At 35.8% G+C, this 46,382-nt stretch carries 41 protein-coding genes, 8 tRNA genes and 1 rRNA gene; 3 read left to right on the top strand and 47 right to left on the bottom strand.

Annotated elements, in window-relative coordinates:
- Positions 1-1,403: 1,403 nt before the first annotated feature.
- Positions 1,404-1,628, top strand: a complete 225-nt coding sequence (locus tag DFR59_RS19975) for a hypothetical protein (RefSeq protein ID WP_147278282.1) — start codon at positions 1,404-1,406, stop codon at positions 1,626-1,628.
- Between the two features lie 55 nt (positions 1,629-1,683).
- Here DFR59_RS19975 and DFR59_RS18505 read toward each other — a convergent pair whose 3' ends face one another.
- The 8 genes from DFR59_RS18505 to DFR59_RS18470 all read right to left on the bottom strand — a co-directional run bounded on the left by DFR59_RS18505 (position 1,684) and on the right by DFR59_RS18470 (position 9,176).
- The gene (locus DFR59_RS18505) at positions 1,684-2,337 is read right to left on the bottom strand and encodes a TetR/AcrR family transcriptional regulator (protein WP_114747145.1); all 654 of its coding nucleotides are present in this window, start codon (positions 2,335-2,337) and stop codon (positions 1,684-1,686) included.
- A 74-nt stretch (positions 2,338-2,411) separates the two neighbouring features.
- Complete coding sequence (locus DFR59_RS18500; protein ID WP_114747144.1) at positions 2,412-2,972, bottom strand: TetR/AcrR family transcriptional regulator; 561 nt, start codon at positions 2,970-2,972, stop codon at positions 2,412-2,414.
- 13 nt (positions 2,973-2,985) lie between these two features.
- Positions 2,986-4,380, bottom strand: coding sequence for an efflux RND transporter permease subunit (locus DFR59_RS18495; RefSeq protein WP_114747143.1), 1,395 nt, complete (start codon positions 4,378-4,380; stop codon positions 2,986-2,988).
- Complete coding sequence (locus tag DFR59_RS18490) at positions 4,377-5,885, bottom strand: MMPL family transporter (protein WP_114747142.1); 1,509 nt, start codon at positions 5,883-5,885, stop codon at positions 4,377-4,379. The genes DFR59_RS18495 and DFR59_RS18490 overlap by 4 nt, the downstream gene beginning before the upstream one ends.
- 317 nt (positions 5,886-6,202) lie before the next feature.
- On the bottom strand, positions 6,203-6,616 hold the full coding sequence (locus tag DFR59_RS18485) for a hypothetical protein (RefSeq protein WP_114747141.1): 414 nt from the start codon (positions 6,614-6,616) through the stop codon (positions 6,203-6,205).
- Between the two features lie 410 nt (positions 6,617-7,026).
- Positions 7,027-7,806: a sulfite exporter TauE/SafE family protein gene (locus DFR59_RS18480; RefSeq protein ID WP_114747153.1), complete on the bottom strand. Its 780-nt coding sequence runs from the start codon at positions 7,804-7,806 to the stop codon at positions 7,027-7,029.
- A gap of 56 nt (positions 7,807-7,862) precedes the next feature.
- Positions 7,863-8,090, bottom strand: a complete 228-nt coding sequence (locus DFR59_RS18475) for a sulfurtransferase TusA family protein (RefSeq protein ID WP_114747140.1) — start codon at positions 8,088-8,090, stop codon at positions 7,863-7,865.
- 33 nt (positions 8,091-8,123) lie between these two features.
- Positions 8,124-9,176 (bottom strand): MBL fold metallo-hydrolase, encoded by a 1,053-nt coding sequence (locus DFR59_RS18470; RefSeq protein ID WP_114747152.1) that lies wholly within the window; start codon positions 9,174-9,176, stop codon positions 8,124-8,126.
- Here DFR59_RS18470 and DFR59_RS18465 point away from each other — a divergent pair.
- On the top strand, positions 9,120-9,614 hold the full coding sequence (locus DFR59_RS18465) for a DUF3231 family protein (RefSeq protein WP_114747139.1): 495 nt from the start codon (positions 9,120-9,122) through the stop codon (positions 9,612-9,614). The genes DFR59_RS18470 and DFR59_RS18465 overlap by 57 nt on opposite strands.
- A gap of 176 nt (positions 9,615-9,790) precedes the next feature.
- Here the strand turns inward: DFR59_RS18465 and DFR59_RS18460 are convergent, their stop codons facing one another.
- The 29 genes from DFR59_RS18460 to sigW all read right to left on the bottom strand — a co-directional run bounded on the left by DFR59_RS18460 (position 9,791) and on the right by sigW (position 43,436).
- A complete protein-coding gene (locus DFR59_RS18460) occupies positions 9,791-10,234 on the bottom strand; it encodes a hypothetical protein (RefSeq protein ID WP_114747138.1) in 444 nt (147 codons plus the stop codon).
- Positions 10,231-10,449 carry a hypothetical protein gene (locus DFR59_RS18455; RefSeq protein WP_114747137.1) on the bottom strand — a complete coding sequence of 73 codons (219 nt, stop codon included), beginning with the start codon at positions 10,447-10,449 and terminating at the stop codon, positions 10,231-10,233. Before DFR59_RS18455 ends, DFR59_RS18460 begins: the two co-directional genes overlap by 4 nt.
- Before the next feature lie 37 nt (positions 10,450-10,486).
- A complete protein-coding gene (locus DFR59_RS18450) occupies positions 10,487-10,984 on the bottom strand; it encodes a hypothetical protein (protein ID WP_114747136.1) in 498 nt (165 codons plus the stop codon).
- 89 nt (positions 10,985-11,073) lie between these two features.
- On the bottom strand, positions 11,074-11,460 hold the full coding sequence (locus DFR59_RS18445) for a hypothetical protein (RefSeq protein WP_114747135.1): 387 nt from the start codon (positions 11,458-11,460) through the stop codon (positions 11,074-11,076).
- A 1,599-nt stretch (positions 11,461-13,059) separates the two neighbouring features.
- Positions 13,060-13,893, bottom strand: a complete 834-nt coding sequence (locus DFR59_RS18440; RefSeq protein WP_114747134.1) for a DUF559 domain-containing protein — start codon at positions 13,891-13,893, stop codon at positions 13,060-13,062.
- Between the two features lie 76 nt (positions 13,894-13,969).
- Positions 13,970-14,884 carry a hypothetical protein gene (locus DFR59_RS18435; protein WP_114747133.1) on the bottom strand — a complete coding sequence of 305 codons (915 nt, stop codon included), beginning with the start codon at positions 14,882-14,884 and terminating at the stop codon, positions 13,970-13,972.
- Positions 14,885-14,903: 19 nt separating this feature from the next.
- Complete coding sequence (locus tag DFR59_RS18430) at positions 14,904-15,395, bottom strand: DUF6932 family protein (RefSeq protein ID WP_425454728.1); 492 nt, start codon at positions 15,393-15,395, stop codon at positions 14,904-14,906.
- Between the two features lie 262 nt (positions 15,396-15,657).
- Entirely contained in the window at positions 15,658-16,284 is a 627-nt protein-coding gene (locus DFR59_RS18425; RefSeq protein WP_114747131.1) for a restriction endonuclease, read from the bottom strand.
- A 64-nt stretch (positions 16,285-16,348) separates the two neighbouring features.
- The gene (locus DFR59_RS18420; protein ID WP_158538437.1) at positions 16,349-17,863 is read right to left on the bottom strand and encodes a zinc-ribbon domain-containing protein; all 1,515 of its coding nucleotides are present in this window, start codon (positions 17,861-17,863) and stop codon (positions 16,349-16,351) included.
- 398 nt (positions 17,864-18,261) lie between these two features.
- A complete protein-coding gene (locus DFR59_RS18415; protein ID WP_114747129.1) occupies positions 18,262-19,404 on the bottom strand; it encodes a GIY-YIG nuclease family protein in 1,143 nt (380 codons plus the stop codon).
- Positions 19,394-21,313 (bottom strand): DEAD/DEAH box helicase, encoded by a 1,920-nt coding sequence (locus DFR59_RS18410; RefSeq protein WP_114747128.1) that lies wholly within the window; start codon positions 21,311-21,313, stop codon positions 19,394-19,396. Before DFR59_RS18410 ends, DFR59_RS18415 begins: the two co-directional genes overlap by 11 nt.
- Complete coding sequence (locus DFR59_RS18405) at positions 21,297-23,981, bottom strand: class I SAM-dependent DNA methyltransferase (protein ID WP_114747151.1); 2,685 nt, start codon at positions 23,979-23,981, stop codon at positions 21,297-21,299. Before DFR59_RS18405 ends, DFR59_RS18410 begins: the two co-directional genes overlap by 17 nt.
- Positions 23,982-24,300: 319 nt before the next feature.
- Positions 24,301-24,681, bottom strand: a complete 381-nt coding sequence (locus DFR59_RS18400) for a ubiquitination-like system serine protease family protein (RefSeq protein ID WP_114747127.1) — start codon at positions 24,679-24,681, stop codon at positions 24,301-24,303.
- Entirely contained in the window at positions 24,671-25,837 is a 1,167-nt protein-coding gene (locus tag DFR59_RS18395) for a ThiF family adenylyltransferase (RefSeq protein WP_114747126.1), read from the bottom strand. Before DFR59_RS18395 ends, DFR59_RS18400 begins: the two co-directional genes overlap by 11 nt.
- Positions 25,812-26,057, bottom strand: coding sequence for a multiubiquitin domain-containing protein (locus DFR59_RS18390; RefSeq protein ID WP_114747125.1), 246 nt, complete (start codon positions 26,055-26,057; stop codon positions 25,812-25,814). The genes DFR59_RS18395 and DFR59_RS18390 overlap by 26 nt, the downstream gene beginning before the upstream one ends.
- Before the next feature lie 41 nt (positions 26,058-26,098).
- Entirely contained in the window at positions 26,099-26,245 is a 147-nt protein-coding gene (locus tag DFR59_RS20295; protein ID WP_170137286.1) for a hypothetical protein, read from the bottom strand.
- Between the two features lie 57 nt (positions 26,246-26,302).
- A complete protein-coding gene (locus tag DFR59_RS18385; RefSeq protein WP_114747124.1) occupies positions 26,303-26,944 on the bottom strand; it encodes an ImmA/IrrE family metallo-endopeptidase in 642 nt (213 codons plus the stop codon).
- A gap of 4 nt (positions 26,945-26,948) precedes the next feature.
- Entirely contained in the window at positions 26,949-27,281 is a 333-nt protein-coding gene (locus tag DFR59_RS18380; protein WP_114747123.1) for a helix-turn-helix domain-containing protein, read from the bottom strand.
- Between the two features lie 49 nt (positions 27,282-27,330).
- Positions 27,331-29,205, bottom strand: a complete 1,875-nt coding sequence (locus DFR59_RS18375; RefSeq protein ID WP_114747122.1) for a TnsD family Tn7-like transposition protein — start codon at positions 29,203-29,205, stop codon at positions 27,331-27,333.
- A 57-nt stretch (positions 29,206-29,262) separates the two neighbouring features.
- Positions 29,263-31,191, bottom strand: coding sequence for a TnsD family Tn7-like transposition protein (locus DFR59_RS18370; RefSeq protein WP_114747121.1), 1,929 nt, complete (start codon positions 31,189-31,191; stop codon positions 29,263-29,265).
- A 13-nt stretch (positions 31,192-31,204) separates the two neighbouring features.
- On the bottom strand, positions 31,205-32,932 hold the full coding sequence (locus DFR59_RS18365; RefSeq protein ID WP_245948531.1) for an AAA family ATPase: 1,728 nt from the start codon (positions 32,930-32,932) through the stop codon (positions 31,205-31,207).
- Positions 32,916-35,096, bottom strand: coding sequence for a Mu transposase C-terminal domain-containing protein (locus DFR59_RS18360; protein WP_114747119.1), 2,181 nt, complete (start codon positions 35,094-35,096; stop codon positions 32,916-32,918). The genes DFR59_RS18365 and DFR59_RS18360 overlap by 17 nt, the downstream gene beginning before the upstream one ends.
- A 16-nt stretch (positions 35,097-35,112) precedes the next feature.
- Positions 35,113-35,946, bottom strand: coding sequence for a TnsA endonuclease N-terminal domain-containing protein (locus DFR59_RS18355; protein WP_114747118.1), 834 nt, complete (start codon positions 35,944-35,946; stop codon positions 35,113-35,115).
- A 319-nt stretch (positions 35,947-36,265) separates the two neighbouring features.
- Positions 36,266-38,068, bottom strand: coding sequence for a glutamine--fructose-6-phosphate transaminase (isomerizing) (gene glmS, locus DFR59_RS18350; protein ID WP_114747117.1), 1,803 nt, complete (start codon positions 38,066-38,068; stop codon positions 36,266-36,268).
- A 502-nt stretch (positions 38,069-38,570) separates the two neighbouring features.
- Positions 38,571-39,926, bottom strand: a complete 1,356-nt coding sequence (gene glmM, locus DFR59_RS18345; RefSeq protein ID WP_114747116.1) for a phosphoglucosamine mutase — start codon at positions 39,924-39,926, stop codon at positions 38,571-38,573.
- A 38-nt stretch (positions 39,927-39,964) separates the two neighbouring features.
- Positions 39,965-41,197: a CdaR family protein gene (locus DFR59_RS18340; protein ID WP_114747115.1), complete on the bottom strand. Its 1,233-nt coding sequence runs from the start codon at positions 41,195-41,197 to the stop codon at positions 39,965-39,967.
- Positions 41,190-42,017 carry a diadenylate cyclase CdaA gene (cdaA, locus tag DFR59_RS18335; RefSeq protein ID WP_114747114.1) on the bottom strand — a complete coding sequence of 276 codons (828 nt, stop codon included), beginning with the start codon at positions 42,015-42,017 and terminating at the stop codon, positions 41,190-41,192. Before cdaA ends, DFR59_RS18340 begins: the two co-directional genes overlap by 8 nt.
- 202 nt (positions 42,018-42,219) lie before the next feature.
- Positions 42,220-42,855 (bottom strand): anti-sigma factor family protein, encoded by a 636-nt coding sequence (locus DFR59_RS18330; RefSeq protein ID WP_114747113.1) that lies wholly within the window; start codon positions 42,853-42,855, stop codon positions 42,220-42,222.
- 17 nt (positions 42,856-42,872) lie between these two features.
- On the bottom strand, positions 42,873-43,436 hold the full coding sequence (gene sigW, locus DFR59_RS18325; RefSeq protein ID WP_114747112.1) for an RNA polymerase sigma factor SigW: 564 nt from the start codon (positions 43,434-43,436) through the stop codon (positions 42,873-42,875).
- A gap of 173 nt (positions 43,437-43,609) precedes the next feature.
- Between sigW and DFR59_RS18320 the strand changes: the two genes are divergently transcribed.
- The gene (locus DFR59_RS18320; protein ID WP_114747111.1) at positions 43,610-43,777 is read left to right on the top strand and encodes an aspartyl-phosphate phosphatase Spo0E family protein; all 168 of its coding nucleotides are present in this window, start codon (positions 43,610-43,612) and stop codon (positions 43,775-43,777) included.
- Between the two features lie 43 nt (positions 43,778-43,820).
- Here DFR59_RS18320 and rocF read toward each other — a convergent pair whose 3' ends face one another.
- From rocF to rrf, 10 genes are all read right to left on the bottom strand, one after another.
- Positions 43,821-44,723 (bottom strand): arginase, encoded by a 903-nt coding sequence (gene rocF, locus DFR59_RS18315; protein ID WP_114747110.1) that lies wholly within the window; start codon positions 44,721-44,723, stop codon positions 43,821-43,823.
- Positions 44,724-45,472: 749 nt separating this feature from the next.
- Positions 45,473-45,545: transfer RNA gene (locus tag DFR59_RS18310), tRNA-Lys, on the bottom strand.
- A gap of 4 nt (positions 45,546-45,549) precedes the next feature.
- A tRNA-Gln gene (locus DFR59_RS18305) sits at positions 45,550-45,624 on the bottom strand.
- A 71-nt stretch (positions 45,625-45,695) separates the two neighbouring features.
- Positions 45,696-45,779: transfer RNA gene (locus DFR59_RS18300), tRNA-Tyr, on the bottom strand.
- A gap of 9 nt (positions 45,780-45,788) precedes the next feature.
- Positions 45,789-45,864 (bottom strand) — tRNA-Thr (locus tag DFR59_RS18295).
- Between the two features lie 51 nt (positions 45,865-45,915).
- Positions 45,916-45,991: transfer RNA gene (locus tag DFR59_RS18290), tRNA-Val, on the bottom strand.
- Between the two features lie 40 nt (positions 45,992-46,031).
- Positions 46,032-46,106: transfer RNA gene (locus DFR59_RS18285), tRNA-Glu, on the bottom strand.
- An 18-nt stretch (positions 46,107-46,124) separates the two neighbouring features.
- Positions 46,125-46,197, bottom strand: a tRNA-Thr gene (locus DFR59_RS18280).
- 3 nt (positions 46,198-46,200) lie between these two features.
- Positions 46,201-46,275: transfer RNA gene (locus tag DFR59_RS18275), tRNA-Asn, on the bottom strand.
- A 12-nt stretch (positions 46,276-46,287) separates the two neighbouring features.
- Positions 46,288-46,382 (bottom strand): 5S ribosomal RNA (gene rrf / locus DFR59_RS18270); the annotation flags it as partial.

Genomic DNA, 46,382 nt, shown 5'->3' with positions numbered 1-46,382 from the left:
TTACGGTTTCCCCTGTACCACCACTATTCCCTTACTTACCACGAGACCAATGCTTAATTATTTATATATTTATTTTTTTATGAGCGAGAAACTTGCTTGGGGCTTGTTACACCTTCCCGGACGTGGGCTTTCCTTGAGCGGGTTGGTTCTAATGCTCGCTTCAGTGAAACATGGAAATGTCCCTTGTGCTGTACTTATACGGGGATTGTCCACCCAGTTCTTCTACAAATAAAAAGACCGGGGAGAGGTATCGTAGATACGTTCCCGATTCTATAGTGTAATCCATCAGTCATACATAGTCTGACAACCTCTTCCCCTTATCTTATACAGTTACTAAATATAAAAATGAGTTGTAAACTGCAGTAACAGGAAACACTACTATACCTTACGGTTTCTCCTGTACCACCACCATTCCCTTACTTACCACGAGACCAATGCTAATTATTTATTTATTTATCTTTTTAAGGGCGAGTACCTTGCTTGGGGCTTGTTACACGTTGCTGGACGTGGGCTTCCCTTGATTCGGGTGGTTCTAGTACTCCTTCACTCATAGTGATACTGGAACGTCCCTTGTGCTGTACTTATGTAGAATTACCCACCCCATCCTTCTCCAAATAAAAAAACAAGGAAAGACATCGTAGATACGTTCCCGATTCGATAGTCTAATCATCGGCCTCAACTTAGTCTGGCTCCCACTTCCCCATTTCTGAACATTTTCAAATTGTAAGTGAAAGTGAAACTTTATAAACGGGAGTTACAGGGAAACAATAAGACACCTTACGGTTCTCCTATACACCACCCTTTAGTGATCATGCTTCTTTATCCCCGTATAGCACTTTACTGTCATACATTGGTAGCCCATACTCAGGATAAACAAGTACCCCCGGTATCTGATGAATCCATTTGATATGACCTATTCCTAATTATATTTATTTTCATGGGAGAAACCACTTGAAGCGTTATACACGTTATGGGTGTAGGAATTCATTGATTGAATTGATATCAGATTGAATCCCTTTAGATAGAGATATGTTAGGGACATATCTATTACTATACTTATTCATTAGTTATACACCCCGTAAGGGGACCTGTAATCCCCTCAGGGTACATCTATAAGACTACAATTTCTAAACAAAAAACCCCGTGAATACATCCATATACCGGATATACTCACGAGGCTGTGTGCAAACTTTTTTCTTCTTAGGCAGACTTTTTTCTCATTCTGCAAACTTTATTTTAATTTGACATAGTTACGTGTTTCTTCGCTTTTCTGTACCCTAAATACAAAGTAATTCCTATACCTTCTTGAGGTCACAAAACAGAATATGGCAATTGTTATATTCACCGCATAAGGCAAATTAACATAAATTAATATGAATTTTATTAGAAAGAAGGTATGTGCATTGTATTACGATGATTTGTATTATTATGAAGAAAACAATATTGAACAACTTGACTATCCAGATAGACAATATTCAGGTGGGATTATCGCACTACCACCAATCGGAGGAGGACAATATCCAACCCCTATGGGACCACCCCCTGCTTTTTCATCGCCTATTCCTGCTTGGCAATCTGGTCCCAGTGGAATAAGGGGTTGTTATACCGTAACACCTATATATGATTAAGGAATGGTAGTAGTTTTTGGTTCTTTCCAACTTTTGTATACCGTTTCATATTAAGTTAAAATCCAATCTTAGTTAAAAGTCCATTAATTACATAATTGGTGATAACTTCAACTTCATCTTCATCTTCCAAATTTTCTTCTTGTAGTAAAATATGTTTCATTAATAAATAACCAACAATAGTTGATAATGTTAACCTGAATGCAACTTTAGGTTCAATTTCAGTAAAATCCCCCTCTGTTTGCATTTTTAAATAGATATTTCTAAACTCCCTATTGATTCCCGTATAATAACCTAATAAATATGGTTCCCAGTTTGCCTTCTGAAAAGCAAACTCTTGCAAAAGGATTTTTATAATAGGCGTGTATCTTTTTACAAATTGATATTTATTCCTAGATAATTTTTTAACAAAGTCTTTTAAATTATTATTCTCATAGTCAGATGGATTAGTAAGATCATCTTCATCAAGGTAAAAGTCAGTCAATCTTATAAGAGTTCTATCCATGATAGTTTGTAGTAAATCATTTTTAGTATGATAGTATCGAAAAATAGTACCTTCAGCCACTCCTGCCTTAATAGCAATCTCTCTAGTCGATGTGCCAGAAAATCCATTCTTCGAAAAAGTAAGAATTGCTGCTTCTATTATTCTTTTCTGTTTATCTGTTAGGTTCTCGCCTGAAAATAATTCTTCTACCATATCGGAAGTAGTCATAATGCACCTCCTGTAAGTTGGAAACAAAAAACCGGTTTATGTTTAACCAGTTTTTTTGTCTTGCTGCCACACTTTTATAAATTTGCTTTTAATGATTGTAAATGATGATTTAAAATAACCTTCTTCTCTTCATGAGTTAATTCAAAATAAGGGGCACCATTGATAAACAGCACATTACTTAAAAGGATTCCTCCAATTTGCTGAGCAACCAATTCGACATTAGCATTAATATTCATACAATCAAAGTGAAGTTGGATACCTTTCTTTAATCCATTGAAAATTAATACGGGAAAATTCAGGTCATTAGATAAGTTTCCCATCAGGCTTTCTGCGAGAAGCATTTTAATCATTTTATGATTTTTTGATAAGGTTTCTAGACGGTCATCTAATATTTTCAAAAAGAATGAATCAGTATTTTCTTCTGCAATTTTAATAATTTTAGTTTGAAACTGGTTTTCTAAAACCTTTTTTATTACAGTTTCAAACAAATTTTGTTTAGTGGAAAATTTACGGTACAAAGTTACTTCAGCAACATCTGCTTCCTTGGCAATCTCTTGGGTAGTTGCTTGGAGAAAACCCTTTTTAACAAATACATTTATTGCTGCTCGAATTATTTGATCTGTTTTATCTCTCAAATTACATTCACCCCTATATCCCCTGCGTTTCCATCGGTATTTTTACTTTAATAAACTTATCAAGAATAATTAAAATTGCAGGCATAACAATTATGGTACTAATTAGTGCAAAGAAAACATTCAATAATGTCATCATACCAAAATTGCTCAATATAACGAAGTCCGATACTAATAACGCACTAAAACCACCAATTACCGACATTCCTGATGCAAAAACAGATTTACCAATTTTTTTGTTTGCCATAATAATGGATTCATAACTCGATAGACCTTTCTCACGCTCTTCGTAAAATCTTTCCATGATTAAAATGGTAAACTCGGTACCTATTCCAATAATTAAAGCCCCAAGCGTCGCTGTTAGCGGCGTATAATGAATATCGAATAAATACATAATTCCACCAGACCAACCTATTATAAACAGAATCGGAAGTAACGGTATAAATGCCTTTACTGGATGACGATAAATTACTAATAACCCAAGAAACACAAGTCCAATACCAATTAAAGTCATTTTATGTCTACCCGTAGTTAATGAAGAAACCATTTCAACGTCAAGAACAGATTTACCAGTTACAGTAGTTGATACAGAGTCTGCTTGATTTTGAGTTACAAAAGATTCTAAATTACTAATAAAACTTTTCAGTTCACTTGCCTCTAAGTGCTTAATACCAACAGTAATAACCCCTTTTGTTTTACCTTCGTTGATAAAAAGTTTTAATTGATCCTTCGGCATATTATTAATTATTTCCACTGAATTTTCAGGGAGTTCCCCATTGTTTGTTTGTTTTAAAACACTTGTAATAGACTTTGTATCTACCACTACATTTGGAAACTCATTCTTCAAAGACTCCGTCATGGTATCTGTCCACTTAATTGTATTATCTTCTAAAACATTTTTTCCACTGTACATAATAGAGACTTGATCTGTTGTCCCTAAAATATCTCTTAATTTATGAATATCCTTTAACTCTTGGTTATTTTGTGGCATAAACGTCTCAACATCAGTCTCCACACCTGTATTCAAATCTCCCCAAATACCAATGCCTGATGTTATGATGGCAAGTATAATAACGAGCCATTTTAATGAAACAACCTTCTTTGTTATTTTTTCAAGAATAACATCCGATTTTGCCTTGCCATGCTTTTTATTAATTTTGCCTCCTTCCTTGGGAAAAAAGCGATCTCTAGTAAATAAAATTGGTATTAATATGAATAAACCAACCACAAAACTAATCCCTATACCAATAGTAAGCATTTTTCCAAAGTCTTTAATCATTGGTACTGGTGATGTAAACAGTGCTATAAATCCTAGACCCGTGGCAATAATTGCTGTAAAAACAGCAGGAACCATATGTTTTAAGGTATTTTTTAAACTAGTTATACTCTGTTTTTGTATTTTATTTTTCATTCAGTTTCACCCTCTTTTTCCATTTCTTCAGTATAACGGCTTTGAAATTGAATTGCATAATCAATTCCAAGCCCTATTAATATCGGAAATACAGCCATTGAAACCATTGTCATAGGAATGCTTAACCATCCCATTAATCCAATCGTTGCAATAACCGCAAGCATAATCACAATAAGTGGGAGTAGTCTCCACTTCACTTTAAAAATGACAGTCAACACGATAATCATAAATAATATGGACAACCCCATCATTTTTTTCATACTATCTCTCATTGATGTTCGAATCGAATCGTCTAGTACAGGCTTACCTGACACCAATGTGCTCACTTCACTTAGTTCATTGTTATTTAGGTGATTTTGTATTGTCCCTGCAACTTCGCTTTTGGTTGAATCATTCACTCCACCCTTAAATTTCACAATCATTAACATATTATTTTCATCTGCCATAACTCCACTAAATATATCCCTTAGATTGCCGTTATCATCATAGATCATTTTATTCAATGTTTTCTGCGTCTTTGGGAGTGCAGGAGTCATGTTATCGGAATAGGCGATCATTGTATTTAAATTTTCACTAATAACAATTAATTGGTTTCCCATTTCGGAAAGACCATTAGCAAGTGTTTTTAATTCATTTAACTGGGTTGCCTTTTTTGAGTTTAGTTGATTCATAGATGATATTTGACCATTAAGTCCTTGTTGCATATTACTTAATCCAGTGATTGTATTTTTAGGGACTTCATTTAATTTTGCGCCTTTTTCCGATGCTACTACCATTTGTTTTGATAGTTCTTCCAATTGTTTTGTCATTTGGCTTAATTGTTGAAGTTGTTTTTGTTGCTCAGGTTTTGTTAATGATTTTCCTAATTGGTCACTTAAATTTTTCAAGTTTATCGATGCTTGATATAGTTGATTTCCTATATTAGAATAGCCAGTCACTAATTGTCCAGTACCATCTGATAATTTTTTCTGACCCTCAATCATTTTACTTATTCCACTATTTAGATTTTCAAAATTTAGTTCTAAATTATCGTTGCCTTGATTACCCCCAATATTTTTTCCAAGTTTATCACTAATCTCTTTTAAGGTTGTGCCCATTTTTTCTAAACCTGCTGTTACATCATTTAATCCTTCTAAATATTTCTCAGATTGTTTTACAGAAATTTGTTGAATCATTGTATTCGGGCTAATAATTGTATAGATTTCATCATATGCATTTAGTTTTTCTTCTAATTTCTCCATGTGTTGAATGGACTCTATGGTTAATAAGTCTTTTGGGTTTTCACTCTCATATAAAACAATAATGGATTCTCCACCGAATTCTTTTTCTAATTCCAAGTTATCTTGAAAAGCCTTTGTGTCTTTTTCAATTAATGTCTCATTCCCGGTAGCAAGGTTTACGCTAGCAGCACCTATCGCCAAGACAAATATACTTACAATAGACAAAAGGATTAATTTCATAGAATTATTTTTAATTAACACAAATATACGATTTAGCACTTTCATGTTCTTCCTCCTTTTATGTTAGTTAGCACAAACTTACATTTAATGTTCACTGTTCCTTTAATGATTACTTTTAATAACCAGTTTATATTGTATGTTAGTGATAACTTACAATAAATATATTTTATTATTCATTAACTGTCAACTATTCTAAATGAGATATTAAATAAATTTCATGTAGAAGTAACTTTTTATAGAAATAACCATGATTTTGCAGACCAAAAAGAAAGATCAATAGCAGATAATATTATTCACGCCATTGATCATTTTTTATAAATCTTATTTCCACTATGAAAATAAGATTTAAAATTATTATTCTTTTAGTGTCTACCTTCTGTCTGCATTCTTCTATAACCATAATGTTTAATGGTATATGTAGCAATTATCCCAAAAACAAAAAAAGCCAAAATGCTTGAAATGACTGTACTTGTTCCTGCCTCCCAAGGTAATTTTACTTTTCCTTGGGCAGCATTTAAAGGAATAACAATTGCCCAGATTATCCCTCCCCAAATGATACCAATAATAAACGTCCCTAAGTCTTGTAAGACCTTTGCTTTTCTTATGATATTTAACAGGAGATAACCAGCAATTTGACCGGCACCAATGTGAAGAAGTAACTGTACAAAAGTTAGTTTGGCCCCCATATGTGAAATACCCATTTTCTCAGCCATCATTACAATCCCTGCTTGAATTAAAGAACCGATTAAAAACCCTAATGAATATTTTAAATACATATCTCTTTCCTCCTTGTTATCTTAGATTTAATCAAAACAAATATTAATATTCATCTAAAATAAAAAAATCTCGAAGGAAAAAGGAATTTTAGGGGATATTGATACTTTCCAAACAGGAAAATTTCTTTATGAGACAAATTAAAAAGGGATACTTTCTTCTGAAGTCTGCTTTATATTGGAGTATTAAATATTACCCGTATCATGTCATTATACGGTCCACTAAAAGTGTTTTCTTAATTCTTATTGCCATTTGTTCTGGAAAATTATCATACAATACTCTTGTCAATGCATCCAATTAGACGTTGTTCGGTATCCTTGGGAAGTATTTTGGAATCCCCTCCTTCATTTTGGGGGATTCGTACATGACAAAACTATAAAGAAAACTAATGATTTTTTGCTTTTTCCAAATCCTAGAGCAAAATATCTACCCAAATCTTAATAGAGGTGCCCAAGATTAGTAATGCCAAAATCCATTGAAGAACTTTAGTGTTCACTTTTTGACCCAATTTTGCTCCCAATGGGGAAGCAACTAAACTTGCAACAACCATAATCAGAGCAGGAAGTAATTCTACTTGTCCAGTCGAAACCTTACCTACTGTAACACCAATAGAAGAAATGAAAGTAATGGCCAGCGACGATGCGATTGTCATACGCGTTGGAATTTTAAGCATAACGAGCATAATTGGTACTAATAAAAATGCCCCCCCAGCACCTACGATTCCTGCTGCTGCTCCTACAATTAACGCGGCTATCCCTGCCAACCATTTATTAAATGAAACCTGCGCTGGTGGTATGCCTTCTCTACCCCTTTTTGGTAAAAACATCATAACGGCTGCTAACAAGGCTAATATCCCATATACAAGGGTAATAGTTTCTTCTGTCATCATTTTTGACCCATAACTTCCTATGAAACTACCTAATAATATACTTATACCCATGTACGTAATTAATGTTCGATTCAAATACCCACTTTTCCTATAGGCCCATACTCCACCAATGGTTGCAAAAAACACTTGCACTCCCGTTATCCCAGTAACTTCATGGGCACTTAATACACCTACACCGACTAGTGGAGGTATATATAATAACATTGGATAATTAATGATCGCTCCCCCAATACCAGCCATTCCTGAAATAAATGAACCTATAAATCCTAGGAGGAAAATAGTTATTATAAATATAAAGTCCACTCTTACACCCACTGTATGGGAAAAGGGAACCACTTTAGTTCCCTTTCAAAATTGGATTACCCTTTTTTAATCCAGAACTTTAGTACACCTTCATCTTCTGTGTCCTTAAGCAATTCATGACCACCTGATTTTGCCCATGCAGAAAGATCACTTTTTGTCCCTTTATCTGTAGCATGAATTTCTAAAATCTCTCCTACTTCTAATTCATTGATTGCCTTTTTTGTTTTTACAATTGGCATTGGACATGCTAAACCTTTTGCGTCTAATACTTTTGCTATGTTCATGTTAAAACTCCTCCTAGTAGATTCATATTTTACTTATCGAACTGCACAACGGTTTGGTCCGATTTCCATTTCGCGTTGTTTTTCTTCATCTGGACTGATTTTACCCATATTCGTTTCACGAATTTCCTGATAGGAATTTGGTTGTGGCGGTAAGTTTTCAGTCACTAATTTTCTAAATTCATTTTCGTCTTCAATATTTAAACCATGATTTTGTTCAAAAAGGGTTCCTAATTTTTTAGAAACACTGCCATCTTCGTTTAATTCATCAATAATCATAAAATGAGCGGGAAGAACAATAAGTTCCTCTGATAATTTCCTATAACGTTTGTAAAGACTTTCTCTCAAATCGGTTACCCAGTCTTCTGCCTTACCGGCTAAATCGGGTCTACCAATAGAATCAATGAATAAAATGTCACCTGAAAGTAAGAACTTTTCATCTACAACAAAAGACGTTGATCCAATCGTATGACCGGGAGAATATAAAGCGTGAATATTAATTGTTGTATTACCAATTGTTACATCTATACCACCCTCTAATGGTTGATACTCATATGTGACTTCTATTGCATCCTTTGGAGGTAGCCAGTACGTAGCATTGGTTTTTTCTGCAATTGCTCTTCCACCTGAAATATGATCCGCATGTAAATGTGTATCAAATACATGTATAATTGTTGCATTAATATCTTCAGCAAACTTAGTATAGATATCTGTCATTCTTGTTGCATCGATAATTGCAGCCTCACCATTTGAAACGACCATGTATGATAGACAACCTTTTCCAATACGAACAAATTGATAAATCTCTCCACCATCTTTTAAATTCCCCACTTTTATAGGCTCTAAGTGTTCGCTCCATGCCTTCATACCACCTTTTAAGTAGGCAACATCTAAGCCTTCCTCAAAAAGCATATCAGCAATCATGATGGATGAACCCTCTTTGGCACAAACAACTAAAATTTCTTTGTCAGATGGAACTTGACCTAAAATACCCTCCACCCCATCTAATAATTCAAAATATGGTACATTTAAATACTTTTTGGGGATAGACGTCCAATAAATATTGTTGAGTTTGGAATTCTTTATCATGGCGTTGAGACAAATATTACTGGTATGCAACTGATGACGGGTTTTGCCCAATGTGCCAAGGATAAAGAAGTAAAAAACTATTTTATTAAAGGGAAAGAACTTTCAAAGGAAATTATTAATGAGACGGAGCAAATTCTTCTTCAAAATGATATTCAACCACCAGCCACTCCGGGAGGAACCATTACAAGTTCACAAGACGCTCCTTTTTCCGAAAGGCTTATGATGTATTGCACATATCTTTTATGTAACTTTAGTATTGGTGGTCATGGTTTTGGTACTGGTTTCAGTTTACGTAAAGATTTGAACGCAAAATTAATGACATTCGGTAAAGATACGTATGAATACATGCGGGAAGGTGTTTCAATTATGATTTCTAACGGATGGTTAGAGGAACCTCCTAGAATGGATGTTAATAGCCTAGATAAGAATAATAATTAGTGAATATGGTGAAACGGAACTTCCACCTCATACTGATGACAGGGATACATTGAAGGAAAAGTAAATAAGTGCCCCTGTCAGCAGTAATCAACTTGTAAGTAGTTTCGGAGGGTCGACAGGTTCACTCCACCAGCCTTGCGGAATTCAAACAAAAAAATTGTTGTTTTAAAATTCATTTAAACTCTAAATCGCTTGTAGCCTTTATCATCATACTCTTTATTATCATAATAGTTCTTTATTTCCTTTTCTAAATCACTAAAATGATATTTTAGACTAGCATAGGTTGGAATTCCAACAAGCAACCCTATTACTGTTATCAATGCATTGTCTTCGATATTCATCAAAATATTAACTACAAGCATGATTGTTAAACATGATAAAAAAATAACCCATCTAGTCATTTTTCTGTTTACTCCTCCACTAAGTCTGACCTTTCCAGAAAGAACTCCAATAGCCGTTCCCCCTACGTATAAAAGCCATGTTTCTTGTGTCATTGGAATCTCACTTAGGAAATATATAAGAGGGTACGTCATGGCTGTTATAATCATCATTGTAAAGATTTTCCCGATTAATATGACTAGTTTGGCGGTTTTCTCTTTCCTGAATCGTGGAGTTCTCACTTCTTTACCTCCCTTTTTTCATTTGCTTTAGCCCAGCGTTCCACACTGGAGTTTAGAGAGGATACAATTAACAGAATGAGAAAGGTAATAGCAAAGCCGGGTTTTCTATCTACTATGTAGATTGTTGCTATTCCTAATATTGGACCCATTATAAGTGAATATATTGCTATTCCTTTGTAGTTCATTTCAGTTATTGTCTTTCTGATCCAATTCATTATTTCCCTCCTTTTCTTATTTACTATGTACACGTTATTAAAATGGCAACTCACTAAGATCAAGTACGTTTTTTCCAAAAATATCATTGAATGTTTCCATTAGTTTTTGCTCCAATTCTCCCTTAACACTATCTCTTGTTTTAAAAATATAAGAGTGAAAGGGATGTATTAATTCTGATATGTTAAGTTTTTCACTGGTATCAGTTTTTTCCCTTGCAAAAATTATCGGTATGTGAAGAATGTTGTTGAATACCTCTATACACGAGATAAGGTCATAGTATGTTTCAAAGGTCTCAATGCTTTCCAACAGTACTGCTTCAATTCCTTCTTTCTCAATAAACTCTTCAAAAGCAGTTCTAAGATCGAAGTCATAGAATAAATCAATAAATTGTTCTTTGCTTTGTTCGACAGTGTGGTCTTTAAATAAATCTACAATATGCAACCCATTACTTAAGGCTACGTCGACTGAATCCTCTCTTTCCTCAATCATCCTTACAAACCCAACCGTTTTATAATTCAATTGTTCAATTCCCATACTAATTCCCCCTTTGGAATACTATATTTTTAGAAACTAAGAATTCAATTACAGAAACCAATCTCAATCAAAAAATAGGCAAAGGATTGCTACCCAACTTTTAAATTTGAAGCGTGAACATACCTTAGTACTTCAAAAAGACTTTGCTTCTTACCTGTATCGACCCTTTCTTTTGCAAATACTATATTAAACTTTATAAAACTGAAAAAGTGAACAAACGAATATAGTTGCTCGAAATTATCAAATTCCGAAATACTATTAACAACAATCACATCCACATTATTTTCACTTAGACGTTCTCTAAGATTTAAAGTAAGTTCAAAATTTCTTCGTACTTCCTTATATTCTTCATCTTCAATTCCAAATACTGAATAGATATCAATTGAAAACTCCTTGGTAAGACTACTTACATGCTCAAGATTTCCATTTACATCCACTACTAATGCCTTCTTATACAGTAGTTTTTTAAAAGCCATAAAAATCCCCTCCTAATTTTTTCATTAATTTAGGTATTTTCAATTTTCCTCTTCTAACGGGGAAATCTTGAACAACCATCAATTCTTTAGATATTTAGAAGAATTATTAACTGTAGTCCAGATTTCTATTGGAACAATGGAATCATGGTGAAATGGAAAATATTTTTCAAATGCCACTGTTCCTTCTTGTGAATACTCTCTACGGTTTCCCCTGTACCACCACTATTCCCTTACTTACCACGAGACCAATGCTTAATTATTTATATATTTATTTTTTTATGAGCGAGAAACTTGCTTGGGGCTTGTTACACCTTCCCGGACGTGGGCTTTCCTTGAGCGGGTTGGTTCTAATGCTCGCTTCAGTGAAACATGGAAATGTCCCTTGTGCTGTACTTATACGGGGATTGTCCACCCAGTTCTTCTACAAATAAAAAGACCGGGGAGAGGTATCGTAGATACGTTCCCGATTCTATAGTGTAATCCATCAGTCATACATAGTCTGACAACCTCTTCCCCTTATCTTATACAGTTACTAAATATAAAAATGAGTTGTAAACTGCAGTAACAGGAAACACTACTATACCTTACGGTTTCTCCTGTACCACCACCATTCCCTTACTTACCACGAGACCAATGCTAATTATTTATTTATTTATCTTTTTAAGGGCGAGTACCTTGCTTGGGGCTTGTTACACGTTGCTGGACGTGGGCTTCCCTTGATTCGGGTGGTTCTAGTACTCCTTCACTCATAGTGATACTGGAACGTCCCTTGTGCTGTACTTATGTAGAATTACCCACCCCATCCTTCTCCAAATAAAAAAACAAGGAAAGACATCGTAGATACGTTCCCGATTCGATAGTCTAATCATCGGCCTCAACTTAGTCTGGCTCCCACTTCCCCATTTCTGAACATTTTCAAATTGTAAGTGAAAGTGAAACTTTATAAACGGGAGTTACAGGGAAACAATAAGACACCTTACGGTTCTCCTATACACCACCCTTTAGTGATCATGCTTCTTTATCCCCGTATAGCACTTTACTGTCATACATTGGTAGCCCATACTCAGGATAAACAAGTACCCCCGGTATCTGATGAATCCATTTGATATGACCTATTCCTAATTATATTTATTTTCATGGGAGAAACCACTTGAAGCGTTATACACGTTATGGGTGTAGGAATTCATTGATTGAATTGATATCAGATTGAATCCCTTTAGATAGAGATATGTTAGGGACATATCTATTACTATACTTATTCATTAGTTATACACCCCGTAAGGGGACCTGTAATCCCCTCAGGGTACATCTATAAGACTACAATTTCTAAACAAAAAACCCCGTGAATACATCCATATACCGGATATACTCACGAGGCTGTGTGCAAACTTTTTTCTTCTTAGGCAGACTTTTTTCTCATTCTGCAAACTTTATTTTAATTTGACATTGTTCAAAGACAATAATGTTGGTAACTAAAAAACCCGTTAATATCAAGGATTAACGGGTTTTTGGCATTATATTTAATTTACATTAGTGTTGGTAACCGATTCTAGACTTTTAATTGGACTTGACATTAATGTTGGTAACTAAAGCTTCCTATTAGTCGCTTGTATTTTTAGTTTTTTTCTTTAAAAACTCTGTTAGAAGGTTAGGGGCAAAGGGAAGTACTAAAAGAAAAGTCCCTTTTTCGGTGTACTTTTGAGGAACAAATATCCCTTTCATACATAAGTATTTCAATTCTCTTATGGAACCAGAATAAAAAGCCTTTCCTTTATTACTATTCTTAATTATATACCAAGCAATTTTCTTCATATCTTTGTCCAAGGACCTTAAAGTTTCAAGATATATTTTTTCTTTTCTAGGTAACCCGTAATACCCATCCTCTATCGTAGGGATAGAGACCGTATCGTTGCTGATAACCTTAGAATATTGTATAAGGTCGTCGTTTTCTTTTCCTTTATAACCTACATCTTTTATATGGATTTTTTTGTTCAATAAACCAGAAGTTGAGCGATCTTTATAAAAATATGATGACTTTTTATTTCTGACTCTTTCTTTTTCTTCGGCTATATTTCTTCTTCTAGAACCATCTTCATCTATCAAGTTAGCATCAAGCGTATTTATTTCGTTTTTTATTATGTTAATACATTCTTCTACTTCTAGATATATTTCAAAAGTTGTAAACCTCAGGACAGACTGTGCTGCATTTAAAATTGTCCATAAGTCCCGTCTACTATCATGGATTTGATGACCCGGCAGCTCATGTTGAAATCCGTCACACTCTACCACTACTTTACATAAATCCCCATATACCACAAAGTCGTACAGATAAAAACTATGACCTGTTTTAACATAAACTTGCTCATCAAAAAAAAGGTTATTTCTTAGTAAAGCATCACCCATTACACGTTCTAAAGTGGTACGAGGCTCCATTACATTACCTCCACACGAATTTTGATTTACAGAGGAAAGAAAGTCCTTCTCATTGTCTGAGAGGACTTTTTCAAAGTCAAAACTCTTCGGTTGAATTCAAAAAATAACTTTCTTTTTGTTCTCCAGTAGCAGTATTTTCGATAATTTTTTTGGTAAGGTTAAATTTATATTTTTTATTAATGGTTAATCCCATTTTGAAAGCTTCGGCAGTGGTCTTCCCTTTTAGAGTTTGTCCATTGTCCATAATAATTGCGAAAGAATTATTAGTGGAACTAGCCGATACCAATTCTCCAGAAACCATTAGCGGTTCTAATATTTCTTTTGTTTTTATGGATTCTAATTGTTGTGTAGCTTTTCTAATTTTCTCTTTATTTAGAACTACTGCTTTGTTGTTCTTGTTATTAAAATATTCAAATTCTACATTTCCCTTATCCAAGTCTTGAAACCAATTTCGCAAGATGTTAAATGTTCTATTACCATATTCCTCTGCTATATCAGTATAATCCTCTCGTTTTTCCAATTCATCAAAGAGTTGAGTCAATTGGTCTAATGCAGCTAAATCATGACTAGCCATAATTGGATTACTGTTTTTCAGATTAAGATGTAGTCTAAAGGAACCAGCCGATGTAGCATTAAGAATTAATTCACTGGATTCAAATATCTCCTTTGGAATCATTCCACGGTTATTCCCCTTACCAAAAAAGGTATTATAAAGGCTTGTAAAAACTCTTTGAATACCAGATGAAACTAAATTCAACGACCTGAGACTTACTTTACCTGAGGGAAGAGGAGAGTGGATTCTGACTAATAAATCTTCTTTTTTAAGTCTTTGGTTTTGTTCAAATCTAACTATTTCATTGAAGGAAAAGCTAGCAAGTTGATAATAAGGATTGCTTTGATCAAGCTTTTGGAATGATTCTTCGATTTGTTCTTTAATAGGAAAATCAGATCGCAATTGTGAAGGAAAAGAAATGGATTCAAATTCAGACAATTAAATCACCTACTCTCTATTATAAAATAAGTTCTATTATACCCTTATTTCTTGCTTCTCGGTCAAAGCCAAATTGACCCATCCAATATTTTGTTTGGTATTCAAAATGCCTTATTGCATCGATTTCGTTACTAGGTAATAAAGTGTGGTCTATACAGAAGTAGGCATCACAGTAATATTGTACGCCGATTGTATGAATTTTTTTTGCTTCATTTTGAAGAAATTGTTGAATATATGGAATATCATTTGGTTGAGGATTAAAGTAAAAAACCAAATCAATATCGTTCGGATCTATTTTGTTAGTTAAAAAACTACCGTCTAACCACAATTTAGATAATCTCTGTTTAACACCAATAGTACTTAGAATACTTAGGAACTGCTGAAATCCTTCGAAATTCCTGGCTCTGGTTTGCGAAGTGGAGAAGTCCCTAACAAAAAAACTTTCTACATCCTGCATTGATAATCCTCTAATTATTCCACCATTTAAGTTCCCGTGTTCATTGAAATTCACTTTTTAATCACATCTTTTCCCTCTAATTATATCTTTATGTATGAAAATCCCCAAATTGATAACTTAAATGTAAAATATTTTCAACATTAAAGAAATACATTCGACAAAAACAGTCAAAATTAGACAAATTAAAGTCCGGACTATAGCTGGCAGTGGGCGAGTGTTTACTGATCGCTCTTAAGCAAAGGTGAAGGAGCTGTTTATTCAACCTAATTCTTTCTGCATACTACATCAAACCAAAATCATCAAAACCATCATTACTTTATTTGATTTTCACTTTTTGTTCTCTCCACTTGCCAATCTGATCTTGAACATGCAAGCCATTTAAAAGTCTAACGTTTACACCTTCAGCAGCCGCTATTGCATCTTTTGTATAATTGCTTGTGGTAATACACCAGGCATCAAGACACTTATGTACACGTTTTCCCGCACTTAGCCTTAATATAGTATTGTTCCCAACATTTTTTGTTTTCCAATGTTTGCACTGAACGGCAATTTTATAGTTCTCTTTTGGATCAGTTAGGATAATATCCACTTCATGATCTCCTGAGCCACCTACGATTTGAGGCTTATACCCCTTATCCTCATAGTACATGGCTACTAACCTTTCAAATTCCTCACCACTTAGTTCATCAATATTTGAATGTAATATTTCAATATCACTACGCTTCCTGTTAGAAGACTTACTTTGTGGGTATTTACTTTTACTTCTTTTGCTTTTCTTTCCCTTATTGGATTTTGGTTTCTTTTTGGCCGGAAAAAGCAGCTCAGGAATTAGAACGCCAGCTATCAATATAATAAATAACATGTACCAAGGCGGGTTATTAGCAATTAACCAAAACCATGCTAATCCAGCAATAATCATTCCCATATTTACAAGTTCTTTCATACCCGATCCTCAATTCATTTTGAAAAAATCGTTCTCTTAATTTCTTTAACGTATATCATTTATTTTAAAATGATTTCTTCATACAATCTTTACACTTCGCACTTCGTCTACTATTAGGGCTTCTTTGCCATTCATGACCATTCTCACATATCCACCAATATTCTTCTCTCGCATATGCTCCTACTTCATTTGGGCTAATATCACCATTTTTGGTTGGGTGCCACTGTTTAGCTATTTCTGGTTTTTTTACAACCAATGAATTTTCCCGTTTAGCCTTTTTAGGTTTATAGCGCCCAAAAAGTTCATAACATTTGGGACACCCACGCCCTTCTACTCGACTATAAATAAACGCCTGGTAGCTATGATTTTTCTCGCAAATCCACCATACCTTCTCATGAGAACCTTTAGTCACGTTTTTTGGTGTAAGATTGCTATTCTTTGTATAATTCCATTCCATTGTCAATTGAGGGTGTGTAGTAAATAGACAGTTGGTATCGTTCACCCTTTTACCTGCACAATACGGACATCCCTCACCATTACCCGTTCGTCCATTTATCATCTTGTCGTAAGTTGATTTACACATAGGACAATTCCAATAGACCAATTGATTCGAATATGGTAAATAGGCGTCGGGAGTATTTTCGTTTAGATTATAATCCCACTCTCCTGAAATATCTGGATACAGTAATTCCAAGTTATATTCTTCTGTTGCTACTTGACCACTGCAAAATTTGCATCCATGACCTTGTGCTTTACTACCTATCTGGGCTAAAGTTGTGTGTTTTTGTTCGCAAGTAAACCAAGCCTTGAAATTCGAATACTGTTTGAAATGTTCAGGCCTTAAAGGAAAGTTTTTGTCATAGTCCCATACGACTTCTATTTCTGGACACTTGTCTAATAGATTATCTTTTTCAATGATAGGCGGAATCTGTGCAAGTATAGCGATATTGTCGACATCCACATTCACCTTGTTTTTTAATCTTTCGATACCATTTGCAAGTCCTATATATTGTCCTTGAATCATAGATAATAGATGTATTATCATTTTACCCACCGTTTTATTGGAAGAACGATCATAAAGGTATTCCTGGACTCCCTCAATATCTAGTAGTGGTAATCCATTATCTCTAACCCGAATTAATCGATATCCTCTATCTAATATAAAACCACTCTTTTCCTTATCAATCTCTACTCTTTCCCTATGAGTATGTCCACCATCATATTCAATGACAAGATTCAGCGAAGGAATAAAAACATCTACAGACTTGTACATTCCAAGTTTCTCTATTGGAGCATTTAACTGTGCATCCGCAAAAAGTTGTTTAACATAGAAATAAATCGCCAGTTCCGGAAAACCGACATTGTATCTTTCATGGCATTTTGGACATCCCGTGTTCTTAATTGCTCTACTTTTAGCTTGAGTTTTCCAAACATATTCACATCCTTTGCAACTCCAAAAAATGATTTTGTCTGAACCAGTTCTTACATTGAATGGTGTGTTTTGTTTATTTTCGAAAGGATGCCATTCTTCAATTAAATCTGGTCGTTCTTCAGCTATGAATCCTCTGGTATTTTTCAATTTTTTATTCTCCATATATGAAACTTGATTAAGTATTTTTTATTCAGGAAGTACCTCTAACTCCTTCAGCTTTTTGAGTTCATGCAGAATAATATACATAATAGGAACCACCAGGGGTGCTCCTGTTTGAAGGTAGTGTCCAGTTCCCAACAATCCTACTCCACGTAGCCGATGCAGGGGGTATTGCTTTTTCATAGGGTCTAAAATTCATGGCCTCTTCCATTGGCGCATTCAGAGGATACATGTACGTTATTTGAAATTTTTGTTATCTCGTATTCAACATCGATAATATTAGTAACTAAAAACCCGTTAGATCAAGAGTTAACGGGTTTTCATGCATATTTTCAATTAATTTGATTATGGATAATCCTTTTTTATTATCCAAAAAAGCCTAACAATTAATCATATAGATTAACCATCATCATAATCTCATCTATTACTTGTTGCAAATCTTCAAGCGTAACAACAAACCATTCTTTAGGAATTAACATTTTTCCATTTGCCCCTAAAATGGTAACATCTAAATTGTTACTTGAAAGAGCATGATGAATTGTGGTTTCAAACTTGCTGCCGTTCATATTGTACACTTGATAGCTACTTACGATTTCAACCGGTGCATATAGATATGTTGATTCATTCTCTGCGTTCCTAATTCTGTTTTCGACTGAACCTGTTGTAAAACCAATCTTATATAAGTTCTTAATGGAACTAATTTGCGGATCCTTACTTAATGATCTTAGCACGTAGATATAACCTGTAGAAACATCATCTTCTCTCACATTATCCAATAATGTTTCTTCATTGTCGGTGACACGTCTTCCATGCTTATACAGTTCAGCAGATAACGAACGCAGCAACATATCTGATTTTGTTCCATTTTCAAATATACACTGCAGTCTAGCATTCATTTTTCCCTTTATCTTTTTACGTTCTCCCACTGTTTCCACAAAAAGGAGCACTCCTTTTAAAACGTAAAAACTATCCGGGAGAATGTCCTGTTCATTTTGGAAAGGTACAATTTTTCGTTTACCCTCGGTTATTTCCCGATGACACTTCTTAAACAGCTCCTCATACTTTTCAAAGTCTTTCATCTTTTTTCGTTTTGCAACGTACTCAGGCATTGTCGTTACCTTTTGAAGCGAGCTTGTATCGTAAATTGAAGCTATATCATTTGAAAGACTATTTCCCAGCAACTCAGATGATCCACTTTTTAGTATATCTTCAACTGAATTAATTTGAGGAATGCTGAACTCTTTTTGTTTTTTTTCCAGCAATCCAATTTCATCATACTGTTTTAAATATTCCACTCGCTTAGGGTCTTTGCAAATTCCAATCAATCGACTAGCCAGACCTCTTTCCGTTAAGTCAGTAAGCACTTTTTGGGGTTCACGTCTATGTTCTTTAATGAAATCAACAATCTCTAAAAACTTTTCGACTTCGGGATCATAGTAAACTTTAGGGCTTTTTTTAAGTGGTATTGTAATTTCGCTAAACAGCATACTATCCATAATTTCATCAATTGAATGGTATCTATTGGCCATTTTCACGTTTTCTCCTTAACTCTTGCATGTAAATTACAGCTTCACCCATTCGTCTTTCTATCGGGTCATCGGATTTTGGATCAGGTCGTCTTCCTTTTGTAAGAAAGAACTCTTCAACCTTTGGCCAAATAAAGACTAATTCATCTTCATCAAATGAAATGCGTTTTGCGTCAATAGATTCCTGAATAAGTTTCAATACTGGTGAGTTCAACTCTTTTGATAGGACTTCGAACGCTTTCTGGAATGGATTGATTGAATCAATCAAGTTAATGTCTAAATCCTCAATATTTACGAACTTATCCGCCATGCGAATAAATTCCTTGTTTCCTACAAGTTCAGACTTAGCACCTTTCATCACAGTATCTAATACAACATGCTGTCTAATTTCCTCAATTTCTTCATCTGATAAGTTTGGATAAACCTTTTGAATTACTTTAGGAATCAATACTTTATTTAAAACTTTAGGATCGACTTCTCCAGTAAATGTTTTTTGAACCTGTGAATCTTGCATGATTTTTGCCTTTAAATCATTTATATCATTTTCAATAATTTTCTTTACATTTTCTGTTGACGGCTCTTTCAATCCCTTAATGAACAATTCTCCTGTCGGAGAAGATCTTTCGTTTTCATTTCTTCTTCGTTTAAACTTAAAGTCAGGTGTAAGAACCTGCTCCATTAATAAAGAAGCAGAAATAGCTTTAAGCATTGTATTTACTGTATAAGTTACTACTTCGTCCTTTGAATCGGGTTTTGCAATAAGGTTGGTGAATTGAGCATGAGTTTTGTTATAACTATCTCTTGTACAACGCCCAATAATTTGCACGATTTCTGTAAGTGAGCCTCGATATCCAACTGTCAAAGTATGTTCACAAAACGGCCAATCGAAGCCTTCTTTCGCCATACCTAGAGCAATAATTATGTCTAAATCATCAAGCTCTTTAACGTTGCGTAGATACGCAACTACTTTCTCACGTCCAGCTTGATCATCCACCAAATCGGCAACCTTTAATATTTTTCCGTCAGTATGTCGCTTAACATAAATAATTCCAGTTTCATCATCTTGAAAATCAACTTCACCAACCAAATCAAGAATATGACCAACTTCATCGTACTTATCCTTTGTTGATTCTCCTGAATTCACATTTGGAATATGAACGATTGTTTTCTTATTCGTATCCAGGACTTCATGGATAGCTGATGTGTACTTGCCTTGATAAAAGTGATATCCAATCCCGAAGCCTTTTAGATACTCGTATCCATCAAGCTGTTCATAGTATGAATAGGTTACTTTATCGAACAACTCCTCATATTCCGGCAAAAGAATTGGTACAGAATCACCCCGGAAATATGAGCCAGTCATCGCAACAATGTGAGCTGTTGAATTCCGAATAATACTACGAAGCAATTCACCTAATCGAGAATTAATATCGGCTGAAACATGGTGGAATTCATCAATCGCAAGCAAACAGTTATCAAAGGCTTGATCGTCAATTTTTTCAAATGCGGATCGTAATGTCGAGTGAGTACATATTAACACTTTATCGTCCGATGTCATAAATCTCACAAATGCATTAACCTTTTCCAGACCAGCAATTGTTAAATTATTTTTAGGATCAACCTTCCAATCAGCAAAGAATCCGTAACTCTTTAAATCAGTGTTTTTAAACGAAGAACCAATGGAACGTTCAGGAACTGCCACAATAACTTTCTTCAAGCCTTGATTAATTAACTTATCTAATCCGATAAACATTAACGCCCTGGATTTACCTGATGCTGGTGGTGCTTTGACTAGCAGATATTGTGAATTACGTTTCCCAAATGCTCGTGCCTGCATTTCACGCATACCATATTCATTTGTTTTCTTGCTTCTTCCAGTTTGATGGTAATTTATTTCAATTATATTTTCCATGATTACTCCTATTGTTTAGCATTTCTTGATATATTTTAAGTAGTGCTTCTAATCGTTCCTCATCAGTTTCAAAAACTTTTTGACGATATGCTCGTTCAACAATACTATCTAATTTTTCATGGGCTAATTTTAAATCCATTGGCATTTTTCCCTGATCATATAATTCTGCTAAAGTTCCTCCAAGCTCTTCACGAATATCTAAAATATCTAATGCAGCAGCTTCTATTTCTTGCTTTCTTCGTGTCGATATACTTGGAAATGGAAAAGTATTATACACAATGCCAGATGAATATCCATAACGCGTCTCTAGCCTTCCGGCAACAGCTCTCATCCAAGTCATATGCATTCTTGAAGATAAAATTCCCAATAGGCTTATCTCAGCATTAGGAATTACATAAACTTTGTTAGAAAGGATAGTTGAGGATTTCTCTATACCTATTGGCACATAAAATCTATTTTCAGAACTAAATGCAGGAACAATAACACTCATTCTTTTATCGTCCTTTGAATAAAAATATTCTGGACCTCTTTGAACAAATGAATAAGGAGTCTTGGCTGCATTTTGAGTAGACTTTGCTTTGGAAGACAATCTAGCCTGTCTAACTATCTCCATCCTGTCACGAACAATTGGATTGTCTTTAATCTCTTCGTAAGTCTCAGAATTCAACCACAAACAATATCTAAATGTGTTATTAATAAATTCATCAGCACCGATATATCTCCAAATATAAGGATTCAACTCAGGGTAACTCTCAATCACTTTTTCTCTTTCCTCAGGAGAAAAGATTAACCCCCCTCCATCACGAGGCATACTACCAAAATCCATTTTAGGGAACCCTGAAATACTTTTCTCCAATTTAGACACTATTGTGTCCTCTCCCTCAGTCAAATATGGGGTAATATGCTTCACACTCTTTTCATTCATTCCTATGTATAGTCTCTTAGTCTTAACGTTTTTATCACTCGAATCCAATCCAACAACAATCACAGTAACACCGGCATTTTTTTTTGCATTGTTGTTCCATTTGAATGAGGTATAAGCAAAAGATATTTGAGTATTCTCTAGAAGGCGTTTCCATATCAATTCAACTTGCTCACCTTGACAAATAGAATTCGTCGAAACGAAAGCGACTCGAACCAGGTCATCCTTAATATAATTCGCTGCCAATTGAAACCAGCCAGCAATATAGTCGACTTGTTTATAATTACTTTTTGGTCCATATACACTCATAAGATCTTCTTTATGATTAGGGTTTTGTTTCTTAGAACCTAAGTACGGTGGGTTACCAAATATATAAACTTCCTCATTTTTTGTATAAGGACAAACTTCATTCCAATCCACTCGTAAGGCATTAGCACAGCGTATTTCACCTGCGGATTGAAGAGGGAGAGTAGCACGAACCTTATCGTTAAAGATTTCTTCTAACTCCATATTCATTTGATGTTCAGCAATCCAAAGTGACAACTTAGCAACATCGTGTGCAAAATCATCAATCTCAATTCCATAAAATTGATCAAGTGTCACAGATGGAAGATACATAATATATTCTGACAATTCCCTCTGTCTTAACAAGATTTTGATTTCTAATCGTCTTAATTCTTTATAAGTAATAATTAAAAAATTACCTGAACCACACGCTGGATCAAAAAATTTTATTTTTCCTATTCGCTCATAAAGAAGGTTTAGCTTATCCATATTGTCATAAGCCTTTTCAAAGGCCTCGTACAATTCGTCCAGGAACAATGGTTTAATCACTTTCATAATGTTTGGAACACTCGTATAATGCATCCCTAAATGACTGCGACTTTCTTCCGTTGCCACTGCTTGAATCATTGAACCAAAAATATCAGGGTTGATTTTTGCCCAATTTAACAATTCACCGCACTCAATGATTAATTTTCTGGATTTTGATGAAAACTTTAATTCTTCATGCGGTTCTGTGAACAACTGTCCGTTTACAAATGGAAATTCTTTTAGATATGAAGGAACACCCTCTCTTTCAGTCTTATCCAATACAATGAACAAATCAGTAAAGAATTTATTTAAATCTGACCCATCTTCTTCAGTCAATGTTTTAATAGGATTAGTAAAACTATTCCGTTTGAAAATGTCAGTATCTTCAGCAAAAAAACAGAACAACAAACGGATAAGAAACAAGTCTATCCCTTTATAATTTTCAGTGATGCTATTTTCTTTACGAAGTACATCATAAAGGCGAGCAAAACGTTCGGCTGCTTTAATGTCGGCTGGGTTTTCTTTTTCAAAATCAACTTTTTCAATCCCTTTCCAAGCTAGGAAGAAATCGAAATATTGAGGAAGATCTTCAAACTTAATATCGAGCGCTTCCTGTGTCTTTGTATCTTTCGCTAATATTCTGCCAAAATCAGTAACCAATACGTAACGTGGCTTTGCTGATAGTTCGGCCACTTGCTTTTCAACTTCAACAAAGCTGTCAAAAAGGTTTCCTTTCCTAGCTTGCTTAAACCAGATCTTATTCTTTAAATGAACTTCACCTGGACTTTTTGTAAGGTTCTGATTTCCGTTTTTTAGACGTGTAATAGTAGCCTTTGGAATATCATAAACATCGAGTAAATCATATAAGAAATCTGACTGATCTTCTCGGTTAACTATTTCGATAATTCTATCTTGTAGATCAATGATTGCCATTTCCATTGTTCCCCCATAACACCTAAATTTCTTTCTTTATTCATAAAACCCAATTGTAACTTTGGTATATTTTAATTATATCACTCATGTAAATATTTGGGTTACCTATTTCAAGGTTCGGTTAGACATTCTATCTACTTTAATCAGCGTTTTAAAAAAGTAGGCATAATGATGAGAACTGAGAATAATATTGTAAAAATGAAATTATAATGTGAGAACATAGTATAAATAGAAATTAATCGTTAGCAATAAAAAAAAACCTTCGTCCTAAAAAACGAAAGTGTACCTTTAATTATTTCTAAGATTGTAAATAACATAATCATTTCAATCTTTTTTTGAGCCATTTAATTAATTTATTTTCTTTCTTTATTGAACTTTTGATATATCTTTTTACTGCCACTTGGTCATTTTTTATGACATTACGTATAGCGAGTTCTGACATTTTCTCTGCCCATATCACTTTGTTGTTAGTAATAAAGTAGTGGGACTTGCACTTATGAGTCCAGTTTCCAATTGATGGATACAGCGATACAGTTTCACCATCATATGTCAATTTCCATCTTGCAGGGGAGAGAGAAGTCACTATATCCGCCCCACACCCGCAAGCACACTTATGTTTAGCAATATCATATTCAATGGAAATATACAGGACATTCTCTTCAAGTTCAGAAGGTATAAAATCAACAAATTCATGCCTCATTATTTATTTCCTCTTCATCAAGTATAAAAGTAGAGTGCATAAATGCATCCTCACTTAAATAAATACCATTCATCTTTTTCCAAGCAATTACACCCATAACTGCATTCAATGCATTTAATTCTGCTATTTGAATGTTTGTTGCATATATATCTTCATCTGCTGCTTGCCCTATTGCAATTTTATTTAAATACGATTTATTGTCAGGAGTAACAAGTGTTTTTCTTATCACTCCCCTTAATGAATCTTGAACTAAGCTTATTCCCATACCTAAATCTACAAATGGAATTCCAGAAGCTATGAGGTAATCGATTATTGGCTGTTTGGCTGTTGCTTGATCAACTGCTAAGAAAACAAAATCATGTCCGTATAATAGATTTACATTAGAATCATCGAGAAATACTTCGTGGGCCGTAATGCCATTTCGGAATTTGTCATACATTCTTTTCAAATAAGAAACTTTACTAGGCCTTAGTTTCAGCTCTTCTAAATCCATTGCTCCAGGTATTCTAAAACTATTGTGATTATACATTTCATCTCCATCGAAAATAGAGATTTGGGCAACTGGAGTTTTAATTACAAAATCTAAAACAAATGATCCTGTTCCGCCCAATCCTACTATTGCTATTTTTTGACCACCCAGTCTTTCAGATAAATGAGCAACTCCAGCTCTTGCAGAATTTGTATCAGGATATTTAAACACACTATCATTGTTATAATTTTCATATGCAAAGTTTTGTGCTGAAACACTTGAATCAATAGACTTTGCAGGTGCAGACAACAAATCAATATACTTTTTCATCTTTGTATAAAAGTCAGAATAACTTCCGTTTTGAGGTTTTGAAGAAAAATAGTATGAACCAATGATATCTCCAGTCAAAGTATTACTTTGGTGACTGTGTACGTAGGATTTCTCTTCGTTTCCGAACTGATCACATGGATGTTCACCAACAAATCTTACTGTATGATCTTGTGGTGGTACTGTCATATCTCCGGACAATGTTAATGGGCAATAAATGGTACCAAATAAAATTTTCTTTTCCTTATTTACGTAAGGAACCCCTTTGATCACTAAGTTACTATTAATAATTAAAACATTATATCCTTCGACTTTTAGCTTTTTTAAGTCGGTGTTATGATCTATTAGTGGAATCGACATTTATCCTCATCCCTTCTTTCATATTAATTTCATCCCCAAAAGAGTATTCCCTTTTATGTTTTTCACCTTGGTCATTTTTCAAAGTTACAATCATCGTATAAGACTTCTGCGATTCATCATAGTTTCCGTACGCAAGTCTTACTACATCTTGGAAGGTAAATTTCCGCTTTTCAATTTCCCTTGGTTCTCCATTAATTATTACGGTTATTAATTTTTTCATAGATAACTTCCTCTCCGAATTATTTTTCCTTACGAATACTCTTAAAGGGTTTCTAGCCACTTGTTCTGATCTATAATCCTGCCGGTAGCTGAGTCTCTTTTAATCCAATTGCCATTTGGCCATATGAGCTGGGTTCTATTTTTTATAGCACCAATTCGACTCTTTCCGAGAACACCATTTTTAGCCATAGCCACACCTCCTATTTGTTGTGTTGATAATCAACTCAACATTTAATGTAAAAAAAATTATATATTAAAACTCATTTGTCCCATTGCTTCCTCGGGAGAGTTATATATTGTCTTATTATCAAAATGTAATAACCTCAATTGTTCGATACGTACTTTAAGAGCAGTAATCGAAACGTCTAACTCATCTTTTAGCCAATATAAATCTTGCCAATTAACAGTTCTTTCTCTCTTTATTTCATTTAAAAATGACTCTATAATGGGTTTCGGCATTAATATACACCCAGCAAACAGGTCTGCCTGGAACTCCTCAGGTGGCTTTCTAGATTTACTCCTACAATAAAAAACCTTTTTATTTGTTTCTAATTCTAAACATAATTGGGACTCATCTGATGCATGTAAAACCCAATGCCCTAACTCATGTGCAAATGTAAAATTTCTTGTTCCTATTTTTTCTTTAAATAAATCCTTTTGAGATTCATTCATTACAATAGTTTTCTCATTTGGATAAATTGCGGCCATTACAATTCCATCAGACTTTAAATAGCTGATATCCTCCCACAAAATACTGAGTTCGTAATGAAATTCTATTATTTCCTCAATTGGAACAGGAACAAGACCGTTAGTATGAACTTCAAAACCATAGTCATTTAAGATTTTTTGTGTAATAACTTCCATTTCATCAATTGTAATAAACCGCAAATTTTCACTCCTCCTCGTCCACTACTTTTTTTATTCTCTCCCATTGTTCTTGGGTCAACCTATCTGCACTTCGTAAAAACATTGGAACGTTCTTATTTTCTGTTATCGTCTTCCGGAAGGTACTTGGTACCTTCTTGGCTGCTAATAGCATTGCTTCAGGATTTTCTTCGAATAGTTCAGCCATTTTTATTATTTTATCTTCAGCTGGTGGTTCCATGGAGCCATTTTCAATTTTACTAATATAAGTAAAATCTATCCCAATGAGTTCAGCTAATCGACGTTGTGTGATTTTGTGTTCCCTACGAAGTGATTTTAGCAGATTGCCGAATTCACTCATATTTTCCCACCCTTTCTAAAAAGAACTTACCACGGTGTTGAGTAAAATGTCAACATTTTTTCTTTAATCCCTCAATCTCTTCAGTAATTTCTGATTTTAACTTATCAACATACACTGATTTCAGTCCAGCAGATCGAATAACTTTCCATACTTTTATAGAACCATGAGTCTTTCTCATTTCTGCTACTACGCATTTAATTCTTCTTATTTGAAATTGTTCTGTCGTTTCTAAACTCTGATTAAGAGCTTCTTGAGTTAAAGGAAGCTTGTTGAGATTTTTAGAAAAACATGTAGATTCATTTAATCTTCTAAAAATCTCGTTTTTAGTTACTTTTACGAATGGATATCTTTCTTTTAAAATTTCTCCTACAACTGGTTCTACCTTTACTGACATCTCTGCATCTCTTTTTTCCCAATCAATCCTTAAGCATGAGTTTTTTGTATTCTTCTTTATATCTATGCAAGAATGCTTTATTAACCATTCTTTATCATTACGATATAACCACATATAAGTTTTAGGATCTCTATGACGAAGTTCAGTAATTGAAGATTCTTTATTTATTGACATTAATTTAGTCCATTGAGATCTGTAACTTTGTTTTCTCTCTTCTTGTAGAGTAGATTTTTCGTATGGCATATTCTCCAATTTTCCGGTTAAATGCTTTTTTACAGTTTTGGAATCTACTCCAAGTATGTTTGCTACATTGCGTAATGAAAAACCACTTTGTTTCAACTCTTTTGCTTTCTCCTCCCAAATAGAACCAAAGCATTTTATGCGACCAATTTTATATTGATCTCCCTCGGTTTTATCTGGTCCTTTTCTAGAATAAACAAACCCGCATGAACAAGTAAATGTCCCTACGGGGTCACCCGATTTATAATCCCTAGTTATTGAGCAGGAATTAATAATTGGTTCTCTGAAATGTGGAGCTGCTCTATTTAAGCATAACCAAGGACCTCTACCAAACGGGAAATATGAAGCTTGGTCAATATTACTAACCATTTTATGAATGGTTTCACCTAAAAACCCCAAGAATAAAATGTGTCTCAGTGGATGACAACTTAATTCAGACTTTCTTAATAGCTTATGTAACCAGTTATCTTTTTTATCTAATTCAACATAGCAGTTTAGAGACTGAAGAAATTCTTTTCCATAGTAGTCATTGAATTGAGGAATCAATTCTTTCCATCTAATTCTTTCCCCTACTGATACCAACCCTAGTTCTTTAAGTTTTACCAGATAATAATTTTGTATTTTTATTGATTTCAAGGGTTTAATATTGTTGTTCAAGAGGAAGTATGTCTGTTCTGCAATAAATATATGATGTTTATATTCGCTCTTTGGAATTACTTCTGTTGAATTGCATTTACTACTATTTATTGTTTCAAGAGGAATAAATGCATGTTTATGTTTTCTATCCGAAAAAAAGACATTAGAGTCATTCAATTCAGTTAGATGCTTAGAGCAAATTTTAACCCCTTCTACTTGATGAGTGCGATGCCAATAAGCTTCTCCATTATTGTTTAATTCTTCATCAACACATTGAGAACAGTATTTAAGATAGTCATTACTTTTAATATTACTCGATACCCTTCCGAGTTTCATATAAAGTGAAGCCCCATTTTCTTCCCTCATTCTTCTTACTAATTCCAAATATCTATCCTCCGGAATAAAAGGTGAATAATAAGGAAATAATGTATGATTTTCTATTATTTGATCTGGAGTGTACTTATTATTGTCAGGAATCCTTTGAGAAAACTGATTCAAATTTGCAGGTAAAACAGTAGTGGCACAGATAGTTTTCATTCCAAAAATTTCATTTGAAGTATGCTTAGGATTTTCATTACCAGAATATTTGTGATACCTAGCGATTACACTAAATAACATTTCATCGTCATACAAAGTAGGGAAACAACATATCATTTAACTTCTCCAGTTTGATATAGTTTTTATTTTTATTTTCCCCACTATTTTAAAATGTTATTCTGTAAAACTTCTATTATTAAGAATAGTTTTAATGGTCTGCTCAGTCTCTAAATCACAAAATCTATATAATTTATTGAATTTCTTTATACTCTCAAGTGTGATGTTTTTATAATTAGCTTTATACAAATTTTTGATAGCCATCGGTAAGCGCCTTATCAAATAATTCTGTAATGGTTCAATTTGGCTTTCTAATGTTGATTCACTTAAAGGCAGTTGGTTCTTACTTACTCTGCTTCTTTCAGTACTTGAGAGCTTTTTTAAAATAGTATGTTTTTTTATTTGGTATGGATATTCATTGTATAATTTCTTTGAGATTTTATTTATCTTAATAGATAACGCATAATCATAGGTTGTTAGATCTTTAGAAGGTCTCTTTAGCGATAATGGCTGAGGCAAAATAGTTTCTAACCATTCTTTATCATACCTTTTTAACCATCCATAACTTTCTTGGTTTTCTTTATAAATTTCTACTCTACTTACATTTTTGTTATCTTTAATATATTCCAAGATATTGAGTCTATATTTTTCTTTCTTTATTTGAAACTCATCTGAAACTGAGGTTTCTAAATAGGCTGCTATAATTTGTCTTACACTTTCTCTATCCTCTTTTTTTAGGACATTCGAACTCCCAATAATTCTATTTAGATTTTGTCTTACTCCAAACTCAGAACAATTTACCTCTGTAGAAATTTGTAAAGCAGATTTACCTTCTAAATATTTTTCTAATATTTGCTTTATCATTTTATGTCCCAACGTTTTAATCATAGGTTTCTCATTTAATCCGTTGTTTACATTCCATCTTTTTACATATATATAACCGCAATAAGGACAAGAAAATTCAGCTGTAATTACTGAACCTCCAGAGATTTTTGGTAACCGTTTATTTTTACAAATTACTTTTTTGGTATATTCATCACAATTTTTATTAATACATTCCCATGGACCCTCACCAAATGGAATGAGATTCGCTATAGGAAACTCAAAACTTATAAATTTTTCATAAGTATTAAATAAATCATGAATTAATAATAAGTAAAATAGTATGTTTTTATTATATTTATGTACCAATATCCTACTTATAAATGAATTATGAGAAATATGTCTTACATCAATTGAAACTTCTTTTAGAAGAGATGAGTCATAGTTTGCAAGAAGAGAATCAACTAATTCTTTTTTTAATACCCTTCCTTTATAATGAATATAATTTTCCTTCCAAAGAACCATTAAGATTTTTAATTTCATAAAATCCCTATCAATTGTTTTCCAGTTATCGCTCATTTGGCATAACAGATTAAATAAAGTGTATTTAAATTCCGTTTCTTTTGGAGTCATATCTTTTGGGAGTTTTTTGGTTAAATCATGTCCGTTCTTACAAAATGGAACTCTCAATAATTTGGATGGGTATTCAGCTGTAAGTTTTTCGTCGCAATTAGGACACTTGTCAATAAGTTTTGAGAAATGCTTATGACAGAAATCCATAAATTTTATTTGGTGCTTTTTATGAACATAGCATTCCCCATAACCTTCATAATCATCTTTTAAACAGAAAGGACAATATCTTACACTTTCCGCAAAAAAATCTCCAGGGACTTTTGAATAAGCTTGAAATGGATTTTCAGAACCATTCATTATAAAATTAGTAAATTCAATTCTTTGATCTTTGCTCATAAATATTTGAATCAACCTTATCCAAGTTGTATCCGAGATTAGTTTTTCTAAATTACCCATTTTATTATCAGGCAATTTGCTCAAAAGTGTTTTTAATTTATTAGGGAATAGGGGTAACTTCTTTGTTTTTTTTTCAAACAATTCATAAATACTATCTGCAAGTGAGTTATTTGGAGTTCTAATATGGTATCTATAAACTAAACTCCTAAAGTCTTCATCCGGATAGGGTTCTGGGAAATATGTTAAAGTGTTCATTTACGTCACCTTTTTAATTCACATAATTTAGTAGTTCATTACAATCTTTAACTATTCCGGCTTCAATTAATGATTCCTCTGCTGTAAGGCTTCTTGTTTCCCCTTGTTTCACAATGAACCTAATATCAACCTCTTCTAATTTAGGTTTTGGATTTTTAGCCACTCTTTTTCTTATATCAAGGCTTTCATTCAAATTTTGACTATTTTTCTCTCCTAGTCCGATTGCCAATTCGGCAATTTGTTTGAACATACTTTGTTTGTCTCCATTTTTTTTACTAGTATCAAACACTGATTTGGCTAGAGATTCTGCCATTTCAGTTTCGTTTATAAGATTAGAAGCAAACGTGATTAATTCTTCTAGAATGCTCCCTTCACTCTTTTGATTAATGGCTCTTGTATTGGCATTTTGCCTTTTTTTATATAAGTTCAAGCTACTTTGTTTAGCCTTTTTGTAATACTCATCGAAAGAAATCCATTCTGGCTGAATATCTTCTAATTCTTCTAAATACGAAGGGTCATAATTGCTTAAAATCTTATGAAATATACGTTGGAGAATACTTAAACTCTTAGAAGCCACTTCATTAATAAGAGATACAGAAATTTTTTCATCTGCTCCATTTAAGATTGCTTTTGCTTGAACATGTATAAATAACTTGACTGCTACATCAGGAATTCCTAAAGTTAGAATATACATGGTATGTTTAATTTCAGCAGTTATTGGAGTATATTTAATTGTGTACTGTTGATCCCATAGGTTTTCAATAAATTCATTCCATTCCCAGCTATTCTCCTCTAAAAAAGAAGTTATATTTTCAAGATACATATCAGATACTGCTCTACGAGAATTAGCTAAGGATTTTTCAAAGAGATACATCGCTTTAAAGGTACCAATTATTATTACTGGTATCCCTATGGTGTTTACTAATTCAGTGATAAAATTAATTATTCGCTCATCCCCACCAGAATGAGCTTTATGCACATTTTGTATTTCATCAATAATTAAAACGCCAAGATTTATTTGCGCAGCTACTTTAACCATCCTCTTTGTTAAGTTATCAATTGTTCCCCCCTTTTCACCAAATTTCTCATAATAATTAGTACCTAATAATTCATCTACTGCTACATAAAAATTCCTTGTCAACGCTCCTATTGATTTTCCACTTGGGCATTCAATTTTTAACCAAGTCACCTGCTTCATTAACAGTTGCTTACCATTATATTGACTATGGTGAATAACTTGAGGGAAAAGAGTTTTTAGAATTCGTTCATATATTTTACTTTTACCCATCCCACTTAACCCTATTTCAGCGTGACTTTGGGCTGTTTGAATATTACCAGCAAGATTTGCTCCACTTTGATCTAACCCAGTCTCAAAAATCCTATCCCAACCAACTGCAAATTGACGGTTATACATTGGTAATAAGGGATTTCTGGATTGATATCCTATTTTTATCATGTTATAAAGAGCTCTATATTTATCATAATGGCCAGGGAAAGGTAACCAGAACATAGGTTTTATTTGTTGTACTAATGACAATCTATCTTCAACACCCAATTCTAAATATTCATCTTTAAATGAAGGTACAGAAAAGAGCAATTCATAAAAATCTTCCACTTCAACTCTTGAAGGAATTGCCTCAATAAAGGGATTTCCTTTATGCTCTTCAATAATTTGTTCATTATATTCAGCTTTACAATGAATGCCTTTTAAACTATTTAGATTATCACTCCATTCTTCCACGGCTTCTTCTTCCTTTCTTACTCTTTTCTTCAAATACTTTTTGAATATGGACTTCATTACGAAATGTAGTCTCTCGGTTTTCAAAAGGAAAAGCAACTACCTCTGCCTTTTCACTTACTTTCTGACTTTCCTTAATTTCTGTTCTCGTTGTAGTTAATGCATTTACACTGCCTACTATCCTACTTTCATTTTTTTTTGTTTCTCTTCTGTTTTTTTGCCGCTCTCCAAAACTAATTCCCTGATTAGCATCTTGTGTTTTTGTTAGTGCATTCTCTACCAATTCATCTGCAAAAACGTGTAACACTGCTTTATGCTGCTTTTCAGCCTTCTCTAACCTTTTTATTTGATCCTTTTTATACTTAATAATTGCTTTTATATCCTCTAAATGTAACCCTTCATATTCGTTATATTTGTTTGTAAGAAAACATTGCTCTATTTTTCCGCATTTCAAACGAATAAAAATACTACTAACATTCCTTGGATCATAACTAATCTCTATTTCTTTCTTTCCATCAATTTCACATTCAATAAACCAACCATTTTTAATCCCCTTATCACATGTGTAACACATGTCCGAAAATTTGATTCCACCCCTTGTTATAGTGGCTTGTCCTTTTGGCAACAAATTATATACCAATAAATCTCGCGGTTCTTCATGAAATAAAGAAGAGCCCTCTTTCCATTTCCAAATACCTAGAGGAGTTAATTCGACTTTATCTTCAAACATTTCTTTAGTAACTAGAAAATTTTTCGGAAGTGCACTTTTATTAAATGTAAGAATCTGGATAATCATAAATTGGGTGAACTCATAAATAGTTAATGCTGCCTTTCTTTTTGGATCTTCATCTCCACGTTCAATCATTTTTGGAGGCTTAGCTCCAACCCTATACAATAATTCCCGTATTTCATCATTTGTTAACCTAAAATGTTGTTCTACAAAGGGTTTTAAGTCACCACGATAGGAAGGTGCATTGTCTACGTCTACTTTAATATTTACAAGGTTTTCCGCCCATCTAGACTTTAATTCACCACGATCTCCTGCCAAGTAAAGGGGTAAATTTTTGCATGGCCAATCACTTTCATCAATATGAATTCCATATTGCTTACAAAATTCAACTTTATCGGATGCAGTATTCACCATACTAACCATAATTTCAATTTTTGAGGCTGGCGATAAACTTGCATGAAATCCTACTATCATTCGGCTAAAAACATCTTTAACAATATATAATGTAGGGGTTCCAATAATTGTTCTTCTGTCCTCTGCAACCAAGATAATATCCGCAGGTGTTGAATCAATTTCATATAGATATCCGGTACTTAAAGCCCTTTCGGTTGAGTCTCCATCCATATATCTAATCTCCATTTCTGCCTTTCTTTTTCCTTTTTTATTTGAGTATTTTTCCATATATGAATATTCTTTGTTATACCAGTACATGAATTGTCTGAAAGATGGAGTTTTATCTGCTTCAACTATTGGTACCATAACTCCATGTTCACGAAAATATCCGGTATGATACCATTCTTCACACAAATGTTGATGTGTTGCTGTTAAATTCATTTTTTGCTCTATATGAAATTTCTTAATTGCTTTTTTGAAAATTTCCTTATCTCTTTCTGTAAGAATCCATCCGTTTTTATCCTTTGGTTTAGGTCCTGGGTTTTTCTTGTATTGTTTGGGTTTCGTTGTAACTCCGCAATTAAAGTAATTATTTAATAACGCATTTTTGGTCTTCCCATAAAACCAATATCTTTTAAGAAGTCTATAAATTTCTTTCTTTGACCTTCCTGTTCTTTCTCTAGTTTCTTCAACTAATGGTCCTCGGTATTTTGAATGATATATTGCTGGCTCCTCTGCTACTATATCTTTAATAACTTCCCAATTAGCATCTCTATTTTTTTTGTACTTTTTTAGGTATTCTTCTTCTGGAGATATAAGCCTTAAATCTGGCTCTCCTTTTAATATTCTCGCTCTATTATCTTCTAATTCGATTAACAGTTCTTTGTATTTAAGACTGTATGGATATCCCATATTTTTATGGTCTTCTATATTAACAACATAAATCAGATCATAATCAGGAGAAATCCATAAAACTCGAACAATTTGTTCGACCTTAAAATCTAGATCCATCAACTCAATAACACTATTTTGATAAATCAACATGGTCCATACATCCCTCCTATCCAACATGTACTGTGCTTATTGGACTTCTCAATTTGCTTAATAACAACGGATTTGAATTTTTGAATTTTTGATTCATATCTGCATCCCATTTCTTTGTTGCTAACATATGTTTAAGGATAAACATACTTGTTCCAGTTTCTATGCCAAAGGTTTTATCGCACCTAAGGCAGATTACACTTATAGAAGTATCACCATGATCATTAAAAATCATATTAAAAAGATCAATTTCTATTAGTGAAATGAGTTCTTCATTTACGCTTGGCCTAGTATCCAAATAACGTGCCTCATATAACCACTCTATATTCTTTATTAACGTATTGGGCATACTTTTTTCTGTTATAATCCCCCAATCAATCCCTTGCTCCTGAAAAAACCTCCTTTCAATTTCGAATAACTCCAAAGTACGTTTACTCAATTTTGAAGCAGGCTTAACCGTCCGAACTAAATCTATGTTTCCTTGTGAGGTTTTCATCGTAATCATAAAGTCAGTGGTCATTTCTACTGGGGTCCCTTCGACGTTTGCATGTTTGATTCCAAGCTCATTGGCAATTTCCTCTGTTCTACTTAGTGGAAGAAGAGGATACTGTTCTCGAATATCTACAACTTCCTCAATCCATTCCAAAAAATATAGAAATCTCCTTTCATGTGATGAAAGAGTGTGATGTATTCTTTTGGTTTTCCACCCTAAATGCCTAGTTATCCATCCTTCAGATGCGACTTTATTATCGTGTGCTTGAATGAACGGTTTATAATTTTCTCCTGTTCCCAATCCATATCCATTTTTCAACTTATTTTCTTGAATTTTAATTTTCCGGTTCAACCCCACCATTTTTCCACCTCCAAAATCTTTATTACCGTAATAATTAAGGTAATAAAAAAACCCTAGGGATAAACCCTAGGGTAAAAAATTAAGCATATTAATTGATAATGTTACGACTAATAAAATTCTCATTTCAATCACCGCTTTTATAAACTCAATTCACCATTGAATTATTTACCAACTAATACTGACTTTATACATGAATTTTCTTTCTAATTCTCAATTCATTTTTAAGGTACCAACAAAATTGTCGAGTTACTCACATTATTGTCGAGTTACCAACATTATTGTCGACAAACAACATTTGATTATCAGGTTCACATACTAATTATTCAACCGTAACAGATTTAGCCAAGTTACGTGGTTTGTCTACATCACAGTCGCGGTGCAATGCTGCATAGTACGCGAGAAGCTGCAATGGAATAACAGAGGTAAGAGGTGTTAATAGTTCATTCACTTCTGGAATGATGAAGCTGTCTTCGTCATCTTCCAAGCCTTTCATGGAGATGATGCATGGGTTTGCTCCACGAGCGGCAACTTCTTTGACGTTTCCACGGATGCTTAGGTTGACGGATTCCTGAGTTGCAAGTGCAACGACTGGAGTGCCTTCCTCGATCAATGCGATTGTTCCGTGCTTCAATTCTCCGCCGGCAAATCCTTCTGCCTGGATGTAGGAAATCTCTTTCAATTTAAGAGCGCCTTCCAGTCCAACATAGTAGTCAACGGCACGGCCGATGAAGAAGCAGTTGCGTGTAGTCGCCAAGAATTTACGAGCGATGTCTTCCATTTCTTCTTTCTTGTCGCAAAGGACTTCCATCGCATTTGCTACGATGCCAAGGTCTTGAACAAGATCAAAGTCGAAGTCAATTCCGCGTGATTTACCTGTCACGTTCGCTAAGATGGAAAGAACCGCAATTTGAGCTGTGTATGCTTTTGTTGAAGCAACAGCAATCTCAGGACCCGCATGCAATAGCAATGTGTAATCCGCTTCACGGGAAAGAGTTGAACCTTGTACGTTTGTAATCGTCAAGGACTTGTAGCCCTTCTCCTTGATTTGTACAAGTACTGAACGGCTGTCCGCTGTTTCACCACTTTGAGAGATGAAAATGAACAATGGATTCTCTGAAAGAAGCGGCATGTTGTAGCTGAATTCACTTGCTACATGTACTTCAACAGGAATCTTCGCCATCGTTTCGATGAACTGCTTTCCAACAAGACCTGCATGGTAGCTTGTTCCGCAAGCCACGATGTAGATGCGGTCCGCTTCATTCATCGCATTCACGATGTCGATGTCGATTGTCAGTTCATTATTTTCGTTTTGGTATGCTTGAACGATTTTGCGCATAACAAGCGGCTGCTCATCGATTTCTTTCAGCATATAGTTTGGATATGTGCCTTTTTCGATGTCGCTTGCATCAATTTGAGCTGTATATGGCTCGCGAGTGATGACTTCGCCGTCAAGGTTTTCGATTGTTACGGAATCCTTAGTGACGATGACAATTTCTTTGTCCATCAATTCAACATATTGGTCCGTTACTTGAATCATCGCCATTGCGTCGCTGGCTACAACATTGAAGTCTTCGCCTAGACCGACCAATAATGGGCTCTTGTTTTTTGCAACAAAGATCGTTTCATCGTTTTCTTCATCAAGAAGAGCAAGCGCATATGAACCTTTAAGGATGGAAAGTGTCTTACGGAACGCTTCATCCGTGCTGCTTCCTTCGTTGACGAATTTTTCAATGATTTGAACGATAACTTCTGTATCAGTTTCACTCTTAAGGTCGATGTTATGAAGGAACTCTTTCTTTAAGAAAGAATAGTTTTCAATAACGCCGTTGTGAACAATTGTGAAACGGCCGGAAGCACTTTGATGTGGATGTGCATTCACTTTGCTTGGTACACCGTGTGTCGCCCAGCGAGTATGCCCGATTCCAGTATGTCCAATAACTGATTCATCAACGATGCTGCGAAGGTCTGCAATGCGTCCTTTTTCTTTGAAAACATGTACGCCAGATTCGTTCTTTACTGCAATCCCTGCAGAATCATATCCACGATATTCAAGCTTTTCCAATCCTTTTAAAAGGATTTCTTTCGCGTCTTTACTTCCAATATAACCAACGATACCACACATAATAATGTATCCTCCCTAATAAAGGGGGCCAGTCAAAACCGCGGGGGCTGACTAATGCCCCCTTATCTCTGTAGTAAGTTTATAAGTGGCATTCTTTCTCCTTTGTACGCCAAGTTGCCTCGGTCGCTTTAAGAAAAAGATTACGGTTGTGCTATTCAACCGGGAGGTATCCGCCGAAAACTCGATAATCCTCCTCCTCGTCAACTAATCCTCCGATGTCCGTTCAGGAAGATTAGTTCAGGCGCTTTATTTTATTTTTAACCTCGATCCACCTTTCTTTACTCGACTAAAAGGTCTGACTTATTCAGACAACGTTTATCTTACAATACGTCTGTTTGAAACGTCAATTAAAATCTGTCAAGGAAAATGGTGCAAACAATAATGGATTTCCCTGTCTGCATAAAATAAAACCTGTTGTAAAAAGTTTTCCTTGCTTCTTTATTTAATATGCATGAGAAGGGAAAGAGTTCCCTTTCCTCCCCATGCATACTTTTTATATGTTTTAAACGTTTTCCGGAAGTCCCATTTCCGCTTTGACGACTTCTGCAATCCGGTTTACATACTCTACGCATGCAGCTTCCGTCGGTGCTTCCACCATGACGCGGACCAATGGCTCTGTACCTGAAGGACGGACAAGGATGCGTCCATTTCCATTCATTTCAGATTCCACTTCTTCGATGACCGCTTTGATTTTATCATTGTCAGTCACGTGGTGTTTATCGGTCACTTTGACATTCACAAGTTTTTGAGGGAATTTTTGCATTTCAGCTGCAAGTTCAGACAGCGGCTTATTCGTCGCTTTCATGATATTGACCAGCTGAAGACCCGTCAATAGGCCATCGCCCGTTGTATTGTAATCAAGGAAAATGATATGGCCGGACTGCTCGCCGCCTAGATTGAATCCATTTTTCTTCATTTCTTCCACTACATAGCGGTCGCCTACGGCTGTCTGAACACCATTGATGTCGAGTTCTTCCAATCCTTTATGGAAACCGAGGTTGCTCATGACAGTGGAAACAACTGTGGAGTGCTTCAATCTGCCTTCCTGCTTCAAGTACTTGCCGCAGATGAACATAATTTGGTCGCCGTCAACGATATCGCCGTTTTCATCAATGGCAATCAAACGGTCGCCGTCGCCATCAAAAGCAAGACCGACATCGGCATCCTTTTCTTTAAGGAACGCTGCCAATGCTTCCGGATGGGTCGATCCAACTCCGTCGTTAATGTTCAAGCCGTTTGGAGAAGCACCCATTGTGGAAATATCCGCTTCAAGATCAGCAAATAAGTGCGCTGCCAATGAAGATGTCGCCCCGTGTGCACAGTCTAATGCTACGTGGATTCCTGAGAAGTCTTCGTCTACAGACTGCTTCAAGAATTGAAGGTACTTTTGGCCGCCTTCGAAATAATCGCTGACTTGTCCTAAATCTCCTCCGACTGGACGAGGAAGAATATCCTCATTCATATCGATATACTGTTCGATTTCATCTTCCTGTTCATCAGAAAGCTTAAAGCCATCAGGACCGAAGAATTTGATTCCGTTATCCGCAACAGGATTATGAGAAGCAGAGATCATGACGCCCGCTTGTGCACCAAGTGCTTTCGTTAAATAAGCGACCCCTGGTGTTGAAATGACGCCAAGGCGCATGACTTCAGCCCCAATGGACAAAAGCCCTGCTACAAGAGCCCCTTCAAGCATATGGCCAGAGATCCTTGTATCACGCCCAATAAGGATTTTTGGCCTTTCTGTATTCTTAGTTAAAACGTAGCCGCCGAATCTTCCTAATTTAAAGGCTAATTCCGGTGTAAGCTCTGTATTTGCCACTCCTCTTACACCATCTGTGCCAAAATATTTACCCATTCTAATCATCGCTCCTTATTTATCTCGTCTTCCATTCACTATTGTTTTTCTTCCAACCGTATTTTCATGGTGTCATCGGACAATTGGGTTGAGAAATTATCCCCTGGACTGTCGATTTGAATTTTAAGGCTATGGTCCCCAGCTTCTAAGTCAGAAGCATCTACGTACAATTTGAAATCATCTGCACTTAGCTGATCGACGATTTCACTTGGACCAGTCACCGTCAGATCCACTTGTCCCTTTTCAGGGGAAAGAATGGTCATATTGTATTGATCACCAACGCCTCTTTCAGCTACCTGAAGGTTCGAAAAAGTCTTCGTTTCCGTCTTTTCAACGTCCACCTTCACTTTCACTTTATCTACAGAGGCTTTGTTCAGACCGTCCTGCAATTTCACAGGCACCTCAATCGTTGAATCCTTCTCTATCTTGCTGACATCGAGAGGAAGATCCAGTTCGTTGATTGAATCCAAGACATCCTGTTTGCCATAAATGGTGATTTGTTTCGGATCAGCTGAAACATCTAGTATTTTGACTCCTTCAGGAGGAGTTCCTGTTTTATTGATTGAGATCGGCACCGTTTTACTCGGGTTTTTCACAGGCAGTGTGACATCCACTGTCGAAGGGTTCACAGTGACATTCAATTTGTTCAATTCCCGATCAAGGACCCTTACCTGTGCTTCCCTGGTCACCGTCTTATCCACTTCGCCGCGGACATCGATCGTTGCTTTCACATAAGTGATTTGATCTATGATATTCTTGGCTCCGGTGATTTTGACTGTCTTAGGCTGAACAGTCGGACTTTCAGCTTCAAAGCCTTCAGCCAAAATAGCAGAGTTGAATTCCGCTTCCACTTTGAATTCCTTCGTGACTTTCTCTTGAATATCCACACTGATAAAGGCAGGTTCAATCTTTGCCTGCAATTTATCAGATAGCCCCTTCGATTTGATCTTTACTTGATGGCGGCCGATGCCCAAGTCCCTTAAATCTACATAGAGCTGGAAGTCGCGCATCGTTTTAGTAGGCTGAACAATAGATGTCGGCCCCTCTACCATCACGTTGACTTTTTCCGGAGCTCCCGATACAACAAGGTTATCGGAATCATAGTAAAGATCCAGCGGTACATCTGTAATGACTTCGCTGTTTGCTTTAGGGGATGGATTCTTCTCTTTCTTAAAGTCCCCCTTCTCCACACTGACAGAGGTATATAGCAAGATGGCTAAGAGCAGTGCGATAATACGCATGACCCATTTATTTTCCATGAATTTATCCATTTTGCTTTTTCCCCCTCCAGCTCCATCGGGTTGAGGAAGTGTTCTTTGCGGAATCCAATATCTCTGAACCCAATAAGTTTTTAAAATCATCCGAAGATAAATCGCGGTATAGCTCGCCATTTTTGGTAATGGAGATGCTTCCCGTTTCTTCAGAAACAATGATGGTAATAGCATCTGTCACTTCACTGATACCTAGAGCTGCCCTATGCCTTGTCCCTAATTCCTTTGAAATAAAAGGACTTTCGGATAACGGCAGATAGCAGGCCGCTGCTGCAATGGTACGCTTTTGAAGAACGACTGCCCCATCATGCAATGGAGTGTTCGGAATGAAGATATTGATTAATAGCTCAGAAGAAATCCGAGATTCGAGGGGAATTCCCGTTTCTATGTAATCACTCATCCCTGTTTCTCTTTCGATTGAAATCAACGCCCCTATACGGCGTTTAGCCATATAATTGACTGCTTTGACGATTGCCTCAAGCATGCGCACCTGCTCTTCCTCTTCATTGCTGCCGGTCCTCGAAAATAACTTCCCTCGTCCCAGCTGCTCGAGTGCTCTGCGCAGCTCCGGCTGAAAAATAATGATAATTGCAAGAAAACCCCATGTTAGAGCTTGCTCCATCATCCAGCTTAGTGTATTAAATCCTAGAAAGCCGCTTAAACTTCTGACGACAATGATGACAAAAATCCCTTTTAAAAGTTGTACGGCCTTCGTTCCGCGGATTACCATAATAAGCTTGTATATCACAAACCAAACAAGGAGTATGTCGATGATATTAGATAAATAGTCCAATACCGTAAAATCTGCGAATGACGGCATTTTTCATCCTCCATTATGTTTAGTCCAAGCGGAAGCCGCTTTTTTCTAGTTTTTTCATAACTTTAATATTATATCACATTTAAAGGCAAGAATAGAAAAACCAAACAGCCGTATCCAATTTGAAAACCCCGTGTCATCTGCACGTAATAATCTATACTATAAAAAACAGGCTTCCCTTAAGGTCGCCTGTCGCCATTATCGATTATTGTACTGGAGCTTCTTCTTTTTGTCCGATGTGGAAAAGATCTTTGGTAGATTTTTTGATATTGTACCAAAGCCATTCGAACACTTCATTAATTTCCTTGATATCCCCGCTTACATTACCGACATTTGCCATATAAGGCTTCCCATTGATCACCGTAACATCTCCATTGACTTTCCCTTCTATCCTTACATCCCCATTCCGGACAGTAATATCCCCGTTAACTGTCTTTCCTTTCGGGACAATGACCGTATGGTTCTGAACAAGCAAGTCAGGCTTCTTGGTAAAAGAAAATTCTTTATCCTCATTCCAGACGGAAAAGATACTTCCTGAAATCAATACGACAAATAAAGCAGCCGCAGTCATGAAAGGATGCTGGCGGAACCAGCGCTGGAAGCCGACCTTTTTTCTCTCTTTCGGCAGCTTGGCCATCACCTGTGAAGTAAACCCATCAGGTGCCTTTATATGTGAAATTCCCTGAACCATCCCAACCGCATTCTTCAATTGATGCAGGTACTGCTGGCAGGAAGGGCAGGTTTGCAGATGATGCTTCAGTTTCATTTCATCCTCTGCAGAAATATCTTCGTCTAAATAATCATGCATTAAATCCACAATTTCTTCAGGACAAGAGGACATCTTACGTCTCACCCTTTCTATAATTTCCCAAGTTGTTTTCTAAGTGCTTCCCTACCCCGGTGCATCCTCGTCTTAACCGTTCCCAGAGGGAGATCTAATATTTCACTGATCTCATTAAGAGAAAGCTCCTCTATATACTTAAGTACGATGACTGTCCTATATTTCTGTGGGAGCTTTAAAATTTCTTTATGGACATTATCTCTCAGTTCCATCTTCTCAAGCTTTTCTTCCGGCAAGGCAACATCAGCTGCCACCTGCGAATACATCGTCAACCCGTCGGTACCCGAGACCTCTGCATCCAGGTAATAATCCGGTTTCTTTTTACGGATTCGATCGATGCAAAGATTTGTTGCGATCCGATAGAGCCATGTGGAAAATTTCCGCGATTGATTGAAGCTTTCGATATTAATATATGCACGGATAAATGCTTCCTGTGCGATATCTTCAGCCTCATGGCGGTTGCCCAAAATCCTGTAGCAAACTTGGTAAACTTTGTCCTTATAAAGCTCAACGATCTCGCTGAATGCATTTTGATCGCCTTTAATGACTTGTTTTATCCGTTTATTTACGATTAAATCCATTAAAATTATACCCCCGCTCTATGCGGCTATACTCGTATACGTATGTACAGCTTAAAAGGTTTCAAAAAAAATTATATATATTTTATCCTAACAAATTTTTACTAATTTTGGTTTAATATTTTCAAAATTTGGGTAAAAAGTAGTTGAATTCCATTAGAAATGAGGAAATGCATATGGAGAGCAGGCTCAAGCAATTATTGAATGAAATTGAAGAAAATAGGTCACTGATGGTTAAGCTTGCACTTGAATCGTCTTTCGCTGATGAGAAAGTGGTAAAAATCAGCTGGAAACTCGATCATCTGTTAAATACATATGATGAACTTGTCCAAAAAATATCATGAGCAGCTGCGGAAAAGTGCAGCTGCTCTTTTTTCTTATGAAATCTTATAGTAATTTCTCTCCAAATAGCGATCCCATCAATGCTACCGCTACATTTGCCGTCTTATTTTTTTCATCAAGAATCGGATTGACCTCAACAAATTCAGCAGAAGTGATAATATCAGACTCCGCAAGCATTTCCATGGCCAAATGGCTTTCCCTATAGCTGATGCCTCCGATAACAGGTGTGCCGACTCCCGGTGCATCATTTGGATCAAGCCCGTCCAAATCAAGGGATAGATGAACACCATCCACATTTCTTTCCTTTAAGTAAGCAATCGATTCTTCCATTACCTTGGTCATTCCCAAACGATCGATTTCATGCATCGTGTACACCTTGATACCTTTTTCTTTGATAAGTTCTCTTTCACCCTCATCCAATGAACGGGCACCGATGATCACGATGTTCTCAGGCTTGATTTTCGGACTATATCCGCCGATTCCAGTAAGTGCAGGATGTCCAATTCCAATACTAGCCGCCAATGGCATGCCGTGGATATTTCCAGATGGTGACGTATCAGCCGTATTCAGATCACCATGGGCGTCATACCAGATGACTCCAAGATTCTCATAATGCTTCGCAACCCCAGCGAGCGTGCCAAGCGCAATGCTATGGTCCCCGCCAAAGATAAGAGGGAATTCTCCATTATCAATGATTCCGTGGATCCCGGCTGCAAGCTTTTCACTCCCATCTGCAACCGCTTTCAAATTGCGCAGATTTGTTTCAGGATTCTGTACTCTTTCTGCCTGTTCAATTTCAATATTTCCAAGATCATTAATTTTGTATCCTAATGCTTCAAGCCTCTCCACGACACCGGCATAGCGGATCGCACTCGGCCCCATATCCACACCGCGTCTCATCTGTCCCAAATCCATAGGAACGCCTAAAATTGATATGTTTTTCTTCATGATGGTTTTCCTCCTTCACAAATGATTCTAAGTACTATTGTATCCCTAGAAAGGAATATGACTCAACTCGACAAGGTTGTGAATATATATTCAGCGGGGGAGTGAAGATAGAAGGTGCCTGCTTGAAGGTGACTGTTGCGACTTCAAAGTGCCTGTCACGCCCTGGTTTTTGTCGAACAAATAAGTATAAGCATTCGCCGTTTGAGGTTCGGTGCGATTACTACCTTCTGATTGAGCGCTCAATCAAGATGCCAAATAGCAATCTGCCGGCCTGCGCCTGGATATACGGGGCCAGATCACAGAACCACTAAAAAGGTACACCTGAGGAGGTAAATATGAACTTTAATATGATAAAAACTGCTTCATTAGCTGTAATTAGGGGTCAGGACGATAGGGTAAGGATAAGAATCGATTAAAAATGAAGGAAAATCGCGGAGAATTTACCCCTTCCATTTGCTCTATGCGCGAGAAATGAGTTCCTATGCGCCGCTTCTCATATCCTATGCGCGAAAAAGCTGCGGCTTTGCGCCGTTCATGACTGTTTATGAGCCAAAACCCTATTCTTATGCGCCATTGCCTACTTTATAACAATTATCCTAATCCGACTGAGCACTCAGTCAGATACTCTCATCCCACGTCCGCAAAAAATCAAACTGGATCAGAACCAATAATCTCAACAGCCATCCGCGGAACTCCAATTTTCCCCAACAAAAAAAAGATCCTGATTAACAGGACCTTTTCCGAAATGATGAGCCATGAAGGACTCGAACCTTCGACCCTCTGATTAAAAGTCAGATGCTCTACCAACTGAGCTAATGGCTCTATTTGGCTGGGCTAGCTGGATTCGAACCAACGCATGTCGCAGTCAAAGTGCGATGCCTTACCGCTTGGCTATAGCCCAATAATGAATGTCTTTTCAAACAAAAAGGACATTAAGTAGCATGTCCGCATTTCAAAAAGTTATTCAAAAAATGGTGGAGGGGGGCAGATTCGAACTGCCGAACCCGAAGGAGCGGATTTACAGTCCGCCGCGTTTAGCCACTTCGCTACCCCTCCATATGAAACTGGTGCCGGCAAGAGGACTTGAACCCCCAACCTACTGATTACAAGTCAGTTGCTCTACCAGTTGAGCTACACCGGCAATTTAAAAAAGGAAGATTATTTTACTCCGCTTTGCTGCGTAAAAAATCTATGGTGGAGGATGACGGGATCGAACCGCCGACCCCCTGCTTGTAAGGCAGGTGCTCTCCCAGCTGAGCTAATCCTCCAATATGTATGATATTCGTTTTTACTTAAATGTAAAAACTATGGTGACCCGTACGGGATTCGAACCCGTGTTACCGCCGTGAAAGGGCGGTGTCTTAACCGCTTGACCAACGGGCCACTCGTATTCTTAAATTAAGCTTCCAACCGGGCTCGAACCGGTGACCTCTTCCTTACCATGGAAGCACTCTACCTGCTGAGCTATGGAAGCAAATGGCTCCGCAGGCAGGACTCGAACCTGCGACCGATCGGTTAACAGCCGATAGCTCTACCACTGAGCTACTGCGGAATAATTTTAGTGGCCCGGCGACGTCCTACTCTCGCAGGGGGAAACCCCCAACTACCATTGGCGCTGAAGAGCTTAACTTCCGTGTTCGGTATGGGAACGGGTGTGAC

This window comes from Falsibacillus pallidus (genome assembly GCF_003350505.1).
Classification (GTDB): Bacteria; Bacillota; Bacilli; order Bacillales; family DSM-25281; genus Falsibacillus; species Falsibacillus pallidus.
This window is presented reverse-complemented; position numbering and strand designations above follow the sequence as displayed.

Bases quoted from the DNA above. Each gene is read 5' to 3' on its own strand.
- DFR59_RS18490 (WP_114747142.1), bottom strand. From the start codon at position 5,885: ATGAAAGTGCTAAATCGTATATTTGTGTTAATTAAAAATAATTCTATG.
- DFR59_RS18410 (WP_114747128.1), bottom strand. From the start codon at position 21,313: ATGGAAAATATAATTGAAATAAATTACCATCAAACTGGAAGAAGCAAG.
- DFR59_RS18395 (WP_114747126.1), bottom strand. From the start codon at position 25,837: ATGTCGATTCCACTAATAGATCATAACACCGACTTAAAAAAGCTAAAA.
- DFR59_RS18455 (WP_114747137.1), bottom strand. From the start codon at position 10,449: ATGAATTGGATCAGAAAGACAATAACTGAAATGAACTACAAAGGAATA.
- rocF (WP_114747110.1), bottom strand. From the start codon at position 44,723: ATGAAGAAAAACATATCAATTTTAGGCGTTCCTATGGATTTGGGACAG.
- DFR59_RS18400 (WP_114747127.1), bottom strand. From the start codon at position 24,681: ATGAGGCATGAATTTGTTGATTTTATACCTTCTGAACTTGAAGAGAAT.
- glmM (WP_114747116.1), bottom strand. From the start codon at position 39,926: ATGGGTAAATATTTTGGCACAGATGGTGTAAGAGGAGTGGCAAATACA.
- DFR59_RS18415 (WP_114747129.1), bottom strand. From the start codon at position 19,404: ATGGCCAATAGATACCATTCAATTGATGAAATTATGGATAGTATGCTG.
- DFR59_RS18370 (WP_114747121.1), bottom strand. From the start codon at position 31,191: ATGAACACTTTAACATATTTCCCAGAACCCTATCCGGATGAAGACTTT.
- glmS (WP_114747117.1), bottom strand. From the start codon at position 38,068: ATGTGTGGTATCGTTGGTTATATTGGAAGTAAAGACGCGAAAGAAATC.
- DFR59_RS18380 (WP_114747123.1), bottom strand. From the start codon at position 27,281: ATGAGTGAATTCGGCAATCTGCTAAAATCACTTCGTAGGGAACACAAA.
- DFR59_RS20295 (WP_170137286.1), bottom strand. From the start codon at position 26,245: ATGGCTAAAAATGGTGTTCTCGGAAAGAGTCGAATTGGTGCTATAAAA.
- DFR59_RS18505 (WP_114747145.1), bottom strand. From the start codon at position 2,337: ATGACTACTTCCGATATGGTAGAAGAATTATTTTCAGGCGAGAACCTA.
- DFR59_RS18425 (WP_114747131.1), bottom strand. From the start codon at position 16,284: ATGAAAGAACTTGTAAATATGGGAATGATTATTGCTGGATTAGCATGG.
- DFR59_RS18450 (WP_114747136.1), bottom strand. From the start codon at position 10,984: ATGGGAATTGAACAATTGAATTATAAAACGGTTGGGTTTGTAAGGATG.
- DFR59_RS18355 (WP_114747118.1), bottom strand. From the start codon at position 35,946: ATGGTGGGGTTGAACCGGAAAATTAAAATTCAAGAAAATAAGTTGAAA.
- sigW (WP_114747112.1), bottom strand. From the start codon at position 43,436: ATGGATTTAATCGTAAATAAACGGATAAAACAAGTCATTAAAGGCGAT.
- DFR59_RS18495 (WP_114747143.1), bottom strand. From the start codon at position 4,380: ATGAAAAATAAAATACAAAAACAGAGTATAACTAGTTTAAAAAATACC.
- cdaA (WP_114747114.1), bottom strand. From the start codon at position 42,017: ATGCCGTCATTCGCAGATTTTACGGTATTGGACTATTTATCTAATATC.
- DFR59_RS18390 (WP_114747125.1), bottom strand. From the start codon at position 26,057: ATGAAAAAATTAATAACCGTAATAATTAATGGAGAACCAAGGGAAATT.
- DFR59_RS18405 (WP_114747151.1), bottom strand. From the start codon at position 23,981: ATGGCAATCATTGATCTACAAGATAGAATTATCGAAATAGTTAACCGA.
- DFR59_RS18470 (WP_114747152.1), bottom strand. From the start codon at position 9,176: ATGATAAAGAATTCCAAACTCAACAATATTTATTGGACGTCTATCCCC.
- DFR59_RS18375 (WP_114747122.1), bottom strand. From the start codon at position 29,205: ATGATATGTTGTTTCCCTACTTTGTATGACGATGAAATGTTATTTAGT.
- DFR59_RS18445 (WP_114747135.1), bottom strand. From the start codon at position 11,460: ATGGCTTTTAAAAAACTACTGTATAAGAAGGCATTAGTAGTGGATGTA.
- DFR59_RS18330 (WP_114747113.1), bottom strand. From the start codon at position 42,855: ATGTCCTCTTGTCCTGAAGAAATTGTGGATTTAATGCATGATTATTTA.
- DFR59_RS18320 (WP_114747111.1), top strand. From the start codon at position 43,610: ATGGAGAGCAGGCTCAAGCAATTATTGAATGAAATTGAAGAAAATAGG.
- DFR59_RS18360 (WP_114747119.1), bottom strand. From the start codon at position 35,096: ATGTTGATTTATCAAAATAGTGTTATTGAGTTGATGGATCTAGATTTT.
- DFR59_RS18485 (WP_114747141.1), bottom strand. From the start codon at position 6,616: ATGTATTTAAAATATTCATTAGGGTTTTTAATCGGTTCTTTAATTCAA.
- DFR59_RS18340 (WP_114747115.1), bottom strand. From the start codon at position 41,197: ATGGATAAATTCATGGAAAATAAATGGGTCATGCGTATTATCGCACTG.
- DFR59_RS18440 (WP_114747134.1), bottom strand. From the start codon at position 13,893: ATGGAGCCTCGTACCACTTTAGAACGTGTAATGGGTGATGCTTTACTA.
- DFR59_RS18475 (WP_114747140.1), bottom strand. From the start codon at position 8,090: ATGAACATAGCAAAAGTATTAGACGCAAAAGGTTTAGCATGTCCAATG.